This window comes from Neorhizobium sp. CSC1952 (genome assembly GCF_030378245.1).
GTDB lineage: Bacteria > Pseudomonadota > Alphaproteobacteria > Rhizobiales > Rhizobiaceae > Neorhizobium > Neorhizobium oryzae_A.
In genome coordinates this window covers 1277467-1330416 of sequence record NZ_CP128416.1, presented here as the reverse complement: position 1 = coordinate 1330416, position 52950 = coordinate 1277467, and the positions used below count along the sequence as shown (strand labels likewise).

The window sequence follows — 52950 nt, the reverse complement described above, 5'->3', positions numbered from 1 at the left end:
GAAGCTCTGCTCGGGAGAGCATGTCGGCGCGCTCGCCATGTCGGAACCGGGCGCGGGGTCCGACGTGGTCTCGATGAAGCTCCGGGCCGAAAGACGCGGCGACCGCTACGTGCTGAACGGCAGCAAGATGTGGATCACCAACGGTCCGGATGCGGACGTGCTGGTGGTCTATGCCAAGACCGATCCGGCCGCCGGCCCGAGGGGCATCACGGTCTTCCTCATCGAAAAAGGGTTCAAGGGCTTCTCGACCGCCCAGAAGCTCGACAAGCTCGGCATGCGCGGCTCCAACACCTGCGAACTGGTCTTCCGGGATTGCGAAGTGCCGGCCGAAAACGTCATGGGCACCGAAGGCGGCGGCGTGCGCGTGCTGATGTCGGGGCTCGACTACGAACGGGTCGTGCTCTCGGCGATCGGCATCGGCATCATGCATGCCTGCCTCGACGTGGTCATGCCCTACGTTCACGAGCGAAAGCAGTTCGGCCAGCCGATCGGCGAGTTCCAGCTCATCCAGGCGAAGGTCGCCGACATGTACACGGCGATGAATTCCGCCCGCGCCTATGTCTATGCGGTGGCTTCCGCCTGCGACCGCGGTGAGGTGACGCGGCAGGACGCCGCCGCCTGCTGCCTCTATGCCTCCGAGCAGGCGACCCAGCAGGCGCTGCAGGCGATCCAAATCCTCGGCGGCAACGGCTATATCAACGACAATCCGACGGGCCGGCTGCTGCGCGATGCCAAGCTGATGGAGATCGGTGCCGGCACGTCGGAGATCCGCCGCATGCTGATCGGCCGCGAACTCTTCCGGGAAACCGCCTGATGGCCGTTCTCCGCTCGCAGATCAATCTGAGGAGTGAGGAGGCCGAAGCCAATCGCGCGGCCATGCAGGCGAAGCTTGCCGAGGTGGAGGCCGCAGTGGCGCTCTCCGAAGCCGGTGGCGGGGAGGAGGCGAGGGCGCGGCATGTGAAGCGCGGCAAGCTTCTGCCGCGCGAGCGCATCGCCCGGCTTCTGGATCACGGCTCGCCTTTCCTCGAAGTGGGAGCCACCGCCGCGCACGGGCTTTACGGCGGCGCGAGCCCGTCCGCGGGCATCGTCACGGGCATTGGCCGCATCGAGGGCCGCGAGGTGATGATCGTCGCCAACGACGCCACCGTGAAGGGCGGCACCTATTACCCGATGACGGTGAAGAAGCATCTGCGCGCCCAGGAGATCGCCGAGGAGAACCGGCTGCCCTGCGTCTATCTGGTCGATTCCGGCGGCGCGAACCTGCCGAACCAGGACGAGGTCTTTCCGGATCGCGATCACTTCGGACGCATCTTCTACAATCAGGCGCGGATGTCGGCCAGGGGCATCGCCCAGATCGCGGCCGTCATGGGCTCCTGCACCGCCGGCGGCGCCTATGTGCCGGCCATGTCGGACGAGGCGATCATCGTGAAGGATCAGGGCACGATCTTCCTCGCCGGCCCGCCGCTCGTGAAGGCCGCGACGGGCGAGGAGGTGAGCGCCGAGGATCTGGGAGGCGGCGATGTCCACACGAGGCTTTCCGGCGTTGCCGATCACCTCGCCCGCGACGATGCGCATGCGCTGGCCCTGGTCCGCCGCGCGGTTGCCGGGCTCAACACGCGCAAGCCGGAAACGGTCGTGCTGGAAAAGCCGGAAGACCCGCTCTACGATCCGGAAGAGATCGCCGCGATCGTCCCCGCGTCGTTGTCGACGCCCTACGACATCCGCGAGGTGATCGCCCGCGTGGTCGACGGCTCGCGTTTCGACGAGTTCAAGGCGCGTTTCGGCACGACGCTCGTCTGCGGTTTCGCGCATGTCTTCGGCATTCCCGTCGGCATCGTCGCCAATAACGGCGTGCTGTTTTCCGAAAGCGCGCAGAAGGGCGCGCATTTCATCGAGCTCTGCTCGCAACGAAAAATCCCGCTGGTTTTCCTGCAGAACATCACCGGTTTCATGGTCGGCCGGCGTTACGAGGCGGAAGGCATCGCCAAGCACGGGGCCAAGCTGGTGACGGCGGTCGCCACGACCTCCGTGCCCAAGGTGACGATCCTCGTCGGCGGCTCCTTCGGCGCCGGCAATTACGGCATGGCGGGCCGGGCCTATTCGCCGCGTTTCCTCTGGACCTGGCCGAACAGCCGCATTTCGGTGATGGGCGGCCCGCAGGCAGCCGGCGTGCTGGCGACGGTGCGGCGCGAGGCGGTCGAGCGCGGCGGCAAGACGTGGAGCGCTGCGGAGGAGGCGGCCTTCAAGCAGCCGGTGCTCGACCGGTTCGAGGAGCAGAGCCATCCGCTTTACGCTTCCGCGCGGCTCTGGGACGACGGCATCATCCACCCGGCAAAGACGCGCCAGGTTCTGGGCTTGAGCCTTTCCGCCGCACTCAATGCGCCGATCGAGGAAACGCGCTTCGGCGTGTTCCGGATGTGAGGGAGCATGACGAGCACCTCTGAAGACCCCCTCTGGCCTGCCGGCCATCTCCCCCACAAGGGAGGAGAAGACTCGCGGCACCGTCCCGGCAACCGTCGGCGACGAACGTGGCAGGTTAAGCCCCTCCCCCCTGTGGGGAGGGGTTGGGGAGGGGACTTTCAGTTCACATGTGCAGGGATCGCCCCATGCTGAAAAAGGTCCTCATCGCCAATCGCGGCGAGATCGCCTGCCGCATCATCCGCACCTGTCATCGGCTGGGCGTCGCGACGGTCGCCGTCCATTCCGATGCCGACCGTGATGCGCTGCATGTCTCGCTTGCCGGCGAGGCGGTGCATATCGGCCCGTCGCCGGCGGCCGAAAGCTATCTGCGCGGCGATGCCGTCATCGATGCGGCGCTGAGAACCGGCGCCGATGCCGTCCATCCCGGCTACGGCTTTCTCTCGGAAAACCCGGATTTCGCCGAAGCGGTCGCGGCCGCCGGCCTCCGCTTCATCGGGCCGCCGCCTGCCGCCATCCGCGCCATGGGCTTGAAGGACGCCGCCAAGGCGCTGATGGAAAAGGCCGGCGTGCCGGTCGTGCCCGGCTATCACGGGGCCGAACAGGATCCGGATTTCCTGCTGGCCGAAGCCGCCCGCATCGGCTTTCCGGTTCTCGTCAAGGCACGCGCCGGCGGCGGCGGCAAGGGCATGCGGCGGGTGGAGAACGCAAACGGCTTCAAGGAGGCGCTGGCCTCCGCCCAACGCGAGGCGCAAGCCGCCTTCGGCGACGCCGCCTGCCTGATCGAGAAGTACATCGCCCATCCGCGACATATCGAAATCCAGGTGTTTGGCGACGACCACGGCAATGTCGTGCATCTCTTCGAGCGCGACTGCTCCCTCCAGCGCCGCCACCAGAAGGTCGTCGAGGAGGCTCCCGCCCCCGGCATGCCGGAGGAGATGCGCCGCGCCATGGGCGAGGCGGCGGTGAAGGCCGCCGAGGCGATCGGTTATTCCGGCGCCGGAACGATCGAGTTCATCGCCGATGCCTCCGAAGGGCTGACGCCGGACCGCTTCTGGTTCATGGAAATGAACACGCGCCTGCAGGTCGAGCACCCGGTGACGGAAGCGATCACCGGCGTCGATCTGGTGGAATGGCAGCTGCGGGTGGCGTCCGGCGAGCCGCTGCCGAAGCGGCAGGAGGAGCTCTCGATCGACGGCTGGGCCTTCGAGGCGCGGCTCTATGCCGAGGATGCCGAGCGCGGTTTCCTGCCCGCCACCGGCACGCTCACGCATCTCGATCTGCCCGAGACGTCGGCCCGCGTCGATAGCGGCGTTCGGAGCGGCGACCGTATCTCGCCCTTCTACGATCCGATGCTCGCCAAGATCGTCACGCACGGCCCTGATCGCGCGGCCGCCTTGTCCCGTCTCTCCGAAGCGCTGGCCGAGGTCCGCGCGACCGGCGTCGCGACCAATGCGACATTCCTTCGCCGGCTAACGGGCCAGTCCGATTTTGTCGAAGGCAGGCCGGATACGGGGCTGATCGATCGCCATCTTGCCGAGCTGACGATGGTGCATGCGGCTCCTTCCGAGATTGCCGCCCTGGCCGCTCTCCTCCTTTCCGGCGCTTTGGAGCCGCAGGCGGCGAACGATCCCTGGGCAAGCTTGTCCGGCTTCCGATTGTGGTCGGAAGCCTCCGATTTCGTCGATCTGGAGCATCGCGGGCAGCATCTGCCGGTTTCGTTCACCGCAAGGGGCGGGGGCGTCTATCGGGCAGAACTCGGCGACAAAAGCCTCGAGTTTCGCCTGTCCCGCTCCGGCGATGCCTATCTGTTGGAGGCCGACGGCCGCCGGCACAGGGCCTACGCGGTCCGTGGCGAGCGGGACGTGACGATCTTCCGCGAGGGCGAAAGCTGGCATTTCGGCGTCTTCGACCCTCTTGCCGGCGACGAGGAGGCGGCAGGCGGCGGCGACCGGCTCGTCGCACCCATGCCGGGCCTCGTGAAACTGCTGCGCGCCGCACCGGGCGCCGCCGTGGCGAAGGGCGAGATGCTGGCGGTGATGGAGGCGATGAAAATGGAGCTGACGCTTTCCGCCCCGCGTGACGGCAAGATCGCCGATGTGCTCGTCGCGGAGGGCGAGCAGGTGCTGGAAGGCGCGGTGCTTCTGCTGTTGGAACCGCTCCCGGAGGCGGAACATGGCTGAATTCGTCCGCAGCCCGGGAGGAGCGCGCCGATGAGCGGCTACACGATGCTGACGCTGGAGACGGATGCCCGGGGTGTCGCAAGGCTGGCGCTCGACCGGCCGGAAAAGCACAATGCCATGAATGCCGGGATGATCGGCGAACTGGCGGATGCGGCGGCGAAGCTCGCAGCGGACGAGGCGGTGCGGGTCGTGGTGCTTGCCGCTTCCGGCCCGGCCTTCTGCGCCGGGGCCGATCTTTCCTGGATGCGGGATCAGGCGGGCAAGGACCGGCAGGGCAAGATCGAGGGCGCGACGGAGCTGGCAATGATGCTGAAGGCGCTGGACGGCCTGCCGAAGCCGCTGATCGGCCGGGTTCAGGGCAATGCCTTCGGCGGCGGCATCGGCCTCATGGCGGTCTGCGATATCGTCGTTGCGGCGGAGAAAGCGGAGTTCGCGCTCACCGAAACGCGGCTCGGGCTCATTCCGGCGACGATCGGCCCCTATGTCGTCCGCCGCATCGGCGAGGGGCATGCCCGCCGGCTCTTCCTCAATGCCCGCCGCTTCGATGCGGCGGCGGCCAGCAGGATCGGCCTCGTCTCCGTGGTCCGCCCGGCCGGTGAACTCGATGCGGCCGTGGAGGAGGAGGTTTCGGCCTTCCTCGATTGCGCGCCCGGCGCCGTGGCCGGCGCCAAGAGCCTGGTGCAGGACCTTGCCCGCGGGACGGCCGGGGATCCGATCGCCCATAGCATCGGCCTGCTCGCCGACCGGTGGGAAAGCGCCGAAGGCCGCGCCGGCATCGAGGCCTTCCTGAGCCGCCGGCCGATGCCCTGGGCGCCGAAGTGAGCTGTCGTCGTCGCGCGATTCCATTGAACGGTACCCTCCCTTGCCCTCGGTCTGCGTTTCATCCATCGGTGCCGGTGGATGCCTGCCACCACACCCCCCTCTGCCCTGCCGGGCATCTCCCCCACAAGGGGGGAGATCGGATGGGGGCGCCGGCTTCCCTAAACGACAAGCGCCGCTATTCGGCATACCGCATATGAGGAACCGAGCAGGTTCGGCTTGCGCCTTCTTCTCCCCAGCAGGGAGAAGTGCCGAGCAAAGCGAGGCGATGAGGGGGTGCACACGCGGCAGGCGCGGCACCGGATGGTGGCTTCGCCCCCCTCATCCGCCCTGCCGGGCACCTTCTCCCCGCTGGGGAGAAGGGAGGGAGCCCTGCCGGCCCTCGAAGAGGAGATGGCGGGCGGGACAGGGGAGGGCGGGCGCGGCGGCGCATGCGGTGCCGCCGGTCCGGAATTTGCTAAAACAGCCTTGCAAGAGGCAACTTTAGGTGTCCACTATGGTTACAATGGCCAGTGCCATGATGGCCACAGGCAGCAGGTGACAGGGTGAGCCGGTACAAGATGATGGTCGTAGGTGACAAGGATTTGCTCCCGCCCGGCACCCGCCACGCCTGGCAGCACGCGGGTGTCGAGCTTGCGGGGCCAATGCCGCCTGCCGATTTCGACATCCGTCTTCTCAGCGGGATGCACGGCGTCCTGATCGACGCCGCCTGTGATGCGCAGTTCATGTTCGACGCTTCGGAAATGCTGGAGGCCGCTTCCATTCCCTTCTTGTTCGTCGTCCCCGAGCAGCAGATCGTGGCGCGGCGGAATCCGCATGTGCTCGGCACCCGGATGGAAGACATCCAGGCGATCGTCCAGGAACTGCTGCGGCAATACGGCAGCGGCGTCAGGCATTAGGAGCGGCCGGGCCTTCCATTCGACCGCAGGTCGGCGGCGAATATGTCGTGCATCGACCTGAACAGGCAAAGCCTGACGGCGTCTTCTCCTGCGGCCACGGGAAGCTCGCGCTTCGCTCTCGCGATCGTCTTTCTGGCAAGGGCGGCCGCCTCTTTCTCGGATGAGAAAAAGCGACGAGCCATGCGGTGGACATCCGGGCCGAGTGCTTCGATCCGGGGATCGATATCTCCATGCCTGTTTCGGCTCGGCGGATTGGCGGTGACGCTCATCGGAAGCTCCATCCTACCAACCGACAATGTCACAGTCCGTTACATCGTTCCGGTACGCTGGCGTACGAACACCCCGTCTGGTCCCCCGCCCCGCTGGGACATGACCAAAAGCCCCTCTTCTGTACGGTACCGTACAATCATTGCTATTTGCGATGAGGGGAATATGCTCTCTGCGTCTCATGCAGATTGACCCGGGCGCGAAGGGCCGAAGCACCATGTGCTCCGCCCGAACCAGGAGGGAAGCACGTATGACCGCCCCTCCGCAATCTTCGATGCAGAACAAGCTTTTGGCGCTGCTTCCGGCAACGGATTACGGCCAGATCGCGCCCGATCTCGACCTCATTCCCCTGCCGAAGGGAACGCTGCTCGGCCGGGCAGGCAAACCGATCAAATACGCGTATTTTCTAGCGTCCGGACTTGGCTCCATCGTGGTGACCACACCCGAGGGCCACAGCGCGGAGGCCGGGATATTCGGATTCGACGGCTATGTGCCGACTTCCGTCGTGACGGGACTGGAGGTCAGTATCCATGACGTCGGAATGCAGCTCGACGGCGAAGGCTACCGGATAAGCTACGATGCCTTCCGGGGCTGGATGGACAGCAACAGAAGTTTTTCCAAGGTGATGATCCGCGCTGCCGAAGCCTTTGCGGTGCAACTGGCCTTCACGGCGCTCTCCAATGCCGTTCACGATGTCAACGAACGCCTTGCCCGCTGGCTGCTGATGTGTCACGACCGGGTCTCGGGCAATGAAATCGCTCTGACCCACGATTTCATTTCATTGATGCTGGCGGTCCGGCGGCCAAGCGTCACGACGTCCCTGCACGTGCTCGAAGGCAACGGCTTCATCCGTTCCGAAAGAGGAAGCATCATGATCCGGAACCGTCCGGCCCTTGAGGAGTTTGCACGAGATGCCTACGGAAGACCGGAAGAGGAATACCGGCGTCTCATGAAGGATCTTTTCTAGGGCGCTATTCTATTCTTCGAAATGGAGTGTCACGCACAGACAGGAGGACAGGCGGAGTTCGAAGATGACACGGTACTTCTTCCAGATCCGCCGTGGTGGCGTAACCATCACCGACGAAGAAGGCGACGAGTTCGACAGCATTGACGAAGCCCACGCCAATGCCATCGGAGCCGTGCGGGAATTGTTGGCGGCACGCATCAAGAACGGCGCGATGATCCTGGACGAACATATGGAAATACGCGACGAAACCGGCGCGCTCGTTATCGCCGTTTCATTCCATGACGTCATCAAAAGGCATCTCGGGCGCTGAGACGGGCCAGAATTCGCCGATGAGACGCCGGTATTCCTCTTCCGGCTCTCCGTAGGCATGGCCCGCGAATTCCTGCATTCCTTTTCGGTCCCGGATGGTGATGCGGCCGCGCTCCGCCCGGATGAGCTTCTTTCCTTCCAGGACATGCAAGGCGGTGGTGACGCTGGGCCGCCGGACCCCGAGCATCAGCGAAATGAAGTCGTGGGTAAGATTGATCTCGTCGCCATCGACGCGGTCGTGGCCCATCAGCAGCCAGCGCGCCAGGCGTTCGTCCACCTGATAGGCGATGTTGCAGAGGGCGGTATAGGAAATCTGCGAGGAAAAGGCCTGGATGAACCTGGCGAGCAGATTGGCGAAAACCGGGTTCTGCGCCAGCGTTTCCGCAACCTTCCCGATCGGCATCCGGTAGCCGTTTCCCGCAACCTGCATCAGCACCTCGTGGATGCTGATCGTTCCTCCGACGCCCGCCGGAGTCGGCGAAAACCCTTCGCGGCCGAACATGCCGGCTTCGGCCTGCTGACCATCCGCAGAAACGGTCACCACCGATCCGATGCCGCTCTCCAGGAAATAGACATAGTCGATCGGCCTGCCCGCTTCGACGATGACGAAGCCTCGGGCAAGATCGACCGGCTCCAATACGTTTCTCACGCTGCGGAACTCGTTTTCGGGCAGCAGGGCCAGAAGCCGATTCCGGATTTCGTTCTGTTCTGCGACGGACATGGTTCTCGCTGACGTGGGCGAAAGTGCCAGAACTTCCGGCCGCCATGCCCCTGAATTCCAAGCGGGCGGTTGCCGATTCTATAGCATCCTGTGGTTCGGGGTGATTTTGGGTACGCTGGCAGACGCTGGGCCCGCTGTCCCTCCGAAAGGATTAGTCTGCAGGCTCTTCAATTCGGAGGGGCAGGGAATGGAAACTTCAAGAGACCAGACGGTCCTGGTTCTGGAAGACGAGGCGCTGATTGCCATCTATCTCGAAGAGCTGCTCGCCCAGGCCGGTTTCGACAGTATCAGCACCTATTCGTCCTGTGTCGCCGCAACCGAATGGCTTCAGCAGCACACGCCGGAGCTTGCCGTCATGGAGACCCGGCTGAGGGACGGCGCCTGCGATGAGATTGCCGCCATCCTTGCCAAACGCGGCGTGCCCTACATCGTGCATTCGGTGGAGAGGGATATCGGCGGGCGCCATCCGCAGATGGACAGCAAGTGCAAGTGGGTCGACAAGCCCTGCAACCCGGACGAATTCATCCGGGCGGTGAAGGAATGCGTGCCCGATCACGGGCGGCATATGCTCTGATCGGCTGCGTTTGGGGGCGAAAGCGGAAGACGGCGGCAAGCTGCCGTCCGCGTCTCACTCGTCGTTCATCTTGAGCGCCGCGATGAACGCTTCCTGCGGGATCTCGACCTTGCCGAACTGCCGCATGCGCTTCTTGCCTTCCTTCTGCTTTTCCAGGAGCTTGCGCTTGCGGGTGGCGTCGCCGCCGTAGCATTTCGCGGTCACGTCCTTGCGCAGCGCCCGGACCGTCTCGCGGGCGATCACCTTGCCGCCGATCGCCGCCTGGATCGGGATCTGGAACATGTGCGGCGGGATGAGCTCCTTCAGCTTCTCCACCATGCCGCGGCCGCGCCGGTCGGCCGCGGAGCGGTGGACGAGCATGGAGAGCGCATCGACCGGATCGCCGTTGACGAGGATCGACATCTTCACGAGGTCGCCCGGCCGGTAGTCCATGATGTTGTAGTCGAAGGAGGCATAGCCCTTCGAGATCGATTTCAGCCGGTCGTAGAAGTCGAAGACCACTTCGTTGAGCGGCAGCTCGTAGGTGATCATCGCGCGGCTGCCCACATAGGTGAGCTCGGTCTGGATGCCGCGCCGGTCCTGGCAGAGCTTCAGGATGCCGCCGAGATATTCATCCGGCGTCATGATCGTCGCCTTGATCCACGGCTCGCGGATCTCGTCGATCTTGACGACGTCGGGCATGTCGGTCGGGTTGTGCAGTTCCATCTCGGTGCCGTCCGTCAGCGTCATCTGGTAGACGACGGAGGGTGCGGTGGCGACGAGATCAAGGTTGAACTCGCGCTCCAGGCGCTCCTGGATGATTTCGAGATGCAGCAGGCCGAGGAAGCCGCAGCGGAAGCCGAAGCCGAGGGCGGCGGAACTCTCCATCTCGAAGGAGAAGGAGGCGTCGTTGAGGCGGAGCTTGCCCATCGCGGCGCGCAGGTCCTCGAAATCGGCGGCGTCGACCGGGAAGAGGCCGCAGAAGACCACCGGCTGGGCCGGCTTGAAACCCGGCAGGGCCTGGGCGGTCGGACGCTTGTCGTCGGTGATCGTGTCGCCGACGCGAGTATCGGCGACTTCCTTGATCGAGGCGGTGATGAAGCCGATCTCGCCAGGGCCGAGACTGTCGACATTGACCATTTTCGGGGTCAGCACGCCGACGCGCTCGACCGAGTATTTGGCGCCGGTGCCCATCATGCGGATCTGCTGGCCCTTGGCGATGACGCCGTCGATGACGCGCACCAGGACCATGACGCCGAGATAGGTGTCGTACCAGCTGTCGACCAGCAGCGCCTTGAGGGGCGCGGTCTCGCCGCCGGGGCTCTTCGGCGGCGGCAGCTTGTGGACGATCGCTTCCAGCACGTCCGGGATGCCGAGGCCGGTCTTGGCCGAGATCAGCACCGCGTCGGAGGCGTCGATGCCGATCACTTCCTCGATCTGTTCCTTGATGCGGTCGGGTTCTGCGGCCGGCAGGTCGATCTTGTTGAGGACGGTGACGAGCTCGTGGTTGTTGTCGATCGCCTGGTAGACGTTGGCGAGCGTCTGGGCTTCCACGCCCTGGGAAGCATCGACGACGAGGAGCGAGCCCTCGCAGGCCGAGAGCGAGCGCGAGACCTCGTAGGCGAAGTCCACGTGGCCGGGCGTGTCGATGAGGTTCAGGATATAGGTCTCGCCGTTCTGCGCCTTGTAGTGAAGGCGCACCGTCTGGGCCTTGATGGTGATGCCGCGCTCGCGCTCGATATCCATCGAATCCAGCACCTGTTCCGACATCTCGCGCTCGGCGAGGCCCCCGGTCGACTGGATCAGCCGGTCGGCCAGCGTCGACTTGCCGTGGTCGATATGCGCCACGATCGAGAAGTTGCGGATGTGGTCGAGGGGCGTGCGGGCGGAATTGGTGCTCATGGCTCGCGCATATAGCAGCGCGAATCCCTGCCGCAAAGCGGAAAGATAACCTTTCATTGAGGATAAGGCCCGGTTCTGCGGGCTATTTGGGCTTGCCGGTCTCCGGATCGGTGAGCACCGACGCGTTCGGAACCTGGGCGCTGCGGATGCCGAAATTCTCCCGCGCGTCGGCCGGCACGGCCTGGCGCTCCTTGAGCCGCCAGAGGACATAGGTCCCGTAGGCGATCGCGACCAGGATCACCGCATGGATGAAGGTGTGCTGGCCGAAGATGGGGGTGAGAAGAGTGACGCCGAGCGGCACGACGGTGGCGGCCGCCGACCAGGCGACGAGCAGCGTCGAGGAGAGCGGCACGAAATCGCCCGGATCGGCGCGGTCGTTGGCATGCGCGTTGGCGACCGAATAGACCGTCTCCACCGCCCCGCCGAAGACGAGGAAGACGATCATCAGGATGACGATGGCCGAGAACGAGACGAAGAGGGCGGCGATCCCGGCCGCGACGATGAGGCCGCAGGTGACGACGAGCACGTAGCGCCGGTCGATCCGGTCGGAGAGCACGCCGAGCGGGTATTGCACGAAGAGCAGCCCGGTCTGCATGACGAACATCAGCAGCGCGATATCCGCCTGGGACACCTGGCTGGTGGCCGCATAGATCGGCGTGAAGCCCTGCACGACCATGGAAAGCCCGCCGGATGCCAAAACGCCGACGAGGCCCACCGGCGAGATGCGCCATGCCATCGGGATGTTGACGCTGACGCTGGCGGGCGGCGGCGGGTTCGGCAGGCGGGTGAGCCCGATCGGCAGGATCGCGAGCGCGGTGACGAGGATGACGGCGAGGGGCGCGAGATTGCCGTCGGTCGGGATGCGGCCGAAGATCCAGGCGCCGCAGCCGAGGCCGAGAACGTAGGCCATGTAGAAGAAGGACATGGCCCGGCCGCGCCATTGGTTGGAGGCGGCGTGGTTCAGCCAGCTCTGGGCGATGATGAAGTTGACGTTGGCGGCCGCGCCGTAGAGGCCGCGGGCGAAAATCCACACATAGGCGGGCAGGTCGGCGGCGATCAGCACGGCCGCGATGATCACCATCGCCATGGAGCAGGCGAAGAGCCGCGCATGGCCGACGCGGCGGATGAGCGGCCCGCCGACGACGCAGCCGACGAGACCGCCGAAGGCGACTGCGGTGACGGCCGCGCCCGCCGCCCACGGGGCCGCGGAATGGGTGAGCATGAAGGGCACATAGGCGAACATGATGCCGCTGCCGACCGCGGCGATCGTCATCGAGACGACGATGCTGGCGATCGAAAGGGGAGAAGCCGTCTCGAGCGTACGACCGTGCATTCGTCTCTCCGCAAACGGGCGGACGGCCGCTTCTGCGCCGTGTCCGACCCGACTGCAGCTTCATAGCCGACGGATGATGACGGGAGCTATCGCGGAAACGCCATCGGCTCACGAATTTCAAGCATTCCCTTATGATGGCGCTTGATTCCATCATAAGGGAATGTAATTCTCAAATCATGGAAACAACGGTTCACGACATAGACGCCGCCATCAGCGAGCGGCTGAAGAAGCTCCGGGCGAAGGCGGGTTTCACACTCGACGAGCTGTCGAGCCGGTCGGGCGTCAGCCGGGCGATGATCTCCCGCATCGAGCGGGGGGAGGCGAACCCGACGGCGGCGTTGCTGGCGAGGCTGTCGGAAGCGCTCGGCCTTTCGCTGTCGGCCTTCTTCGCCGACGAGGACAGGCAGGGCTCGCCGCTCAGCCGCCGGGCGGACCAGAAGCTATGGCGCGACCTGCATACGCGTTATCTGCGCCGCTCCGTCTCGCCGCCCGGCACGCCGAGCCGCGTCGACATCGTCGAGGTGGAGTTTCCGGCCGGCGCGCGCGTCAGTTTCCCGCCGCGCGAGGAGAGCCGGGTGATGACCCAGCATGTCTGGCTGTTCGACGGCGTGCTGGAGATGGTTTTCGAAGACGTCACCTACACGCTTCATCCTGGCGACTGCCTCTACATGGACCTCGGCGCCGCCTTCGATTTCCACAACCCGTCCGACAAGCCGGCCCGCTACGCGGTGATCCTCGACCGCGGCCGTTAATCCGAAAGAACCGAACATGACGACCATCCGCATCATAGACGCCGACGAAGCCCGCGCCGTCCTGCCCGATCTCTGCGAAATCCTCTCCGACTGCATCAACGGCGGCGCTTCGGTCGGCTTCATGCTGCCTTTCGGGCCGAAGGACGCGGAGGCCTACTGGCGGGAGATCGCCGCAGCCGTCGAGGCGGGTGGCATCATCCTCGCCGTAGCGGAAGTGGAAGGTCGGGTGGTCGGCACGGTGCAGGTGGGCCTGGCGTCGAAGCCGAACCAGCCGCATCGCGGCGACCTGATGAAGCTCCTCGTGCATCGCTCGGCCCGCGGCCTCGGCCTGTCGCGCAGGCTGATGGATGCGGTGGAAAGGGAGGCGGCCCGGCGCGGCCGCACGCTTCTGGTACTCGACACCGCGACCGGAAGCGATGCGGAGAAGATCTATCCCCGCTTCGGTTGGGAGCGCGTCGGCGTCATTCCCGACTACGCCATGTGGCCGGAAGGCGGCTTCTGCGGCACGACGCTGTTTTATAAGCGGGTCAGCGCAACGCGTAGATAAAATGCCTGCTGCGCGGTCGACCGGGCAGGTCAGATGAATGTCAGGTTTTCGATCCTGTAGATGAAAAGCGCCCAGAGCCAGCTGGGCGCTTTATCTGCGACTTCCGTAAATTTCTCCCAAAGCGGGTTGAAGGCGAGGAACGCCGCCAGTCCGACAGCCATCGTATGTGTGCAGCAGATCCGAAGGTTTTTCAGGCTGAAGAACTCGTAAAATCCTTCTTTGTCATATTCCGTGCCGGCTATCATATCCCAGAAGCCATAGTTGGCGCTCAGCATGTCGTTGATCATGTGCTCGCGGAAGAACCGCCCGCTGCCGGAAACGAAGAGATCGGGTATGAAATTGAAAGACGATCGAAATATATGGACTGCAACGCCAAGCAGCGTGAGCGTCGAGATCGCTGCAAAAACATGCCAGACAATCATGGCGTACCGGAAGGTGGGAAATGGTTGCCTTAAGGTTGCGCTGTGAATCCTTAAAAAGTCATGAAGACACGACGCGGCACTGACAATGTGTCGCGTCGATCAGGTTGATGCTCCGAGCTCGGCGGGCTCTACCGCCAGGCATGCTCGATGGGCTCTCGACCGGTCATGATATCCCGCTAATAGGACTGAAGAACTCCCGCTGGAGGGTTTCGAGTGGGAGGCCAAGATTGCGTACCCCGCTTTTTGGGCGGGCTGCGAGCCCTCGGCTCAGCGCTTTTCCGTCAGGAAATAGAGGAGGGCGATGACGGGAAGGGCGAGGCCGATCGAGGAGGCGAGAAGCCAGCCGCCCTCGGCGAACGCCCAGGCGCCGACGGCGGAGCCGATCGCGCCGCCGCAGAAGAAGGTCGCCATGAAGAGGCCGTTCAGACGGCTGCGCAGCTCGGCGCCGAGGCCGTAGATCGCCCGCTGGCCGATGACGAGCGTCATGGTCACGCCGAAATCGAGCAGGATGGCGGCAAGCGTCAGCAGCGTCAGCGCGACGACGGAGCCTTCCGGGGCGATATGGGTGATCAGGAAGGCTATCGCGACCGCGGCGATCCCGAAGACCGTGGCGGGTCTGCCGAGATCCCGGTCGGCCAGGCGCCCGGCGATCGGCGAAGCGATGGCGCCCGCGACGCCCGCAAGCGCGAAGAGGGCGATGCCGGCCTGGGTGAGCTGGAAGGCGGGGCCGGCCAGCACCAGCGGCGTCACCGTCCAGAATAGGCTGAAGGCGGCGAACTGGCAGGCCTGGTAGAAGGCGCGGCGGCGCAGCACCGGCTGGGTGGCGTAAAGGGTGCCCATCGAAGACAGCAGGGAGAAATAGGAGAGCCTGGTCTGCGGCACCCGCTTCGGCAGGCGGGCGGCAAGCACGAAGCCGAGCACGACCATGACGGCGGCCGACAGGAAGAAGACGAGGTGCCAGGAGGAGAAGCGGGCGATGAAGCTCGCAACCGGCCGTGCCATCATGATGCCGACCATCAGCCCGCTCATGACATTGCCGACCACCCGGCCGCGCATGGCGTCCGGCGCAAGGCTCGCGGCGAAGGGCACGATCATCTGCACGGCGGTGGAGCCGAGGCCGATCGCCAGCGATGCGGCGAGGAAGGGCACGGAGGCGGTCGAAAGCCCGGCGGCGACGAGCGCCAGCGTCACGGCGCCGATCATGGTGAGGATCAGCCGGCGGTTTTCGAGAAGGTCGCCGAGCGGTACGATCAGGAGCAGGCCGAGGCCGTAGCCGATCTGCGTCAGCGTCACGATGAGGCCGGTCGCATGCGCCGGGAGACCGATCGAGGCGGCGATCGGACCAGCGAGCGGCTGGGCGTAATAAAGGTTCGCGGCGACGAGACCGCAGGCCGCGGCCATGACGAAGGTCATGCCGGCGGACATTGCCGAAGGTGCCGCCGGCGCGGCCAGTGTTGCAGTATTGCTTGTCATGAAAGGCTCCGGGGAGGAGGAGGTTGAGGGAGGAACGAATAATTCAGTCGAGAAGTTTCATGGCGGTATCCACCACGGAGAGGGCCCGGTCGCGGTCGGGACCCGTCTTGCCGAGGACGCGAAGGCCCTGGGTGACCGAGAGCAGGAGGCGTGCGGTCGTGGCGGGATCGACCGTCTGCGGGATCGACCCGTCCGCCTGTCCTTCGCGGATCAGGCTGTCGAGCAGGGTTTCGGTGCGTGCCATCGAGCGGTTGACGCGCTCGGCCGCTTCGGCATCGTAGACGCCGAGCTCGATCGCCGTGCCGACCACCAGGCAGCCGCGCCGGCCGTGTTCGCCATGCGAGGCTTCGGCATAGAAACGCAGCATGCGGAAAACCTTGTCGCGGCCGTTTCCGCCCGCCGCAAGCTCTTCTTCCAGAAGCGCGTTGCGGACCTGCTTGTATCGGTCGAAGGCGGCGAGGAAGATCGCCTTCTTGTCCTTGAAGGCTTTGTAGAGGCTGCCGGCGGCAAGCCCCATCGCGTCCTTCAGCTCCGAGATCGACGCGGCATGATAGCCGCGCTCGGAAAAGACGACGATCGCCTTGTCGAGCGCTTCCTCGATCTCGAATTCGCGCGGACGTCCCGGCGGACGTGCGGCCAGGCCGGATGTGGCGTTGATGTTCATGGCAGACGGCTTAATTTGGAAACGATCGTTCCCAAATATGGGTACGATCGCGTTTCGTCAAGCACCCCGATCGGCTTTTTATGGCGTCTCGCCAGTGAGTCTGACTGCTTACAAAGGGATATTCCGTGCGGAACACTCGGCCGTCCCGCTGGTTACACTCCTGTCACCAACCGAAAGCTGGAGGCAGACATGAGCAAAAGTGACGTTCAACAGGCCGTGAAACGCGCCGAGCGGCAGGTGGAGAACACCAGCGCCGGCGGGCATCTCGGCGGAACCTATTATGGCCAGAACCCCGACGGCAAGACCGCTTCGACGAACAACAATGTCGGCAAGGCCCGCCCGAACACCGGCAGCACCTGACGTCACGACCCGACGAGATTTCCGAAGAGCCCCGCCGCGCGCGGGGCTTTTTTGTCGTATCTTCCCTGGAATCCGGTTGCGGAAAAAAATCGGTCGGGCCTGTCGGGAGAGGGATGGGCCGCACGTCCTTGGGTTCGGGATGGCGCCGCGAAGGCTGTGCATCCGATTTTCCGAACCTATGGCAAATGGGGAGTAGACATGAGTACCAATTATCGCTGGGTGATCGTTTTCGCGGGCGCTCTGATGGGCTGCGTCGCGGTCGGCACGATGTTTTCGCTCGCCATCTTTCTGGAGCCGATCGCCACGGATACTGGCTGGTCGCATGCGGGCATTTCGAGCGCGATGACGCTGAACTTCATCGTCATGGGCCTCGGCGGCTTTCTCTGGGGCGCGGCGAGCGACCGTTACGGCGCCCGTATCGTCGTGCTGATCGGCGCGGTTCTGCTGGGGCTCGCGCTGGTGCTGGCAAGCCGGGTGGAGAGCCTGTTCCTTTTCCAGCTCGTTTACGGCTGCCTCGTGGGCCTCTCCGCGAGCGCCTTCTTCGCGCCGATGATCGCCGTCACCATGGGCTGGTTCGACGAGCACCGCAGCCTTGCGGTGTCGCTGGTTTCCGCCGGCATGGGCATGGCGCCGATGACCATCTCGCCTTTCGCGCGCTGGCTGATCTCCGCCTATGACGACTGGCGCATGGCCATGTTGCTGATCGGCATCGGGGCCTGGATATTGCTCCTGCCGACCGCCTTCCTCGTGCGCAGCCCGCCGGTTGCGGCAGCCGCCGGTCCGGCATCCGCACCGCAGGCCGGGGGCGCCGGCATGCCGCTGTCGAAAGTGTTCCGCTCGCCGCAGTTTCTGGTGCTCGGCTTCACCTTCTTCGCCTGCTGCGCGGCCCATTCCGGCCCGATCTTCCACATGGTGAGCTACGCCATGTTCTGCGGCATCGCGCCGATGGCGGCGGTCACCATCTACAGCGTCGAAGGGGCGGCCGGCCTCGGCGGGCGCATTCTCTACGGCGTGCTTGCGGACAAATTCGGCGTCAAGCCGGTGCTGGTCGCGGGGTTGCTGATCCAGGCGGCCGTCATCTCGGCCTATACGCTCGCAAGCGACCTGACGCAGTTCTATACGCTGGCGATCATCTTCGGCGGCACCTATGGCGGTGTCATGCCGCTCTATGCGGTGCTGGCGGGCGAATATTTCTCGCCGAAAATCCTCGGCACGGTCCTCGGCGCGGCGACCATGCTGTCGAGCATCGGCATGGCCTTCGGGCCGCTCGCCGGCGGCTGGGCCTTCGACCAGTTCAACAATTACAACTGGCTGTTCATCGGCTCGGCGCTCGTGGGGCTCGGCGCGGTGCTGATCGCGCTCGCCTTTCCGCCGCTGCCGCGCCGCGAGCAGCTTCAGGCTGCGTGATGCGAAACGAAAGCCCGGAGGGTGTCTCCGGGCTTTCCGATTGCAGGAGTATCAGAGCGTCCCGGCGCGCTGCTGCGTCATCATGAAGGTGTCGTAGCTGTATTCGGCGATCTGCGCCCAGAGATAGGCGTCCTTCTTGAAGGCCTGCTGATGGTCGTAGATCTTCTTGAAGGCGGGGCTTTTCGCCGAGAGCTCCGCATAGGTTTCCATCGCCGCCTTGAAGCAGACCTCCATGATCTCGCGGCTGAAAGCCTTCAGCACCGCGCCTTCGCCGACGAGCTGCTTGAGCGCGGTGGCGTTGTGGGCGTCGTAATTGGCGAGCATGCTCATGTTCGCCGCGGCGCAGGCATCCGCCAGTATCTGCTGGTAGCTCTTCGGCAGGGCGTTGAACTTTTCTAGGTTGAAGAAGGCGTGCATGGCCGGGCCGCCCTCCCACCATGCGGGATAGTAGTAATACTTGGCGACCTTCACGAAGCCGAGCTTCTGGTCGTCATAGGGGCCGACGAACTCGGTGGCGTCGATCGTGCCCTTTTCGAGCGCGGCATAGACGTCGCCGCCGGCGATCTGCTGGGGCGTGATGCCGACCTTCTGCATGACCTGGCCGGCGAGGCCGGCAATGCGCATCTTCAGACCCTTCAGGTCGTCGATCGTGTTGATCTCCTTGCGGAACCAGCCGCCCATCTGGGTGCCGCTGTTGCCGGCCGGCAGCGCATAGAGGCCGCGCGGCGCAAGGAATTCGTTGATCAGGTCATTGCCGCCGTTGAGGAACCAGGCATTGGTCATGCGGGCGTTCAGGCCGAAGGGAATGGCGGTGCCGAGCGCGAAGGCCGGATCCTGGCCGATATAGTAGTAGGAACAGGTATGGGCCATCTCGACGGTGCCGTTGGCGACCGCATCGGCCGCCTGCAGCGGCGGCACGATCTCGCCGGCGCCGAAGGTCTGGATGGTGAACCTGCCGTCGGTAGCCGTCTTCACGGCGTCGGCGATCTGGTTGGCCGCATCGAAGATGATGTTGAGGCTCTTCGGGAAGGAGGAGGTGAGCCGCCAGTTGATCCTCGGGCTTTCCTGGGCGACGGCCGGGGCTGCCAGGGGGGCGGCAAGCGCGGTCGCGGCGGCGGCGCCCATGCCGGCGGTGGCGGCCTGCCTGAAGAAACGTCTGCGGTTCATGGAATTCCTCCTCTTCGATCCGGGAATGCGTCGATATCGCTCTTAGAGCGTTTCCTTGTTAGATTGAAGCATTCTGTTGGCTCAAACGGAGTCGGATGGTCGACCGGCTGGCGCAGGTCGTAGCCCAGCCCTACGGCCGAGCCAGCCGGTCGATCAGGCGGCCCGTTTCAGCCAACCCGCAGGGCCGGGCATCTTTCCGCCGGGATCAAAGGCGATCGGCTCGGACGTACCAAGGGTATGCCCTTCGCCAATCGCCTTTGCTCCAACGAAAACCTGCTCCGGCAGAATGCTTCAATCTAACAAGGAAACGCTCTAGCCCTCGTTTTGAAAACGGCAAGCGAAATCCGGAGGAATCGTGCTGCAAATGCAGCCGGGACGCCGCCGAGCGTCGAAGAATAAAGAAAAAGCCCGGAGGAGCGCTCCGGGCTTTGCTGTTTTTTCAATGATCGCCGCTTCAATGATTGGAGGACGCCTTGCGCCTCTTTGGCGCGGGATCGGGCGAAGCCTCGGCCGCTTCCCGTTCGAGGCGAAGCAGTCGCAGCCGCTCGGTCTTCTTTTCCCGCATGGAAGCCTCCGCGGCAATGATCGACCTTGCCGTGTGATCGGTGGCGGCCGCCTTGTCGCGGGCGGAAAGCTTGGCGGGATTGAAGAATTCTTCCTTGGTAGCGGTCATGATCTTCTCCTTCCTGGTGTACGTCCGGTCAGTGAACCGGTGTCAGCGCGTACGGGCGGCCTTTTTGGGGGCCGGCAGCAGGCCTTCGCGCTGCGCCTTCTTGCGTGCGAGCTTGCGGTAACGGCGCACGGCTTCCGCCTTCTCGCGAACGCGCTTCTCGGAGGGCTTTTCGTATGCGCTGCGCGCCTTCATTTCGCGGAAGACGCCTTCGCGCTGCATCTTTTTCTTCAGCACCCGAAGGGCCTGCTCGACATTGTTGTCTCTGACAAGAACCTGCAAACTATATCCTTTCCATTGCGGGCAACCCCGCGTTTCGTCAAAAAATGAACTACTTGGCGACGCGGATGCTCGCCGGCTTCAGCCAGGGCTCGCCCGCGGCCGTGGAGGACGTCTCCTCCTTGCCGGCGGATGCCGTCGCCAGAGCATCGATGTCGCTTGCGACGATCCGCCGCTCGAAATTTTCGTTGCCGAAGCGGACCCGATACTGCTGTTCGCCGCTGTCGGCGGCGGGAAGAAGGCCGACGATCCGGCATGTCCGGTCGCCGGTGGCCTTGCGCATCAAGCTCGCTTTGAGAACGATGACATCGTCGAGGGCAAAAACGTTTGGACCCATCGTTTTCTCCTTGAACCCGGTGGGGGCCGGGAAAACAAAAAGGCCGGGCGTTACCCCGACCTCTTCCCGTCATTCAAGCGCCCGCTGCCAGTACATCCGTGGTCAGCGGGGCGAATGACATCCTTAAACAGCCCGGAGATTGTCCGCCGAGTTCTTGCCCGACTTGCGGTCGCGAACGATCTCGTAGGAGATCTTCTGACCTTCCGCCAGGGAGGACAGGCCGGCGCGTTCGACAGCCGAGACGTGGACGAAAACGTCCGTCGCGCCGTCGTCGGGCTGAATGAAGCCAAATCCCTTGGTGCTGTTGAACCACTTTACGGTGCCAGTATTCATAACGATTTCCTTTCAATCGCTAGAGTTATCGGACAGTATTTCGTCCGCTTTGATCGATATTTGAGAGGAAATCTGACTGAGCAAGAAGCTCGTAGACAAAGGTCGCAAGCAATTTTCGATGACCTCAATATAGGCCTTATCGCCGGATAATCAATGTCTTGGCCGCAATTAAATTATTCCGGGCTGCGCCAAGGCCCGGGAATTTCTGACCAACAGCATGATTTTAAATCGCAATATGGCGGGGAATTTTGTCCCGCCCGCGCGAGCGGCGCCTGCGGCGGCACGAACAGAAACGCCCCTCCCGTTTCGGAAGGGGCGCATGAGATGAGAACAGGCGTTCGCCTCGTCAGAGGGTGCCCTTGCGCTGCTGCACCATCATGAACGTGTCGTAGCTGTATTCGGCGATCTGGTTCCACAGATAGCCGTCCTTCTTGAATGCCTGCTGGCTGTCGTAGATCTTCTTGAAGGCCGCGTTCTTGCCGGTGATCTCGGCATAGACCTCCTGGGCCGCCTTGTAGCTCGCCTCGAGGATTTCCTGGCTGAACGGCTTCAGGATCGCGCCTTCGGAAACGAGCTGCTTCAACGCCGTGGCGTTGTGCGCGTCGTAGCGGGCGAGCATGTTGGCATTGGCGTTGGCGCAGGCGTCTTTCAGCATGCGCTGATAGGTCTTCGGCAGCGCATTGAACTTCTCCAGGTTGAAGAAGGCATGCACGACCGGACCGCCTTCCCACCATGCGGGATAGTAGTAGTACTTGGCGACCTTCACGAAACCGAGCTTCTGGTCGTCATAGGGGCCGACGAACTCGGTGGCGTCGATCGTGCCCTTTTCGAGCGCGGCATAGACGTCGCCGCCGGCGATCTGCTGGGGCGTGACGCCGAGCTTCTGCATGACCTGGCCGGCAAGGCCGGCAATGCGCATCTTGAGCCCGTTGAGATCGCCGACCGTGTTGATTTCCTTGCGATACCAGCCGCCCATCTGGGCGCCGGTATTGCCGGCCGGCAGCGCGTAGATGTTGTAGCCGGCGAGGAATTCGTTGATCAGCTCGTTGCCGCCGCCGACCGAAAGCCATGAATTGGTCTGGCGCGCATTGAGGCCGAACGGCACCGCCGTGCCGAGCGCGAAAGTCGGGTCCTTGCCGATATAGTAATAGCAGCAGGTATGCGCCATTTCGACGGTGCCGTTGGCAACGGCGTCGGCAGCCTGCAGGCCCGGCACGACTTCGCCGGCGGCGAAGGTGTGGATGGTGAAGTTGCCGTCGGAAGCTTCCTTCACGCTGTCTGCGATGTCGGTGGCAGCGGACCAGAGGATATCGGTATTCTTGGTGAAGGAGGACGTCATCCTCCAGGTGATCTTTGGGTTTTCCTGGGCAATGGCCGGGGCGGCCAGGGGAGCCGTAAGCGCGGTCGCGGCAGCGGCGCCCACGCCGGCGGTCGCGGCCTGGCGGAAGAATTGTCTGCGATCCATGGGATTAATGCCTTCTTGACTTTGGGAGATGCCCGGATTTTCGCCCGCGCGGCGGCTGTTAATCATTTCGTTTCGGCAGCGGCAAGCAAAAAATCCAAAGATTGCGCTGCAGTGCAGCAATCGTTTTCGAAAATTGCTTTGTCCGTGCCGCCGTTCATCCGGCCGCGAACGGCAGCGGAAATCCCTTGAAGTTTCCGTCCGAGGGATTAGTTTAGAATTATTCTAAGATCGAGGTTTCCATGCTCGCCCGCCTTTTCTCCAGCTACAAGCGTCCGTTCTCTTCCCTCGACGAAAGGGAGATCCTGGCTCTCGCCATCGCCTCCGAAGAAGAGGATGCACGCATCTATCTCGGTTACGCGGACAGTCTGAGGGACCGGTATCCGGCCTCCGCCAAGGTGTTCGAGGATATGGCGGAGGTCGAGCAGACCCATAAGAACGTGCTGATCGAGACGTTCCGTTCCCGTTTCGGCGAGCGCATCCCGCTGATCCGGCGCGAACATGTGCGCGGCTTCTACGAACGCAGACCGGACTGGCTCATCCGCAACCTGCCGCTCGAAAAGGTGCGCGAACAGGCCGAAGCGATGGAGGAGCAGGCCTTCCGGTTCTATACCGAGGCGGCCAAGCGGATCTCGGATGCCTCGACGCGGCAGCTGCTGGGGGACCTGGCGATCGCCGAACAGGGGCATGAGGACATCGCCCGCATGCTGACCGACAAGCATGTGCCGGAAGACGTGAAGACGGAGGAGAACGAGACCGCGCGCCGGCAGTTCATCCTCACCTATGTGCAGCCGGGCCTTGCCGGGCTGATGGACGGGTCGGTTTCGACGCTGGCGCCGATCTTCGCCGCGGCCTTCGCCACGGGCGACACCTGGTCGACCTTCCTGATCGGCCTGTCGGCCTCCGTTGGCGCCGGCATTTCCATGGGCTTCACGGAAGCCGCCCACGACGACGGCAAGATTTCCGGCCGCGGCTCGCCGGTCAAGCGCGGTCTCGCCTCCGGCATCATGACGGCGATCGGCGGGCTCGGCCATGCGCTGCCCTATCTCATCCCGCATTTCTGGACCGCGACGATCGTAGCGGCGGTCGTCGTCTTTTTCGAACTCTGGGCGATCGCCTTCATCCAGAACCGCTACATGGAGACGCCCTTCCTGCGCGCCGTCTTCCAGGTGGTTTTCGGCGGCTCGCTGGTGCTCGCCGCAGGCATCCTGATCGGGAATGGGTGAGCAGCGACGGCGTAGCCGGCAAAACGCTCCAGTGGAGCGTTTTGAGCTGCGAACGCCCTGAGCCCAAAGCGAAGGGCCGGGCGCCGGTTCGGCAGATGCACCCCCGGGGCGTAGCCGGCAAAACGCTCCAGTGGAGCGTTTTGAGCTGCGAACGCCTGAGCTCAAAGCGAAGGGCCGGGCGCCGCTTCGGCAGATGCGTCCCCCGTGTTTCTCCCACAGCATAAAACCGCCCGCAATCCTTTGGATCGCAGGCGGTTTTATGCTGTGGGAGATCGGTTTAGCGCAACGCGCCGACCAGCAGATCGCGGCCGTTTTCGATCGTCACCCAGCGCCCCGTGTTGAAGGAAGCCTGGCGCTTGAGGAAGGTATAGGGCGTCTGATACCAGGGCTTCACCTCGTTATCGAGGTTGTCCAGGATGAAGTCGCCGTCGGCGGTGCGCAGCGTCAGGACGGCGTGACCTTCCCCGTCCGGCTTGCGCACGACGGTCATCAGCAGGTCCGACAATGCGAAGCCGCGGGCCGCCAGTTCCTTGCGCTTCTGAAGCGCATAGTCTTCGCAATCGGCGAATTTCGTGGGATAGGCCCAGACTTCTTCGCGGCCGTAGATTTCCCGGTCCGTCTTGGCGATATAGCGGGCGTTGACCGAGGCATTGATCCGGCGGACGGTCGCCATGCCGGAGGCGCTCACCTTCGGTGGCGGAGCCGAGCGGCTCTTGATGGAGCATTCCGCGCGGTACTTCTGACAGAATTCGTAATGGCCGATTGGCTGGGAAGTCACTGCGCCTGTGACCATGGAACCCACAGGTCTCGGAGCCGGCACTGCTGCGCTCACTGGTACAAGTATGCTAACTAGGATCACGGCAAGCCGTGCCTGCAAGGCTCTCATCATGGACCCGTCCCTTTAAATCCTAACGAAAAGTTAAGATTGGACGGGCACGAGAGTCAATCGTGAAGATTCGTTAATATCCGCGGCGTCGCAATATGGTTAAGACTGCAACATTTTTATCTCAGCGCGAAATTTAATCATGCATTTATTGAGGCAGAGACCGCAGCCTTCAGTTTCTCGATGTCCTGAGGCCGGGAAAGCCGGTGATCGCCGTCGCGGATCAGCGTCAGCACGACGTCGTCGGCCGGCAGGAATTCGACGAGCTTCAGCGCATGGCTATAAGGCACGTCCGGATCCTTCATCCCCTGCAGGATATGGACGGGGCAGCCGGTTTCGATGATGCCGGTCATCACCCGGTTGCGGGCGCCGTCCTCCATCAGGTCGCGGGTATAGATATTGGGCTCGGGACTGTATTCGGAATGTTCCTCGAAATAGCCCTTCTCGGAAAGCGACTGCCGTTCGGCATCCGTCAGGTTCGGTTCGATGAGCTCCGCGGTGAAATCCGGCGCCGGGGCGACCAGCACGATGCCGTCGACGCCGGGCGCCTTTTTGCGCTTCCTCAGTTCCTGCACGAGGCGGAGCGCGATCCAGCCGCCCATGGAGGAGCCGACCAGGACGACCCGCTTCGGCTTGACGTCGTCGAGGACGGCGAGCGCCTCTTCGAGCCAGCGGGAGATCGTGCCGTCGCGGAAGAGGCCGCCGGACAGGCCGTGGCCGGAATAATCGAAGCGGATCGCGGCAAGCCCGAGCTCGTCCGCCAGCCTGTCCAGTTCGATGGCCTTGGTGCCGGACATGTCGGACCGGTAGCCGCCGAGCCAGACGAATGCGGGTCCGGGCTTCTTCTTCCGCGCCGCCCGGTGGATGATGGCGATCTCGCGGGCGGCGGTGCCTTCGCCCACGGTGATCCTCTTTTCGGTGATGCCGGCTGCGGCCTGTGTCATCCTAAATCCCTTGCGCTTTCCCGGCGCCTATAAAACAGATTCGCCATACGCGACAGCAGGTGATTTTTTCATGACAACGTGCTATTGACTTCGGCCAAGCGATCACGACATTGCCGTCGGCCGCAGGCCGGGCGAGCGAGAGTCGTCGCTTGCGTTCCGAAACAACAAGGAGAATACGACCATTCGCAGACCATTCAAAGCCGATGCCCCCGTCAAGGAGGGGCCGCGCTCCAACAGGGAAATTCGCATTCCCAAGGTCCAGCTTATCGATGCCGAAGGCCAGAATCTTGGCATAGTCCCGACCGATCAGGCCCTCAGGATGGCAGAGGAAGCTGGTCTCGACCTCGTCGAGATCTCGCCGAACTCCGAACCCCCGGTGTGCAAGATCCTCGATCTCGGCAAGCTGAAATATGCGAACCAGAAGAAGGCTGCCGAAGCCCGCAAGAAGCAGAAGATCGTCGAAGTCAAAGAAATCAAGATGCGTCCGAACATCGACACCCATGACTATGAGGTGAAGATGAAGGCGATCAACCGTTTCTTCGAAGAAGGCGACAAGGTGAAGGTGACGCTGAAGTTCCGCGGCCGCGAAATGGCCCACCAGGAGCTCGGCATGAAGCTTCTGCTTCAGGTGAAGGACGACACCCAGGAGATCGCCAAGGTCGAGGCGGAGCCGAAGCTCGAAGGCCGTCAGATGATGATGGTGCTGGCGCCGAAATAAGCGCCGCACCTTTCCGCCTCCAGGCGGTTTTGCCGGCGTTTCCGCCGGTTTTTGCCACGCTTTCTTTCCCATTGCGCTTTTTTCCGACTGCGGTTATAAGCGCGCGTCCGAACGGTCCGGCAGGGCATGCCGTGGCCGTTCTAAATGCTTGAGACTGGCTTCGTCTGCCGGTTTCGATACAAAAACGGAGTAGCAAAATGCCCAAGATGAAGACGAAGTCTGCTGCGAAGAAGCGGTTCAAGATCACCGCGAGCGGCAAGGTCAAGGCGCAGGCCGCCGGCAAGCGCCATGGCATGATCAAGCGGTCCAACAAGTTCATCCGCGACGCGCGCGGAACGATGGTGCTTGCCGAACCCGATGGCAAGAAGATCATCAAGAGCTACCTGCCGAACGGTCTCTGAAGACTAGTCGCGCTATCGGATTATAAGGAGATCATGACATGGCACGCGTAAAACGGGGCGTCACTTCCCGCGCCAAGCACACCAAGACCCTCAAGGCAGCCAAGGGCTTCTACGGCCGCCGCAAGAACACCATCCGCGCCGCAAAGGCAGCCGTCGATCGTTCGCGCCAGATGGCGACGCGCGACCGCCGCGTGAAGAAGCGGAATTTCCGCGCTCTGTGGATCCAGCGCATCAACGCCGCTGTCCGCGAGTTCGGCCTGACCTACGGCCGTTTCATCGACGGTCTCAACAAGGCCGGCATCGAAGTGGACCGCAAGGTTCTCTCCGATATGGCGATCCACGAGCCGGCAGCCTTCGGCGCGCTGGTCGAGGCCTCCAAGAAGGCCCTCGAATACCTCAAGGAAGCCGGCACGGCCAACGAGTTTGAAAGCGCGGTTCGTTAACCAGCGCTTCCCAAGCTTAATTGCTTCACTGATTTTGGGAAACCCGCGCTGGTTTGGGCCGGCGCGGGTTTTTCATTTACTCGTCACGACGTCGAAATAAATCTCTCCGAACATCAACGGAAGAAACCATGTCCGATCTGGAAAACCTGAAAACTTCGCTTCTGGCGGAAATCGCCGGCACGCAGGACGAGGCGGCGATCGAGGCCGTGCGCGTGTCCGCGCTGGGCAAGAAGGGCTCCGTCTCCGAGCTCCTGAAAACGCTCGGCTCGATGTCGCCGGAGGAGCGCCAGAGCCGCGGTGCGGCGATCAACGCGTTGAAGAACGAGATCACCGACGCGATCGCCACCCGCAAGACGGTGCTGAAGGATGCGGCGATCGAGGCGCGGCTGAAGGCCGAGACGGTGGACATCTCGCTTCCCGTGCGCTCTTCGCCTGCCGAGCGCGGCCGCATCCATCCGATCAGCGAGATCGTCGACGAGATCACCGCGATCTTCGGCGACATGGGCTTCTCGATCGCCGAAGGGCCGGATATCGAGACGGACTATTACAATTTCACGGCGCTGAATTTCCCGGAAGGCCATCCGGCCCGCGAGATGCACGACACCTTCTTCTTCCAGCCGGACGAGAACGGTGAGCGCAAGGTGCTGCGCACCCATACGTCTCCGGTGCAGATTCGCACCATGGAGGCTGAGACGCCGCCGATCCGCATCATCATTCCGGGCAAGACCTATCGCCAGGACAGCGACGCGACGCATTCGCCGATGTTCCATCAGGTGGAAGGTCTCGTCGTGGACAGGAAGTCGCATGTCGGCCACATGCGCTGGATCCTGGAGGAGTTCTGCAAGGCCTTCTTCGAAGTGCCTTCGGTGACGATGCGCTTCCGTCCGTCCTTCTTCCCCTTCACCGAGCCGAGCTTCGAGGTGGACATCCAGTGCGACCGCTCCGGCCCGATCGTCAAGTTCGGCGAGGGCACCGACTGGATGGAGATTCTGGGCTGCGGCATGGTGCATCCGAACGTGCTGAAGGCCGGCGGGCTCGACCCGGACGAGTTCCAGGGTTTTGCCTGGGGCATGGGCCTCGACCGCATCGCCATGCTGAAATACGGCATGCCGGACCTGCGGGATTTCTTCAACGCCGATGTCCGCTGGATGAACCACTACGGTTTCCGCCCGCTCGACATGCCGACGCTGTTCGGCGGTTTGAGTGTTTGAGCCAGAGAACCTGACAATGCCGACCTTGCTGATCTGGCATGGATACAAGTTCAGGTTCTACGCTTTGGACGTGGGTGAACCGCCGCATGTCCATATCGTCAAGGATTCAAAATCCCTGAAGGTCTGGCTGAGGAGTTTGGAAGTCGCGCAGAATAAAGGGTATAGTGATCAGGAAATTGGAAGGCTGCTCAAAGTGGCCGCGGACCACCGTGATGAATGGGTAGGCGTTTGGCATGACTTCTTTGGTCTTTGAAACTGATGAGATGCGGCCTGTTCGGGCTTGGTGTGCCGACGGCGAGGTCCACGTGGCGCTCGCCGATGGTCGCGTTATTGCTACGCCTCTCTGGTGGTATCCGTTCCTGTCGGAGCTGAACGACAACCAACTGAACGACATCGAGTTGATGTACGAGGGAATCTGGTGGACCGCTGTCGATGAAGGCATTTCGGTGAAAAGCATGTTCCTGGGCGTAAAGGCCCCCGGCGCCAAGGCTCCGGGAAAGGCCGCCTGACCCGATTTCCCCGATGATTTTGAGACGAGACAAAGACAATGAAATTCACGCTTTCCTGGCTCAAGGATCATCTTGAGACCGACGCAACGCTCACCGAGATCTGCGAGCGCCTCACCTCGATCGGGCTCGAGGTCGAGGATGTCGACGACAAGGCCGCCTACAAGCCCTTCGTCATCGCCAAGGTTCTCTCGGCGGAAAAGCATCCGGAGGCCGACCGCCTGAAGGTGCTGATGGTCGATGCCGGTGACGGCAAGCCGGTGCAGATCGTCTGCGGCGCGCCGAATGCCCGCGCCGGTCTGGTGGGCGCGCTGGCCCGCCCCGGCACCTACGTTCCGGGCATCGACGTGACGCTCGCCGTCGGCAAGATCCGCGGCGTCGAGAGCCACGGCATGATGTGCTCCGAGAAGGAGCTCGACATGTCGGACAATCACGAAGGCATCATCGACCTTCCGGCCGATGCGCCGGTCGGCACCTCCTTCGCAGCCTATGCCGGTCTCGACGATCCGGTCATCGAGATCAACCTGACGCCGAACCGGCCGGACTGCACCTCGATCCACGGGATTGCCCGCGATCTGGCGGCCGCCGGCCTCGGGACGCTGAAACCGCAGGCCAGGCCCGATTTCAGGACCGAAGGCGAGACCTCGGTCGGCCTGAAGATCGTGCTCGACGACGAACGCCTCTGCCCCGGCTTCGCGCTCCGCCTCGTGCGCGGCGTCAAGAACGGCCCGAGCCCGGCCTGGATGCAGGCGCGGCTGAAGGCGATCGGTCTTCGTCCGATCAACGCGCTGGTCGACATCACCAACTACATGACCTTCGACCAGGGCCGGCCGATGCACGTCTTCGATGCCGCCAAGGTGAAGGGCGGCCTGACGGTCCGCCGCGCACTGGACGGCGAGACGGTGCTGGCGCTCGATACGCGTGAGTACAGGCTGACGCCCAACAACGTCGTCATCGCCGACGAAAACGGCGTGGAATCGATCGGCGGCATCATGGGCGGCGAGCATTCCGGCTGCGACGGGAACACGACCGACGTGCTGATCGAATCCGCCCTCTGGGACCCGATCAACATCGCCAAGTCCGGCCGTTCGCTCGGCATCATCACCGATGCGCGCTACCGTTTCGAGCGCGGCGTCGATCCCGAATACATGATCCCCGGCCTCGACCGCACCACCGAACTGGTGCTTCGGCTCTGCGGCGGCACGCCCGCCGAAGCGAAAGTCGTCGGTTACAAGGGACACCAGCCGAAGGTGATCGATTTCCCGTTCTCGGAAGTGAAGCGCCTGACCGGCCTCGAAGTCTCGACCGAGGAAAGCCGCCAGATCCTGACCCGTCTCGGCTTCACGGTGGAAGGTTCGGCTAACGCTTCCGGCGAGCGGGTCTCCGTGACGGTTCCCTCCTGGCGACCGGATGTGGACGGCAAGGCGGACCTCGTCGAAGAGATCATGCGCATCCACGGCGTCGACCAGATCAAGCCGGAGGCGATCGACAGGCTCTCCAGCGTCAACGGAAAGATCCTGACCACGCTGCAGGTGCGCACCCGCGCTGCCAAGCGGGCGCTCGCCGCGCGCGGCATGCTGGAAGCGGTCACCTGGTCCTTCATCTCCGAGGATCAGGCGAAGCTTTTCGGCGGCGGCAGTCAGGCGCTGAAGCTTGCCAACCCGATCGCGTCCGACATGTCGGACATGCGCCCCTCGCTTCTGCCCGGCCTGCTGACGGCAGCGCAGCGCAATGCCGACAAGGGTTTCGGCGACGTGGCGATCTTCGAAGTCTCGGGCACCTACGAGACCGACATGCCGGAAGGCCAGCGGCGCGTGGCCGGCGGCGTGCGCCGCGGCACCGCCTCGATCAATGGCGCGGGCCGCCTCTGGTCGAACAATGCCAAGGGCGGCGGCAAGCCCGTCGACGTCTTCGACGCCAAGGCCGATGCGCTGGCGGTCCTCGAAGCCTGCGGCCTGCCGATGGGCAATGTCCAGATCGAGAAGGGCGCCCCCGCCTGGTATCATCCGGGCCGCTCCGGCACGATCAAGATGGGTCCGAAAGTGGTGCTCGGCTATTTCGGCGAGTTCCATCCGAAGACGCTGGGCAGCCTCGACGTTTCCGGCGCGCTTTGCGGCTTCGAGGTCTTCCTCGATGCCATGCCGGAGCCGAAGAAGAAGGCGACGCGCACCAAGCCGCCGCTCGAACTCTCGCCGTTCCAGGCGGTGAAGCGCGACTTCGCCTTCGTGGTGGCGAGCGACGTGGAAGCCGGCGCGATCGTCAAGGCGGCGGTAAGCGCCGACCGCAAGCTGATCACCGGCGTCAATGTCTTCGACGTGTTCGAAGGCGCCTCGCTCGGCGAGGGCAGGAAGTCGGTGGCGATCGAGGTGCAGATCCAGCCGGTCGAGCGGACGCTGACCGACGAGGATTTCGAGGCGCTGACCGGCAAGATCGTCGCCAATGTCGAAAAGACGACGGGCGGTGTGCTGCGCGCTTAATTCGGGTGGCCTGAATCACCTCTCAAAGTTAGCCTGTCCCTCGAAAGGGGCAGGCTTTTTTGTGCCAGGCCGCCAATGGCCGTCATCCCCGGCCTTGTGCCGGGGATCCAAGCCGCTCGGCAATATCAACGTGGATAGATGCTCGGCACAAGGCCGGGCATGACGGCGGGAGGAGATGGAGAATGCGCGTACCGGGATCGATGAAGGGGCTGGAGGAGCTCGGCCGCGTGCGGCTGTCGAAGAATTTCTTCTTCCGCGATTTCCTGTTTTCCGAGATCGCCAATTTCTACGGCATTCCGAACATTCCCGAAGATCCGGACCTGGCGATCGAAGCCGGCCGCCATCTCTGCGAGGAACTGCTTGAGCCGCTTCACGCGACCTTCGGCCGGCTGCACCTGCGCTCCGGTTACCGCTCGCCGAAGGTCAACGAATTCGGCAACAAAAACAACCTCAACTGCTCTTCGAATGCCAACACCGCGGCCGACCATATCTGGGACCGGCGTGACGCGCAGGGCTTCATGGGCGCCACGGCATGCATCGTCGTGCCCTGGCTGATCGACAACTACGATAGGGAAGGTGACTGGCAGAAACTCGCCTGGTGGATTCACGACCATCTGCCCTACGCCTCAATCATGGTCTTCCCGAAACTCTGGGCGATGAACATCCAGTGGCACGAAAAGCCGGCTCGCCGCATCCGCAGTTTCGCAGAACCGCGCGGCGTGCTCACCAAGATCGGAATGCCCAACAACGAGGGCGATCATTCCGAGCACTACCTCGGATTTCCGGCGCCTGAACGGTAAGTGGTGGCGAACCGTTCAGGAATGCAGGTAATAGAGCTTGTTGACGATGAGCCAGCGCCCGTCGATCTTGAGCAGTGAGAGATAGTCGGAAAAACGCATGCCGGCGAACTCGTCGACGACCTTGACGGTGGCGGCATCGCCGGTCACGTCGAGCGTCTCGATCTGGATGAGCGGCTGCGTGCCGGCGGCCGCCGCGCCCTCCGAGGTCACCGCCGCGATGAAGTCGTCGAGCGAAAGCCATTCGACCGCACCCTGGTAGTTGCCGATGATGCAGGCCTTCGGATGGAAGGCCTTTCGAAGCGCGCCTTCATGCGCAAACGTCATGCCGTCCACATAGAGATGGACAACGGACTGGACTGCCTGCTCCTCCGACATCGCGATCCTCCCGGCTTTCGCTCCAAGGTAGCACGGGAATGGACGAAGCCAATGCCTTTCGGCGGCCCGTCATTCGGAACGCTTGCCGGAGCTTCAACTTACCGAACGGTCCAGGCGGCGGCCTGCTGCCCGTAGCGCGCACCGGAGAATTTCTCCGGCGCCAGCAGGTCGCCGAGCGTCTTCAATTCCTCGGCCGAAAGCGTGATCTCGGTCGCCGCGACGTTCTGCTCCAGATGCGGGATTTTCCGCGCGCCGGGGATCGGCACGATGAAATCGCCCTGGGCGAGCACCCAGGCAAGCGCAAGCTGGGCGGTGGTCACGCCCTTCTCGGTCGCCATGTCTTCGAGAAGCTTCACGAGCGAGGCATTGGCGGCCATATTCTCGGCGCTGAAGCGCGGCAATGAGCGGCGGAAGTCGTCGGTTCCGAAATCCTCCGGTTTCTGAATCTTGCCAGTGAGGAAACCGCGGCCGAGCGGGCTGAAAGGCACGAAGCCGATGCCGAGCTCGCGGCAGGTATCGAGGATTTCGCCTTCCGGATCGCGGGTCCAGAGCGAATATTCGCTCTGCAGCGCGGTAATCGGATGTACGGCATGGGCGCGGCGGATGATGGCGGCGCCGGCTTCCGACAAGCCCAGCGCCCGCACCTTGCCTTCCTTGACGAGCTCGGCCATGGCGCCGACCGTATCCTCGATCGGCACGCTCGGATCGACGCGGTGCTGATAGAAGAGGTCGATCACCTCGACGCCGAGCCGCTTCAGCGAGGCTTCCGCCACTTCGCGCACGTGTTCCGGGCGGCTGTCGAGGCCGACCATGGCACCGGTTTGCGACCTGCCGGTGTCGATCTTGAAACCGAATTTGGTGGCGATCACCACTTTGTCGCGATGAGGCTTGAGTGCCTTGCCGACCAATTCCTCGTTGACGAAAGGTCCGTAGACTTCCGCCGTATCGAAGAAATTGACTCCAATCTCGACAGCCCTGTGCAGGGTCTTGATTGACTCCTGCTCATCCTGACCGCCATACGCGTGGCTCATACCCATGCAGCCGAGACCGACGGCGGAAACGGTGAGTTCTTTTCCGAGTTTTCGCATCTTCATGGGGTGTCTCCTTATCACAACGTGAGAGAAGGGCGCCCAAGCGCCCATTCCGGAAAATCATGCCGATAAAATTCAGGCGCCGGCTTCGTTGAGCAGCCTCATCTGGCCGGGGGAAAGCGTGAGATTCCCGGCGGCGATGATGGCTTCGAGCTGGTCGACGCTGGTGGCGCTGGCGATCGGCGCGGTGACGCCGGGGCTCTGGATGAGCCAGGCGAGCGCGATCGAGGCGGGCTCTGCATCGGTCTCGACCGCGACCTCGTCGAGGGCGGCCAGAATGCGCAGGCCCTTGTCGTTGAGATAGTTGAGCGCCCGGGCGCCACGTGCCTTGCCCTCGGTATCCGCCTTGTCGCGGTACTTGCCGGTGAGGAAACCCGATGCGAGGCCGTAATAGTTGATGACGCCGATATCCTCCCTGATGCAGAGCTCGGCGAGCGGGCCTTCGAAACTATCGCGGTCGTAGAGATTGTATTGCGGCTGCAGTACGTCATAGCGCGGCAGGCCGGCCTTCTTCGCGGCGTCGAAGGAATCCTGCAGCATCGCCGCATCGAGGTTGGAGCAGCCGATCGCGCGGATCTTCCCGGCTTCCTTCAGCTTGGCGAAGGCGCCGAGCGTTTCTTCGTAGGATACCGTTTCGTCCGGCCAGTGGGCGAGATAGAGGTCGATGTAATCGGTCTGCAACCGGCGCAGCGAATGGTCGACCTCTTCGAGGATCCACTTGGCGGAAAGGTCCTTCTTGCCCTGGCCCATGTCCGAGCCGACCTTGGTGACGATGATCGCCTTGTCGCGCGAAACTCCGCCGCGCTTCAGCCATTTGCCGATGATCGTCTCGGATTCGCCGCCCACATGGCCCGGCACCCAGCGGTTATAGGAATCGGCGGTGTCGATCGTGTTGATGCCGGCGTCGAAGAAACTGTCGAGCACCTCGAAGGAGGTCTTCTCGTCGGCGGTCCAGCCGAAGACGTTGCCGCCGAGGACGACGGGCGAGATGGAAAGGCCGGTCCGGCCGAGTGCGCGCAGCTCCATGATATTCCTCCGGATTTTCAGATGAGCGGGCAGGCTTGGGAAAGGAGCCCGAGATTAACTCATGTTCCGCCGCCGACCAGTCCCTATTTTGCGCAGGCGTTCACTTTTTCAAGCAGGGCTTTGCGGCGCGCGTTGCACCCGCCGGAGCGGGCCAATAAGGTGCGAGGCCGCAATGGTTTTCGTGGAGGGTGTCATGCTGCGTTTCGGAATCCTGTCGACTGCAAAGATCGGTCGCGAACTGGTGGTGCCGGCCATCCAGGATGCGGAAAACTGCGTGGTGACGGCTTTTGCGAGCCGCGATCTCGCCAAGGCCCGGGCGCTTGCCGACCGCTTCGGCGCGCCGCATGCCTTCGGCTCCTATGAGGAGATGCTGGCATCCGATGTCGTCGACGCGGTCTATATCCCGCTGCCGACGAGCCAGCACGTGGAATGGTCCGTCAAGGCGGCCCAAGCCGGCAAGCATGTGCTGGCCGAAAAGCCGATCGCGCTGAAGGCCGGCGAGATCGAGACGCTGATCGCCGCCCGCGACAGGCACGGGGTGCTGATCTCCGAAGCCTTCATGGTGACCTATGCGCCGGTCTGGCTGAAGGTGCGGGAGCTCCTGAGGGAGAAGGCGATCGGCGAGCTGAAACACGTGCAGGGCGCCTTCAGCTATTTCAACCGGGATCCGTCCAACATGCGCAACATTCCCGAACTCGGCGGCGGCGCGCTGCCGGATATCGGGGTCTATCCGACCATCACGACACGTTTCGTGACCGGGAAGGAGCCGTTCCGGGTGCAGGCGAAAGTGGAGCGCGATGCGGATTTCGGCACCGACATCTATTCCAGCGTCAAGGCGGATTTCGGCGCGTTCGAGCTGACCTTCTATGTCGCGACCCAGATGGCCGCCCGCCAGATCATGGTTTTCCACGGCACGGAGGGCTATATCGAGGTGAAATCCCCCTTCAACGCCAACCGCTGGGGCGCCGAGGAGATCGAGGTCGCCAATCAGAATCATCAGGCCTCGCAAATATTCCGCTTCCCCGACAGCCGCCAGTACAAGCGGCAGGCGGAGGCTTTCGCGCGTGCCGCCGCAGGTGAGCAAGCCGAAGTAGTGACGCTCGAAAATTCGCTCCTGAACCAGAAGTTCATCGATGCCATCTACCGCGCGGGCGGCCACGACGGCTGGGAGACGGTCTGAGGAGGCTCAGCGCCTGAAGACGAAGCGCGAATAGCCGAAGAGGCTGTAGCCGATCGCCGCAAGCGAGGCGAAGACGACCGCGACGGCGGGCTGCAGGAAGGGCGCGCGGTACATGAGCGTCGCATAGATGGCGTAGTTGACCAGCGCCGCGGTGATGCCGACCGCCCAGTAGCGGAAGCCCCCGGCCGCAAGGGAGTGGCCGAAGGTCCGGCTGTGGCCGACGAACCAGGCGACGGCCATGGCGGTCGCGATCGCCGGGATGCGGGCGATGAACGGACCGAGCCCGGCATGCTCGATCAGAACATGCGTGAGCGCCGCATCGGCGAGCAATCCGATGACGCCTGCGGTCAGGAACCGGAAGAGTGGCTTCATGCCGCGCGAAGGCGGCGGGCGACCAGAAGGCCGACGAGGAAGTTGATCAGGCCGGCATTGTAGCCGAGGATGGCGATCAGCAGGTTGAGATAGGAAGCCGGACCGGACGACGTGACGGTCGCAAGCGCGAATGTCGCAACGATCAGGAACGCGATGAAGGCCACCGAAAAGGCAGACCGCATCATGCCGGCGCAAACGCCTATCGATGCAGCGGTCAAGAAAAGCACCTGGCGTCTCCTTTCTGCCCTGGGTGGGACGAAGATATCCGCCACCTGCTAATAAATGCTTTCGCGCATCGGTGCGAAGAGGTTCGGGTTGACGCAAAATCGGCCGGAAATGGGTCCATTTTGGGACGCTGCGCATCGTCAGTCGGCGATGTCCGCTTTCGGCGCGGATCCCGCCACGACATAAGGCGCCAGCGTGCACGGCAGGTCCCCGCACCAGAGGAGGCTGACATGATAGCCCGAGACGGGGCAGGTCAGCGCGATGACCTCGCCCTCGAATTCGGCCGTTTCGCCGGTCGGCTTCCGGATGATGCCGTCGCCGGAGACGGCATCGAATTCCACGCCGATCGCGCCGAGTACGGAGATCGCCTGCGGCCGGTCCTTGAAGCGAAGCAGCAACCGTTCAGGCATGAATCTCCGCCTTTCTCTTCAGACGAGCCCGGTAATCGCCGCCGCGGTCGTGCCGGTCGCGAAGACGCGGGTCACCCTGAGCGGCAGCAGGCTGCCGGAGGAAACGTTCGAAAGCGCCAGGGTTTCCCCCGAAAGCATCCGCACGGAGAGATTGCCGCCGGTTCCGACGTAAAGCGCCCGCGTCGTCTCCGGCAGATCGCTGCCGTCGCTGGGGGTGATGGCAAAACCGGACGAGGCCGGGCCGGAAAGGGAGGCCTGCATATGGGCGAAACGGTCGGGCATGGACGAGATCTCCTTGAATGTCGTTCGCCGTCATTGTCGCTCTCCTCGCGGGCCCCGGGGAAATGCAAGGCCGGAAAAACATCGGTGCCGGAGGTCCGTGAACCGGTCTATAGAAGGGAAATGTGGTCGCTGCGGAAAAAGAAAAGGTGCTGCTTCAAGTGGTTGGAGGTTGAAGGAGTTGGATGGCGCTGCGTGGGCGGCCCGGAATTTTTCCTTCCGGGACTGCTTTGGACGCGCCGGATCATCCCCGTCTCGCCTCCATTCCGGGTGATGAATTCGCCGGCCACATCCTTTAAAAGGAAAGGATGAACACACTGCTCGCCAACGATTCGCCCACGAACCTGACCGAGTTTTCGGTGTCGGAACTCTCCGGCTCGATCAAGCGCACGGTCGAAAACGCCTTCGACCACGTGCGGGTGAGGGGGGAAATCTCCGGTTATCGCGGCCAGCATTCCTCGGGACACGCCTATTTCTCGCTGAAGGACGACCGCGCCCGCATCGATGCGGTGATCTGGAAGGGCACTTTTCCGCGGATAAAATTCCGCCCGGAAGAGGGCATGGAGGTGATCGCCACCGGCAAGGTCACCACCTTCCCGGGCTCCTCGAAATACCAGATCGTCATCGAGAACCTGGAGCCGGCCGGCGCCGGCGCGCTGATGGCGCTCATCGAGGAACGGCGCCGCAAGCTTGCCGCCGAAGGCCTGTTCGACCAGGGCCGCAAGCAGCCTCTGCCCTTCCTGCCGCAGGTGATCGGCGTCGTGACCTCGCCGACCGGCGCGGTCATCCGCGATATCCTGCACCGCATCTCCGACCGGTTCCCGGTGCATGTCATCGTCTGGCCGGTGAAGGTGCAGGGGGAAGGTTCGGGCGACGAAGTGGCGGCGGCGATCCGCGGCTTCAACGGGATCGCGCCGGGCGGAGCGGTGAAACGGCCGGACGTGCTGATCGTCGCGCGCGGCGGCGGCAGCCTGGAAGACCTCTGGAGCTTCAACGACGAGGCGGTGGTGCGGGCCGCCGCCGAAAGCGAAATCCCGCTGATCTCCGCCGTCGGCCACGAAACCGACTGGACGCTGATCGACCATGCGGCGGACGTGCGCGCCCCGACGCCGACCGGGGCTGCGGAAATGGCCGTGCCGGTGAAGGCCGACCTCGATGCGCAGATCGCGAACCTGACGGCCCGGCTGCGCAACTGCACCAGCCGGCACATGGATCATCGCCGCCAGTCCGTTCGCGCACTCGTCCGCGCGCTACCGTCGCTCGATCAGCTGCTGGCCCTGCCGCGCCGCCGTTTCGACGAGGCGGCGGCCGGTCTCGGACGGGGGCTGGAGCGCACGACGGTGGTCAAGCGCCGCAGCTTCGAGCGAGCCTCTTCGGGCCTGCGGCTGGAACTGCTCACCAACCGGCTTGCCCAGCAGCGGCAATTGCTGGCCGACCGGATCATGCGCAGCGAGCGGTGTCTGGAACGGCAATTGCTGAGGGAGCACAACCGCGTCGCCAAGGCGGGCGCATCGCTTTCCGCCCTGCCGGCGCGGCTGATCGGCCAGTTGCAGCGCGAGCGCCAGCACCTCGCGTCGCTGTCCCGCCATGCGGATACGGCCGTCTCGCACGCGCTCGCCCGCAGCCGGGCGGCGATCGCGGCGCAGGATCGCGTGCTGCAGTCCTTGTCCTATACGAATGTCCTGAAACGCGGTTTTGCGGTTATCCGCGATGAAAATGACCGGCCGCTCACGCGTGCTGCGGATGTCGGCCTGGGCCGCGCCGTTTCCCTGCAGTTCGCAGATGGCCGCATCGCCGCCGTCACGGGCGAAAGCGGAGAAATCGCCGAGCGGCCGGCCGCTCCGCCCCAGCCGAAGAAGCGGCCGGCAAAGCCGGAGCCGGGAAGCGATCCGCCGAAGCAGGGCAGCCTCTTCTGATGCGGGTACTGCTGGTTCTCGCGCATCCCCTGCCGGAAAGCTATGCGGCCTCCGTGGCAAGGACCGTGCGGGAAACCCTGCAAGCGGGCGGCCACGCGGTCGACCTCCTCGACCTCTATGCCGAGGATTTCGATCCCCGGCTGACGGAAAAGGAACGGCGGGGTTATTTCGATAGTCCCTACGATACGTCGGAAGTCGCGGGCCTTGTGGAGCGGCTCAAGGCGGCAGACGCGCTGATGCTGGTCTTCCCGCAATGGTGGTTCAATCTGCCGGCGGCGCTGAAAGGCTTCTTCGACAGGGTCTTTGCGCCGGGCGTGGCTTTCAGGCACGACAAGACCGGCGGCAGGATCGTTCCGCAGCTCACGAACATCCGCCATTTCTGGGTCTTCACGACGACCGGTTCGCCCTGGTGGGTCGTGAAGCTCTATATGGGCGATCCGGTGCGCCGGCAGATGAGGCGCGGCATCGCGATCTTCTGCAACAGAAAGGTCCGTTTCCGCATGCTGGCGCTCCACGACATGGACCGCGCCACCGACGACAAACGCAGGCGCCACCTGGAGCGCGTGCGGACCGCGCTCCAGACATTGCAATAGCCGCTCGGGCGCGATGCCGAAATCCAGGGCGCTCTAGCGTGTGCGCATGCCGGCCGTCTCGTCGAAATGCAGCGGCTTGTCGAATTTTGGGAGCGGCGCTTCCGGCACCGAGCCGATCGTCACGCCATATTGCCAGTCCGGCGGGCAGATCGCGATGTAGCGGGCATAGCCGCCGACCCCGCCGCCGAACTTCGGATAGCCGATTGCCACCAAGGCGCCGGTTTCGGGCACCTTGTCGAGGTTCGCCACGCCTTCGGCCTGGGCGAAGCCGTTATGCATCAGCCAGTATTCGCCTTCCAGATTGGGCGTCGTATCCGTGTCCAGCGGTTCGTGGCCGTGGAACAGGATCCTGCGTTCGAGATGCAGGAATTTCAGCGCGTCGAGCGAGACGCCGGGAAAGGGGCGGGTGGTGGAAAGCGACGGGTCCGGCCATTTCTTGTACCAGCCGGAGCGTACGAAGACGACCGAACCTTCCGGGATTCGCCCGTGCCCGGCTTCGAAATCGGTGATGTCTGAGACCTGCAGGTGATAGCCGGCATCGGCCTTCACCTTGTCTTCGATATTGATGACGACGAGCGGACGCACGGCATAGGTCGCGGGGATTTCGTCGATCGCCGCATATTCCGGCGCCCAATGGGCCGGCGGATCGAGCTGCGTGCCGAGCTGATCCGTGGCGAGATTGTAGGTGGAGGCGGCAAAGCCGTGCTTCTCGTAGGTGAAGGTCTCACCCTTCTTGGCATAGCCTTCGAGATCGACCCCGGCGGCGGCCTGCCCGAACGCCGATTTGCCGAAACCCGCCCAGACGGGAATGTTCGGCGTGATCGTGTGGGTGAGGTCGACATATTTGGCACCCTTCAGCGCCTCGTTATAGACTTTCCAGAGGCCCGGTTCCTGGGCCAGGGCGGTGGTGATCGGGACAAGGGCGAGAAGCGCTGCGCCGAGCGGCGCGGCCAAACGGATAAGCGGATGAGGCATTGCGGTTTCCCTCTCTGGCGTCTGTTTGATCATCGGCCGACACGCAAGCCGTGCCGCCGCGATCAGTTTCCCGCCGCAAAAGAGGGGAAGTCAACTCTATCGCGAGATCACGAGTGGACCTTGGCCGTGAGCCCGATGCCCAGCGACTTCATCACGGCGATCGTTGTTTTGAGTGTCGGATTGCCGGTTGCGCTGAAGGAACGGTAGAGCTGCTCGCGCGAAAGGCCGGTATCCTTGGCGATCTGGGTCATGCCTTTGGCGCGCGCGACGACGCCGAGCGCATGCGCGATATAGGCAGCGTCCTCCGTCTCGAAAGCTTCCGCCATGAAGGTGGCGATCGCTTCGTCCGAGCCAAGGTCTTCCGCGGGATCGTAGTTCGAAAGTTTCTCGGCCATCATTCACTCCATTCCTGCGAGAGCTTTTTCGCGAGCTTGATGTCCCTTGCCTGGCTGCTCTTGTCGCCTCCGCACAGAAGTACGATCAGGAGGTTGCCGCGTTGCTGGAAATAGATGCGGTAGCCAGGCCCGTAGTGAATACGCAGCTCGCTGACTCCATCACCGACCGGCGCCACATCGCCAGCATGCCCGAAGGCGAGGCGGTCGAGCCGGGAAGCAATCATCGCTCGGGCGCGGTCGTCTCTCAGACCCGTGCGCCACTTGCGGAAGGCTTCCGTTTGCTTGAGCTCGAACACGCACGGAATGTAGTTTTAAAACTACATTCCGTCAATGGGAGCGATCGGATCAGGCCCACTCGCCCCTGCGCATGACCGGCACGCGGGAGCCGTCGGCGCGGATGCCGTCGATATCGACCTTGTCGGAACCGATCATCCAGTCGATGTGGATGAGGCTCGAATTGCCGCCTTGCGCCTTGATCTCGTCCTGGCTGAGCATCGCGCCGTTCAGGAAGCATTTCGAGTAGCACTGGCCGAGCGCGATGTGGCAGGAGGCGTTTTCGTCGAACAGCGTGTTGTAGAACAGGATGCCGCTCCTGGAGATCGGCGAGGAATGCGGCACGAGCGCCACTTCGCCGAGCCGGCGGGCGCCTTCGTCGGTGTCCAGCACCTTGTTCAGGACTTCCTCGCCCCGAGACGCTTTTGCCTCGACGATGCGGCCGCCTTCGAACTTCACCCGGATGTCGTCGATCAGCGTTCCCTGATGCGACAGCGGCTTGGTGCTCGACACATGGCCTTCGACCTTCAGCGCATGCGGTGTGGTGAAGACTTCTTCGGTCGGAATGTTGGGGTTGCAGGTGATGCCGTTCTTGGCCGTCGAGGCGCCGCCATGCCATTCGTGGCCGTCGGCGAGCCCCACCGTCAGGTCCGTGCCGGGGCCGGTGAAATGAAGGGCCGAGAAACGCTCCTCGTTCAGCCAGCTCGAACGCTTCTTGAGATTGGCGTTGTGCTCCGCCCAGGCGGCGATGGGATCGGCGAGATCGACGCGCGATGCGGCGAAGATCGCCTCCGCCAGCTTGCCGACCGCGACATCCTCGGGAACATCCGGGAAGACCTGTTTCGCCCAGGAGGGGTTCGGGTAGGAGATGATGTTCCAGTTGATGTCGAAATTGGCGATCTTCTCCAGTGCCGGCTTGTAAGCCATGGAATTGGCCTTGTTGGCGCGGGCCACCTTGGCGGGATCCTGGCCGGAGAGCAGCATCGGGTTGTCGCCGGCGATCGCCAGCCGCGCCGCGCCGTTGCCATAGGCCCTGGCCATGCCCTCGTAGAGCCAGTCGGAGGCCCGGTCGAAGCTCGCATCGGGCGCGTATTCGTAACGCGAAAGCGTGGTCTCCTCGTCCGAATAGAAAGTCGTGACGATGCCGGCGCCGGCCTTGTAGGCATGCTTGGTGATGAGGCGCACGAGCGGCAGGGCGGCAAGCGGCGCCGTGATCACCAGATCCTGGCCCTGTTCGAGCCTCAGGCCTACTTTCACGGCCACTTCCGCAAGCTTTTCAAGCTTCTGGGGATCGACGACGGTTTGAAAATTCGGCACGATTGTCATGAGGGCCTCTGCTTTCTTCCTGTGCGATCCGCCAGACTTAAAGAGGTTTGGGGCAAAATTGAAGCTCGCCCGACGTGAAACTGCGATCCCGCCTCTGCCGGCTCACGCCACGAGCGGAGCGGCGACGGCCTTCAGCGCATCGCGCGCCGCCTTCGGATCGAGCCGCACCTGCAGCCCGCGCTGGCCGCCGTTGATATAGACATGCGGCTCGTCGAGCGCCGTCGCTTCGATCGCGGCCGGGACCTGCTTCTTCTGGCCGAAGGGGCTGATGCCGCCGACATGATAGCCGGTCGCGCGCTCCGCATCGGCGGGTTTCATCATGTTGGCCGATTTGCCGCCGAAGGCGGCGGCGAGCTTCTTCATGGAAACCTCCCGGTCCGAGGGAACGACGACGCAGACCGGCTTGCCGTCCACTTCCGCCATCAGGGTCTTCAGCACCCGGCGCGGCTCCTCGCCGATCGCCTCCGCCGCCTGCAGCCCGATCCGGTCGGCATTCGGATCGTAGTCGTAACTGACGGTGGTGAAAGCAACCCCGGCCTTTTCGAGCGCCTGCGTGGCGCGGGTGGTCTTGGACATGTCCCGTCAGCGGCTCGATTGAGAATGGGCACGGTCCAATTTGTCCAGGAGATCAAGGCCGCGTTTCTTGTTCCCCTTCGCCGCAAGCAGACGGAAGCGGGTTTCGATGTCGAATTCGGCGAGAGCTCTCGCAGAGAATTCCTCGAAAAGCTTGTTGATGCTCGTCCCGCGCGCCGCGGCGAGGGCCTTGAGGCGTTCGTGCTGATCCACAGGAAGCCGTATCGTCAGAGTGCTCATTTTGCGTTTCTCCAAGCCGGAAACTCACCGGCGGTGAAGATCTTCAAGTTCGGAAACGCGAGTTCCGCCTGAGCGAAATCGCGCTTATTTGCCGTTATAATTACGTCCGCTCCACCACCGATCGCCAATTCCACGATGTGGTTATCTGCTTCATCGCGAAGATTGGGCCGACAGAGAAAATATATCGGTATCCATTGGCAGCATGTGAAGAAAGCATGCAGCAATTCAGTTCTCTCCTCAACGGAAAGCAGCGCCCGGGCGAAGAGGTCATCTCTGCTGCAGACATCTTCATACTCCGAGAAAAGAGCGTTCGCCATCAAGGGTCTGATCTCGTCCCGTAAACACAGCCGGATAACGTGACGAGGCGCGCCGTCCGCATTCATCACAGCGGATACGAAGATATTCGTATCGATCACAACCTTCATGAAATGACAGCATATATGCTGTCACTTTGGCGTCAATGGTCAGCCGAACTCTGTCTCATAAATCTCAGGCTTGAAGCCGACGATCAGCTTGCCATCCGCCTCCAGCACCGGACGCTTGATCATCGAAGGCTGGGCGAGCATCAGCGCGATCGCCTTCTGCCGGTCGAGGTCCGCCTTGTCGGCATCGTCGAGTTTCTTGAACGTCGTGCCGGCGCGGTTGAGCACCGTTTCCCAGCCGGCGCGGTCGATCCACCGGTCGAGATGCGCGCGGTCGATGCCCTCGGCCTTGTAATCGTGAAAGGCATAGGTGACACCCTTCCGGTCGAGCAAGGCACGCGCCTTCTTCATCGTGTCGCAGTTCTTGATGCCGTAGATCGTGATCGCCATCGCACACCCCTTGTTCCGACGCGACCGATAACAAGAGCCCGGCTTGCCGCGCAAGCCCTGGAGCCATGGTTAATGATCGATATGTGACGGCTGCATGGCTCCCCTGCTTCGTTGTGCATTGCACAAAAATGGTTCGCCACCATATTTTAGCAGAATGAAAAAGGAGAGATGAACATGTCCGTTAAGAACAAGACCCGTGGCAGCGCCCTCGGCCGCGCCTTCGCCGTCATGAGCGCCGCCATTTCTGTTTCGGCCGCCGTTGAAAGCCACCGCCGCCCGAACAGCCGCGACCTCCACACCCTCGGCATCGACCCCAAGGCTTTCGATCGCCTCGGCTGATCCATTCTCTTCCGGCCTTCACGGCCGGGCGAGGCAGGGCTTCGGCAGCGGCCGCAGGGTCCGGCAATATAAGTGTGGCGACTGCCGGCTCGTCCGGCGGAAGAGCGGGAAAACAAGCCGTCGAGATCCAGGATCCATCGATGGCGAGACGCCCGGCCGTTTGTCACCCCCGATAGGCGGCCTCCAGCTTGGCGATGTCTATCCTTTTCATCTGGTACATCGCCTGCAGGACGCGATTGGCCCGGTCGGCATCGCCATCCGTCAGCATTTTCGGAAGCCTGGCGTAGTTGACCTGCCAGAACAGGCCGTAGCGGTCCGTCAGCCAGCCGCAGGGTTTTTCCTCCCCGCCTTCGACAAGCGCATCGTAATACCGGTCTATTTCTTCCTGCGTCTCGCAATGGATGAGGAAGGAAATGGCGCCGTTGAACTTCGCCCAGGGGCCGGCGTTGATCACGGTAAAGCTCTGGCCTTCGAGCTCGAAGCCCATGGCCATGACGGAGCCTTTGCGGCCGGGGCCTGCATCGCCATAATGCGTGACGTCGGTGATGCGGGAATCGTCGAAGACCGAAACGTAGAAATTGACCGCTTCCTCCGCATTGCCCTCGAACCAGAGATGCGGGACGATCTTGTGTTTCTGGATGGCCATGTGTCTCTCTCCTCTATTGGATGACGCCCTGAGGACGTTTGAACATTTGCCGATCCGACAGGTCCCTTGAGAAAATTCCAAGCTCAGATGGGAAAACGCAGTTGCTCCGGAGGAGAAAGGTAGGGCGGCGCCTCGGGATCGAAGCGCCACCGGCCGAATTCCTCGTGCCGGCTTTCCCCGAAATGGCTGTAGATGAGCTGGAATTCCTCGGCGACCCAGCCAAACGGCCTCTCGACGGGCAATGGATCGATCTTCCCGCAATCGTAGATGACGGTCACATGGGGCTCGAAGGACGCGAGCGGAAACCGGGGAAGGTTGTGCCGCGTCAGCGTGTTCCACAGCATCCGCACGAAGCTTCGCAGCTCCCGGTTGACGGCTGAGCTCGTCAGGACGAGATGCCTCTTTCCTCCGAACAGGTCGCTGCCATCGAGATCGATGCGGATCGGCCTTGCCCTGATCCTGCGTATCGCCGCGTCGATGGACGGAATGAGATGGCGCGGAGGTTCATCGAATTGCTCCATGCACAGCAGCGTCATGTGCAGGAGGTCGGCCGGATAGGCGGCCCGCCGCGTCCTGCTTCCGGCATGCCTGGCGGCATCGCGATTCATACGTCGAGCGGCGAAGGGTGTCGGTTTGAGACAGAAGAACAGCTTGCTCGGATGCCGCCGAGTTCCTCCCTGGAAAGGAGGCCAATCCTCCCCAAGGGGAAGCGAAGATTGGCCGTATGCGTATCGCAAGCTCATCCTGCCGCCATCCCGGTGACCCGGCCTCATGCCGTCGATCGAAGTCTAGCGGGACTCCTTCTACGTGTAAAGAACAAATAGTGAACATGCCGGATTGTGGCTAATCCGCCAGCCGTTCCGGCAGCGGTTTCAGCGGATAGGCGGCCCAGAAGAACGTGTCGGCGGCGGCCTGGTCGTAGGAGAAGTTGCGTGCCTCCTTGATCTTGCCGTTCTCAATGCGGAAGGCGAGCACCCAGATCGTGTCGACATTGGCGCCCTGCGGATTGCCGGATCGGTTCGACCAGCCGCGATGCATGTCGATGACCCAGTTCTCGTCGGCCGTCAGCGCGATGAGCTCTGCCCGGAATCCGGCCTTGCCGAGCTGCCGGAAGAAGGCTGCGACTTCCGCCTTGCCATGCTTGGTGCCGGCCAGCGGATGGTGGCCGGGAATGTGCCACTCGATATCCTCGGCGAAGAAATCGGCGACCTTGTTCATGTCGCCGGCCGCATAGGCGGCATAGTAATCGGCGATGACCTTGCGGTTTTCCTCCGGGCTTGCGGCCATGGCGGGCGTTCCTGAAAAGAGGGCGCCGGTGAGGAGCAAAGCTCGGGTGATGGTTCCGGACATGGTTTCCTCCCTGGTTCAGCGGGTCTGGCGGGCGCGTTCGGCCGCGCGGGCGACGAGGCCGCGGTCGCCGGTCTCGTGGGTATGGGTCATGGTGAGCGCGGAGACCTTCCAGGCGCCGTTCGTCTTGACGAGTTCGTACCGGTAGTGGCCCATCAGCACCCAGAGATCGCCTTCGATGCGGTGGGTGGCCTGGAAATCGGCCTCGGCAGTGGCGGTCGTGCCGCGCATGGCGGTGACTGTATGGTTGGTGACGAGATGCAGCGTCTCGTCGAAGCCGGGCAGGAAGCCCGACCATTGCCCAATCACGTCATCGGCCGGCTGAATGGCCGCTTCGCCGCCCCACAGGCTGGTATAATCGAGCTTCACCTCGTCGGCGAAGGCGCGGCGCACGCGATCCCATTGGTGCCGGTCGGCGCCCGCGGCGATATCGGTGATCGCGCCGATGATCGCCGCGCGATCCTCGAGGCTCACCGGCTGCGGCGCGCCGGTCCGGCTGAAATGTGCCGCGACGGCCTCAGCTGCGATCTTCACCGGCTCCGGCCGGTCGTAGAAATCGAACTGGCTGACGCCGTCGAGCCAGAGCTCGGACTTTTCGCCGGGAAGCAGGGCGTAGAAGGCATGTGCGCCCTGCGGCACGGCGGCCGCCTCCGAATGGACCATCAGCACCGGCTTGTCGAGCTTCGCTCCGAGCGAAACGGAATCGTAAGTGAGCCACGGTTCCCAGGAGGCGAGGTTGAAGCGGTTGTCGTATTGCGGAATGAGGCCTCGATCCGCCTCGGTATAATAGGGGATCCGGTACATGAGCGAGGTCTGGTCGGTCGTGCTGGCGGCGGTGATGATCTGCGGCCTGCCCTGGCGTTCGGCGTCTTCCGCCTCACGCGAGGTGGCGATCAGCCGGGCGACGCCGTCCGGGCCGCCATAGACCTGCTCGACGATTTGCCGGTTGTGCAGCCAGGGCGCGACCAGCGCGACCGAGGCGAAGTTCGCATTGCTCGTTGCGGCTGCGGCCATGTATCCGGCAGAGGCGCAGATGCCGAGGCCGTGCACCTGGGTGCCGTCCACTTCCGGCAGCGCCGTCATGAAGGCGGCGGCTGCGGCAATGTCGCCGGTTTTCGCCGCCGGGTCCTCCCTGAAACGGGGCTCGCCGCCGGATTTCCCCCAGCCGCGATAGTCGAAGGCGAGCGCCGCAAAGCCGCGTCCGGCCATTTCGCGGGCATAAAGACCGGACATCTGTTCCTTGATCGAGGTCCAGGCGCCGGCAACGACCACGCCGGGGCGTTTCTCGCCGGGCCGGTAGTCGGCGGGCAGATAGAGCGTGCCGGCCAGCGTCGCGCCTTCGTTCTCGACGGAGACCTTGCGCGTCTGAATGTCGGCGGCGAAGGCGGCGGAGGTCATCATCGCCGCGCAGAAAGTTGAAAGAGCCGTGGTCTTCATCATGCATCTCCTCTCCGTTCGGATGACGGGAGGATCGCTGCTTCGCAGGCATTGCGCAGGCGCGTTTGTTGCCGTTCGCTATGCGTTTATTGCTCTATCGGGCGCGGAAGGCGGCAGGCGTAACACCCGTGTGGCGGCGGAAATGCCGGCCGAAGCGGGAGACGTCCTCATAGCCGGTATCGGCCGCCACCGAGGCGACCGGAAGGCGCGTGGTTTTGAGCAGCAGCTTGGCAAGCTCCATGCGCTCGTGGATGACGTATTGCAGCGGCGACTTGCCGGTGGCCCTGGTGAAGGCGCGCACGAAATGAAAGCGGCTCATCGCCGCCTCGGAGGCCAGATCGTCGAGGGAAAGGTGGGAGGCAAGGTTGTCGTGGATATGGTCGAGCGCGCGGCGCAGCCGCCGGTCCCCTATGCCGGCAATCCCCGGTTTCGGCGGCGCCAGCATTTGCGCCAGATGCGCGGCGAGTGCAAGCTGCATGGTCTCCAGGTAGAGCGACGGCGTACTGTCGGCGGTCGCGACGGCCTGGTGGATGAGCTGCACGAGCAGCGGATCGAAAGCGCCCACGACCGGCGCGAAATCCGCATGACGTTCGAAGCCCACGTCGGAAAGCAGCCTTTCCGGTATTTCGAGCCTCAGGAAGGAAAGCGCCTCGTCATATTCGCAGATTCCCGCGGCGCCGGCGGGCAGGATCCAGCCCTCGCCGGCCTCGAGCGGGATATGGCGGCGTTTGTCTGAGCCGACCGCGATCCGGTGCCGGTCCTGGTCGACCAGGAAGAGCCCGAGCGAGAGGCGCGGCACGGCAAAACCGCCGCCGCCGGGAGGCGTCTCCAGCCTCTCCGCCTTCAGTCGCATCCGTGTCTGTGCCTGCGGTCCGGTCATGCCGGGAAGGGTAGCGGTTGTGAAGGGAAACTCAACGAAAAGTTCCGTGAGAACGGGTGAGGCGAGGCAAGAAACGGGTTGAATCCCGGGCCGGCAGGGACGATCTTGAGACCAAGTGAAATGCGGAGATTATCCCATGGCTGCGCATCAGTACCTTATCTTCGAAACGGCCGGCGGCTTCTGCGGCATCGCCTGGAACAATGTCGGCATCACCCGCTTCCAGCTCCCGACGAAAAGCGCGGGCTCGACCGAGCGGCTGCTCCTGCGCCGCCTGGCGGAGGCCGAACGCGGCACGCCGCCGGCTGAAATTCGGGAGGCGGTCGAGGCCGTGAAGCGTTATTTCGCCGGCGAAGCGGTCGATTTCTCATGGCTCAGGCTCGACCTCGAAGGCCAGGACGATTTCTTCAGGCAAATCTATGCCGCGGCCCGACGCATCGGCTGGGGGCATACGACCACCTACGGAGCGATCGCAAAAGAGCTCGGCGCCGGCCCGGAAGCTGCCCGGGACGTCGGCCAGGCGATGGCGAAGAACCCGGTGGCGCTGATCATTCCCTGCCATCGCGTGCTTGCGGCCGGCGGCAAGATCGGCGGCTTTTCGGCACCGGGCGGTTCGACCTCCAAGGCGCGCATGCTGGAACTGGAAGGCGTCCGCCTGGCGCCGCCGGAGCCGGCGCAGCAATCGCTGGGGTTCTGAGCCGGGGGGATATGCCGCGGCGAGTTTCGTTGCGCCAATCTGCCGGCCTTGGGAACATGTCCGATCTTTGTCGGTTCCACGTGTGATTCCTCGCAGGGGATGGTAGGCTGTCCCGTTGTCTGTGATTGGGCACGCCCGAGCTCAAACGTCCTGGCTCGGAGAAAGCGCGGTGCGAACCATGAGCAACCGTCTGACTGTCATCGGAGCGCCGACAAGCGCCGGGGCATATGCTCCCGGGCAGGAGAAGGCTCCCGAGACTTTTCGGCGCCATGGATTGATTCCCGCCTTGGAGCGGGCCGGATGGCGCGTTGGGGACATGGGCGACCTTGCCTGTTTCCGGTGGCGCCCGGACCCCGGCAATCGAAACGCCATGAACCTGGGGCCTGTGCGCGACGCGGCGATGGCGCTCTCCCGGCACGTCGGGCACGCCATGGCGGAGGGCGAGGCGGCGCTCGTCCTTGGCGGTGACTGCACCATCGAATTGGGTGTCGTCGCCGGCGCGCTGAGTGACGGCGCTTCGGTCGGCTTGATCTACATCGATGGCGACGCCGATCTCAACGTGCCGGAAACCGCCGAAGGGGCCCTTGACTGGACTGGTATCGCCCACATGCTCGATCTACCCGGCGCGCTTCCTGATCTGAGTGGTCTCGCATCGAGACGACCGATGCTTCATCCCTCCGACGTGCTGCTGTTCGGTGCCCATGAGGTCACGGCGCCCGAGGCAAGGACGATCGCCGTCAACGACATTCGACACATCGTTCTGCCGGAGATCAAAGCGGACCCGGCGGCTGCGGCCGAAAAGGCAAAGACCTGGGGACTCCGCTTCGACCGTCTGCTCGTTCACGTGGATATCGATGTGCTTGCGTTTACGTCGTTTCCGATCGCCGAGAACGTCCGCTACGGAGCGCGGGACACCGGCCTCGAGCTCGAGGAGCTCGGCAAGGTGCTGGATATCCTCCTGGCAGCGCCCAACTGGCGCGTCCTGACCCTGGCCGAGTTGAATCCGGATCACGCGCCTGACGAGATCGCCGCATTAGGCAGCCTCATCGCTATGCTGACGCACGCGCTCGCACCGATTGCGGCCGCCGATGCGTAGGAGCCGCGCGGTCGCATACGTCCTCGATGATGTAACAATCGGGCGCTAAACTAGCCGTCACCGAATTGGAGTCGATGCCCAGATCGGAGCCATCGCCGAGTAGCAGCGTCGGATCGAAGATCGCCTCCGGCTCTTCTTCCTATCCGGCGCCGGCACTGGCTGGCGGACGATGCCAGCGCAACGCCGGCCGCCTTCAAATCATTCCCACTCGATCGTGCCGGGCGGTTTGCTCGTCACGTCGTAGACGACGCGGTTGATGCCGCGCACCTCGTTGATGATGCGGGTCGCCGTGCGGCCGAGGAAGTTCATGTCGTAGGGATAGAAATCCGCCGTCATGCCGTCGACCGAGGTCACCGCGCGCAACGCGCAGACGAAGTCGTAGGTGCGGTAGTCGCCCATGACGCCGACCGTCTGCACCGGCAGCAGCACGGCGAATGCCTGCCAGATCGTGCCGTAGAGTCCGGCCTTGCGGATCTCGTCGAGATAGATGGCATCCGCCTTGCGCAGGATGTCGAGCTTTTCGCGCGTCACGCCGCCGGGGCAGCGGATGGCAAGGCCGGGACCCGGGAAGGGATGGCGGCCGATGAACTGGTCGGGAAGGCCGAGTTCGCGGCCGAGTGCACGCACTTCGTCCTTGAAGAGCTCGCGCAGCGGCTCCACGAGCTTCATGTTCATCCGCTCGGGCAGGCCGCCGACATTGTGGTGGCTCTTGATCGTCACCGAAGGTCCGCCGGAGAAGGAGACGCTTTCGATGACGTCCGGGTAGAGCGTGCCCTGGGCGAGGAAGGCGGGAGCCCCTTTGCCGTCCTCGGCGATCTTCTTCGCTTCCGCCTCGAAGACCTCGATGAACAGCCGGCCGATCGTCTTGCGCTTCACTTCCGGATCGGAAACGCCGGCAAGTTCGGTGAGGAACAGGTCGGAAGCATCCACATGGACGAGCGGGATGTTGTAGTTGTCGCGGAACATCTTCACGACTTCTTCCGCCTCGTTCATCCGCATCAGGCCGTGATCGACGAAGATGCAGGTGAGCTGCTCGCCGATCGCCTCGTGAATGAGCACGGCCGCGACGGAAGAATCGACGCCGCCGGAAAGGCCGCAGATGACCCGTTCCTGGCCGACCTGTTCGCGGATCTTGCGGATCATCTCGGCGCGGTAGGCGGACATGGTCCAGTCGGACTTCAGCCCGGCGATCTTGTGCACGAAATTGGAGAGAAGCTTGGCGCCATCGGGCGTATGCACCACTTCCGGGTGGAACATGGTCGTGTAGTAGTGTCGGCTCTCATCCGCTGCGATCGCGAACGGCGCGTTCTCGGAGGTGGCGATGACCTCGAAACCTTCCGGCAGCTTGGTAACGCGGTCGCCATGGCTCATCCAGACGGGGTAGCGCTTGCCGGTCTCCCAGAAGCCGTCGAAGAGCGGGCTCTTCGCCTTGATCTCCACGTCGGCGCGGCCGAATTCCGCTGCGTGCCCGCCTTCCACCTCGCCGCCGAGCTGCAGGCAGAGCGTCTGCTGGCCGTAGCAGATGCCGAGGATCGGCACGCCCGAATCGAATACCGCCTGCGGTGCGCGGGGGCTGCCTTCGGTCGTCACCGAGGCCGGGCCGCCGGAGAAGATCACGCCCTTGGGCTGGAGTTTCTCGAAGGCGGCGGCCGCGTTCTGGAACGGGTGGATTTCGCAGTAGACGCCGGATTCGCGGATGCGACGCGCGATGAGCTGCGTCACCTGGCTGCCGAAATCGATGATGAGGATGCTGTCGGGATGAGCTGTCTGGGTCATGGCGAGCCTTTAAAGAAAAGTTGCATTTCTTGCAACTGCGTCAGAGCGCCAATTCGCCGCTTTTCAGGGCCTTCGTGAGGCTGTCGACCGCTGCCGCCAGCTTTTCGTCGATCACATGCAGGTATTCGGTCCAGTTGCCGACATGTTTCAGCTCTTCCTTGCCATCGGAAATGCCGCGCAGGCCGATCAGCGGAAGATCGAAGAGCTGGCAGCAGCGCATCACGGCGAAGGTCTCCATGTCGACCATGTCGGCTTCGATGCGATCGTAGGCCGGTCCGGAGACGATATTGCCGCCGGTGGAGAGCGAGGCTGCCGGAATGCCGGGAATGCGGTGCGCGAGCGGCATGATTGCGGGATGGTCGAGAAAGGGCGTCCGGCCCTTCTCGAACCCGAGCGGCGAAGCGTCCATGTCGCGATAGGCGACCGAGGAGACCTGGTAGATTTCCGTCTGTTCGAGGCTGCGGGACCCGGCCGACCCGAGCGAGACGACGAGGTCGGGCAGCCCGCCGGCCGCCTCCAGCTTCGTCAGCGCATGGGAAAGCACCACGGCCGCCTCGACCGGGCCGACGCCGGTCATCAGCGGCTTGATGCGGGATTTGAGTGCCGGGCCGTATTCGGCGTCCACCGCCATGACGAAGAGGACGGACTTGCCGCCGGCAAGGCTCGGCTCGCCCATCGGCAATCCGTGGGGAGATGGAGCGGTCATCCGGTCACGTCCTGCCTGCCGCGGATCACCATCATCGTGCCGGTCATGGAGGCGATGAGCTTGGCAGGCCCGTCGCCGATCGCATAGGCGCGGCCGTCTGCGACGATGATGGTGG

64 protein-coding genes (2 of these 64 cut by a window edge) are annotated in these 52950 nt (G+C 63.6%); 27 read left to right on the top strand and 37 right to left on the bottom strand.

Translation table 11 applies throughout. From position 1 onward, the window contains the following. The 7 genes from QTA58_RS06855 to QTA58_RS06825 all read left to right on the top strand — a co-directional run. Nucleotides 1–814: the 3' portion of an isovaleryl-CoA dehydrogenase gene (locus QTA58_RS06855; protein WP_289673044.1), read on the top strand. 335 nt of this gene lie to the left of the window's left edge; the window shows 814 of its 1149 coding nt (coding positions 336–1149); its start codon lies off the left edge, out of view; its stop codon occupies nt 812–814. Continuing rightward, a complete protein-coding gene (locus tag QTA58_RS06850) occupies nt 814–2421 on the top strand; it encodes a carboxyl transferase domain-containing protein (RefSeq protein ID WP_289672194.1) in 1608 nt (535 codons plus the stop codon). The genes QTA58_RS06855 and QTA58_RS06850 overlap by 1 nt, the downstream gene beginning before the upstream one ends. A gap of 185 nt (nt 2422–2606) precedes the next feature. Continuing rightward, nucleotides 2607–4601: an acetyl/propionyl/methylcrotonyl-CoA carboxylase subunit alpha gene (locus QTA58_RS06845; RefSeq protein WP_289672193.1), complete on the top strand. Its 1995-nt coding sequence runs from the start codon at nt 2607–2609 to the stop codon at nt 4599–4601. 30 nt (nt 4602–4631) lie between these two features. Further along, the gene (locus QTA58_RS06840; protein ID WP_289672192.1) at nt 4632–5423 is read left to right on the top strand and encodes a crotonase/enoyl-CoA hydratase family protein; all 792 of its coding nucleotides are present in this window, start codon (nt 4632–4634) and stop codon (nt 5421–5423) included. A gap of 557 nt (nt 5424–5980) precedes the next feature. Then, nucleotides 5981–6319, top strand: a complete 339-nt coding sequence (locus tag QTA58_RS06835) for a hypothetical protein (RefSeq protein WP_289672191.1) — start codon at nt 5981–5983, stop codon at nt 6317–6319. Nucleotides 6320–6836: 517 nt separating this feature from the next. Continuing rightward, nucleotides 6837–7553, top strand: coding sequence for a Crp/Fnr family transcriptional regulator (locus QTA58_RS06830; RefSeq protein WP_289672190.1), 717 nt, complete (start codon nt 6837–6839; stop codon nt 7551–7553). A gap of 64 nt (nt 7554–7617) precedes the next feature. Then, on the top strand, nt 7618–7863 hold the full coding sequence (locus QTA58_RS06825) for a hypothetical protein (RefSeq protein ID WP_289672189.1): 246 nt from the start codon (nt 7618–7620) through the stop codon (nt 7861–7863). On the opposite strand, the gene QTA58_RS06820 is transcribed toward QTA58_RS06825, so the two are convergent. Continuing rightward, the gene (locus QTA58_RS06820) at nt 7825–8583 is read right to left on the bottom strand and encodes a Crp/Fnr family transcriptional regulator (protein ID WP_289672188.1); all 759 of its coding nucleotides are present in this window, start codon (nt 8581–8583) and stop codon (nt 7825–7827) included. The two genes, QTA58_RS06825 and QTA58_RS06820, sit on opposite strands and share 39 nt — an antisense overlap. Before the next feature lie 187 nt (nt 8584–8770). Here QTA58_RS06820 and QTA58_RS06815 point away from each other — a divergent pair, with 187 nt between their 5' ends. After that, nucleotides 8771–9157: a response regulator gene (locus QTA58_RS06815; RefSeq protein ID WP_159457636.1), complete on the top strand. Its 387-nt coding sequence runs from the start codon at nt 8771–8773 to the stop codon at nt 9155–9157. A 54-nt stretch (nt 9158–9211) separates the two neighbouring features. Here QTA58_RS06815 and lepA read toward each other — a convergent pair whose 3' ends face one another. Together lepA and QTA58_RS06805 are read right to left on the bottom strand one after the other, a co-directional pair. Continuing rightward, complete coding sequence (lepA, locus tag QTA58_RS06810; protein ID WP_289672187.1) at nt 9212–11038, bottom strand: translation elongation factor 4; 1827 nt, start codon at nt 11036–11038, stop codon at nt 9212–9214. An 82-nt stretch (nt 11039–11120) separates the two neighbouring features. After that, on the bottom strand, nt 11121–12371 hold the full coding sequence (locus QTA58_RS06805; RefSeq protein ID WP_289672186.1) for an MFS transporter: 1251 nt from the start codon (nt 12369–12371) through the stop codon (nt 11121–11123). 176 nt (nt 12372–12547) lie between these two features. Between QTA58_RS06805 and QTA58_RS06800 the strand changes: the two genes are divergently transcribed. After that, nucleotides 12548–13123 carry an XRE family transcriptional regulator gene (locus QTA58_RS06800; protein ID WP_289672185.1) on the top strand — a complete coding sequence of 192 codons (576 nt, stop codon included), beginning with the start codon at nt 12548–12550 and terminating at the stop codon, nt 13121–13123. 16 nt (nt 13124–13139) lie between these two features. After that, nucleotides 13140–13670, top strand: coding sequence for a GNAT family N-acetyltransferase (locus QTA58_RS06795; RefSeq protein ID WP_289672184.1), 531 nt, complete (start codon nt 13140–13142; stop codon nt 13668–13670). A gap of 29 nt (nt 13671–13699) precedes the next feature. On the opposite strand, the gene QTA58_RS06790 is transcribed toward QTA58_RS06795, so the two are convergent. From QTA58_RS06790 to QTA58_RS06780, 3 genes are all read right to left on the bottom strand, one after another. Continuing rightward, nucleotides 13700–14092, bottom strand: a complete 393-nt coding sequence (locus QTA58_RS06790; RefSeq protein WP_289672183.1) for a hypothetical protein — start codon at nt 14090–14092, stop codon at nt 13700–13702. Nucleotides 14093–14359: 267 nt separating this feature from the next. After that, a complete protein-coding gene (locus QTA58_RS06785; RefSeq protein WP_289672182.1) occupies nt 14360–15565 on the bottom strand; it encodes an MFS transporter in 1206 nt (401 codons plus the stop codon). A gap of 43 nt (nt 15566–15608) precedes the next feature. Continuing rightward, nucleotides 15609–16229 (bottom strand): TetR/AcrR family transcriptional regulator, encoded by a 621-nt coding sequence (locus tag QTA58_RS06780; protein ID WP_289672181.1) that lies wholly within the window; start codon nt 16227–16229, stop codon nt 15609–15611. A gap of 189 nt (nt 16230–16418) precedes the next feature. Here QTA58_RS06780 and QTA58_RS06775 point away from each other — a divergent pair, with 189 nt between their 5' ends. Then, nucleotides 16419–16589 carry a hypothetical protein gene (locus QTA58_RS06775; RefSeq protein ID WP_200814074.1) on the top strand — a complete coding sequence of 57 codons (171 nt, stop codon included), beginning with the start codon at nt 16419–16421 and terminating at the stop codon, nt 16587–16589. 198 nt (nt 16590–16787) lie between these two features. Further along, nucleotides 16788–17996, top strand: coding sequence for an MFS transporter (locus tag QTA58_RS06770; protein ID WP_289672180.1), 1209 nt, complete (start codon nt 16788–16790; stop codon nt 17994–17996). A 51-nt stretch (nt 17997–18047) separates the two neighbouring features. On the opposite strand, the gene QTA58_RS06765 is transcribed toward QTA58_RS06770, so the two are convergent. The 6 genes from QTA58_RS06765 to QTA58_RS06740 form a co-directional block, all read right to left on the bottom strand. Continuing rightward, nucleotides 18048–19163 (bottom strand): TRAP transporter substrate-binding protein, encoded by a 1116-nt coding sequence (locus QTA58_RS06765; RefSeq protein ID WP_289672179.1) that lies wholly within the window; start codon nt 19161–19163, stop codon nt 18048–18050. A 454-nt stretch (nt 19164–19617) separates the two neighbouring features. Then, on the bottom strand, nt 19618–19836 hold the full coding sequence (locus QTA58_RS06760; RefSeq protein WP_289672178.1) for a hypothetical protein: 219 nt from the start codon (nt 19834–19836) through the stop codon (nt 19618–19620). 42 nt (nt 19837–19878) lie between these two features. Next, nucleotides 19879–20115, bottom strand: coding sequence for a 30S ribosomal protein S21 (rpsU, locus tag QTA58_RS06755; RefSeq protein ID WP_085422020.1), 237 nt, complete (start codon nt 20113–20115; stop codon nt 19879–19881). A gap of 49 nt (nt 20116–20164) precedes the next feature. After that, nucleotides 20165–20449 carry a cold-shock protein gene (locus QTA58_RS06750; protein ID WP_085422021.1) on the bottom strand — a complete coding sequence of 95 codons (285 nt, stop codon included), beginning with the start codon at nt 20447–20449 and terminating at the stop codon, nt 20165–20167. 123 nt (nt 20450–20572) lie between these two features. Then, on the bottom strand, nt 20573–20782 hold the full coding sequence (locus QTA58_RS06745; RefSeq protein WP_085422022.1) for a cold-shock protein: 210 nt from the start codon (nt 20780–20782) through the stop codon (nt 20573–20575). Between the two features lie 346 nt (nt 20783–21128). Beyond that, on the bottom strand, nt 21129–22247 hold the full coding sequence (locus QTA58_RS06740; protein WP_289672177.1) for a TRAP transporter substrate-binding protein: 1119 nt from the start codon (nt 22245–22247) through the stop codon (nt 21129–21131). A 239-nt stretch (nt 22248–22486) separates the two neighbouring features. Here QTA58_RS06740 and mbfA point away from each other — a divergent pair, with 239 nt between their 5' ends. Next, nucleotides 22487–23470: an iron exporter MbfA gene (gene mbfA / locus QTA58_RS06735; RefSeq protein WP_289672176.1), complete on the top strand. Its 984-nt coding sequence runs from the start codon at nt 22487–22489 to the stop codon at nt 23468–23470. Between the two features lie 277 nt (nt 23471–23747). On the opposite strand, the gene QTA58_RS06730 is transcribed toward mbfA, so the two are convergent. Continuing rightward, entirely contained in the window at nt 23748–24359 is a 612-nt protein-coding gene (locus QTA58_RS06730) for a transglutaminase-like cysteine peptidase (protein ID WP_085422025.1), read from the bottom strand. Between the two features lie 134 nt (nt 24360–24493). After that, on the bottom strand, nt 24494–25297 hold the full coding sequence (locus tag QTA58_RS06725) for an alpha/beta hydrolase (RefSeq protein ID WP_289672175.1): 804 nt from the start codon (nt 25295–25297) through the stop codon (nt 24494–24496). A 181-nt stretch (nt 25298–25478) separates the two neighbouring features. On the opposite strand from QTA58_RS06725, the gene infC reads away from it, so the two are divergent. The 8 genes from infC (at nt 25479) to QTA58_RS06685 (ending at nt 31853) form a co-directional block, all read left to right on the top strand. Continuing rightward, a complete protein-coding gene (infC, locus tag QTA58_RS06720; RefSeq protein ID WP_085422027.1) occupies nt 25479–26015 on the top strand; it encodes a translation initiation factor IF-3 in 537 nt (178 codons plus the stop codon). Nucleotides 26016–26212: 197 nt separating this feature from the next. Beyond that, nucleotides 26213–26416, top strand: coding sequence for a 50S ribosomal protein L35 (rpmI, locus tag QTA58_RS06715; protein ID WP_085422028.1), 204 nt, complete (start codon nt 26213–26215; stop codon nt 26414–26416). Nucleotides 26417–26454: 38 nt separating this feature from the next. After that, a complete protein-coding gene (gene rplT / locus QTA58_RS06710; protein WP_037159486.1) occupies nt 26455–26859 on the top strand; it encodes a 50S ribosomal protein L20 in 405 nt (134 codons plus the stop codon). 128 nt (nt 26860–26987) lie between these two features. Continuing rightward, nucleotides 26988–28070, top strand: coding sequence for a phenylalanine--tRNA ligase subunit alpha (gene pheS / locus QTA58_RS06705; protein ID WP_085422029.1), 1083 nt, complete (start codon nt 26988–26990; stop codon nt 28068–28070). A gap of 16 nt (nt 28071–28086) precedes the next feature. Next, nucleotides 28087–28323 (top strand): DUF4160 domain-containing protein, encoded by a 237-nt coding sequence (locus QTA58_RS06700; protein WP_289672174.1) that lies wholly within the window; start codon nt 28087–28089, stop codon nt 28321–28323. After that, nucleotides 28304–28579: a DUF2442 domain-containing protein gene (locus QTA58_RS06695; RefSeq protein WP_234811106.1), complete on the top strand. Its 276-nt coding sequence runs from the start codon at nt 28304–28306 to the stop codon at nt 28577–28579. Before QTA58_RS06700 ends, QTA58_RS06695 begins: the two co-directional genes overlap by 20 nt. Nucleotides 28580–28617: 38 nt before the next feature. Next, a complete protein-coding gene (pheT, locus tag QTA58_RS06690; protein WP_289672173.1) occupies nt 28618–31053 on the top strand; it encodes a phenylalanine--tRNA ligase subunit beta in 2436 nt (811 codons plus the stop codon). Nucleotides 31054–31235: 182 nt separating this feature from the next. Continuing rightward, nucleotides 31236–31853 (top strand): hypothetical protein, encoded by a 618-nt coding sequence (locus tag QTA58_RS06685; RefSeq protein ID WP_289672172.1) that lies wholly within the window; start codon nt 31236–31238, stop codon nt 31851–31853. Between the two features lie 15 nt (nt 31854–31868). Here QTA58_RS06685 and QTA58_RS06680 read toward each other — a convergent pair whose 3' ends face one another. The 3 genes from QTA58_RS06680 to QTA58_RS06670 form a co-directional block, all read right to left on the bottom strand. After that, nucleotides 31869–32228 carry a nuclear transport factor 2 family protein gene (locus QTA58_RS06680; protein WP_085422034.1) on the bottom strand — a complete coding sequence of 120 codons (360 nt, stop codon included), beginning with the start codon at nt 32226–32228 and terminating at the stop codon, nt 31869–31871. A 98-nt stretch (nt 32229–32326) separates the two neighbouring features. After that, entirely contained in the window at nt 32327–33322 is a 996-nt protein-coding gene (locus QTA58_RS06675) for an aldo/keto reductase (protein WP_289672171.1), read from the bottom strand. A gap of 72 nt (nt 33323–33394) precedes the next feature. Next, complete coding sequence (locus QTA58_RS06670; RefSeq protein WP_289672170.1) at nt 33395–34345, bottom strand: aldo/keto reductase; 951 nt, start codon at nt 34343–34345, stop codon at nt 33395–33397. Nucleotides 34346–34538: 193 nt separating this feature from the next. On the opposite strand from QTA58_RS06670, the gene QTA58_RS06665 reads away from it, so the two are divergent. Next, a complete protein-coding gene (locus QTA58_RS06665; RefSeq protein ID WP_289672169.1) occupies nt 34539–35525 on the top strand; it encodes a Gfo/Idh/MocA family oxidoreductase in 987 nt (328 codons plus the stop codon). A 6-nt stretch (nt 35526–35531) separates the two neighbouring features. Here the strand turns inward: QTA58_RS06665 and QTA58_RS06660 are convergent, their stop codons facing one another. The 4 genes from QTA58_RS06660 to QTA58_RS06645 all read right to left on the bottom strand — a co-directional run bounded on the left by QTA58_RS06660 (nt 35532) and on the right by QTA58_RS06645 (nt 36814). Continuing rightward, nucleotides 35532–35897 carry a GtrA family protein gene (locus QTA58_RS06660; RefSeq protein ID WP_289672168.1) on the bottom strand — a complete coding sequence of 122 codons (366 nt, stop codon included), beginning with the start codon at nt 35895–35897 and terminating at the stop codon, nt 35532–35534. Continuing rightward, a complete protein-coding gene (locus tag QTA58_RS06655) occupies nt 35894–36124 on the bottom strand; it encodes a hypothetical protein (protein WP_085422039.1) in 231 nt (76 codons plus the stop codon). The genes QTA58_RS06660 and QTA58_RS06655 overlap by 4 nt, the downstream gene beginning before the upstream one ends. Before the next feature lie 138 nt (nt 36125–36262). Then, complete coding sequence (locus QTA58_RS06650; RefSeq protein WP_289672167.1) at nt 36263–36532, bottom strand: hypothetical protein; 270 nt, start codon at nt 36530–36532, stop codon at nt 36263–36265. An 18-nt stretch (nt 36533–36550) separates the two neighbouring features. Next, complete coding sequence (locus QTA58_RS06645; RefSeq protein ID WP_085422041.1) at nt 36551–36814, bottom strand: hypothetical protein; 264 nt, start codon at nt 36812–36814, stop codon at nt 36551–36553. Nucleotides 36815–37119: 305 nt separating this feature from the next. Here QTA58_RS06645 and xseA point away from each other — a divergent pair, with 305 nt between their 5' ends. After that, complete coding sequence (xseA, locus tag QTA58_RS06640) at nt 37120–38727, top strand: exodeoxyribonuclease VII large subunit (RefSeq protein WP_289672166.1); 1608 nt, start codon at nt 37120–37122, stop codon at nt 38725–38727. Next, a complete protein-coding gene (locus QTA58_RS06635) occupies nt 38727–39320 on the top strand; it encodes an NAD(P)H-dependent oxidoreductase (protein ID WP_289672165.1) in 594 nt (197 codons plus the stop codon). Before xseA ends, QTA58_RS06635 begins: the two co-directional genes overlap by 1 nt. A gap of 33 nt (nt 39321–39353) precedes the next feature. On the opposite strand, the gene QTA58_RS06630 is transcribed toward QTA58_RS06635, so the two are convergent. From QTA58_RS06630 to QTA58_RS06595, 8 genes are all read right to left on the bottom strand, one after another. Then, nucleotides 39354–40295: a cyclase family protein gene (locus QTA58_RS06630; protein WP_289672164.1), complete on the bottom strand. Its 942-nt coding sequence runs from the start codon at nt 40293–40295 to the stop codon at nt 39354–39356. Between the two features lie 107 nt (nt 40296–40402). Further along, a complete protein-coding gene (locus QTA58_RS06625) occupies nt 40403–40690 on the bottom strand; it encodes an addiction module antidote protein (protein ID WP_289673043.1) in 288 nt (95 codons plus the stop codon). Beyond that, nucleotides 40690–40986, bottom strand: a complete 297-nt coding sequence (locus tag QTA58_RS06620) for a type II toxin-antitoxin system RelE/ParE family toxin (protein WP_289672163.1) — start codon at nt 40984–40986, stop codon at nt 40690–40692. The genes QTA58_RS06625 and QTA58_RS06620 overlap by 1 nt, the downstream gene beginning before the upstream one ends. A 49-nt stretch (nt 40987–41035) precedes the next feature. Next, nucleotides 41036–42289, bottom strand: a complete 1254-nt coding sequence (locus QTA58_RS06615) for an aminopeptidase (protein WP_289672162.1) — start codon at nt 42287–42289, stop codon at nt 41036–41038. Between the two features lie 102 nt (nt 42290–42391). Continuing rightward, nucleotides 42392–42865 (bottom strand): Cys-tRNA(Pro) deacylase, encoded by a 474-nt coding sequence (gene ybaK / locus QTA58_RS06610; RefSeq protein ID WP_289672161.1) that lies wholly within the window; start codon nt 42863–42865, stop codon nt 42392–42394. 6 nt (nt 42866–42871) lie between these two features. After that, on the bottom strand, nt 42872–43102 hold the full coding sequence (locus QTA58_RS06605; protein WP_085422048.1) for a ribbon-helix-helix protein, CopG family: 231 nt from the start codon (nt 43100–43102) through the stop codon (nt 42872–42874). Continuing rightward, on the bottom strand, nt 43099–43527 hold the full coding sequence (locus QTA58_RS06600) for a putative toxin-antitoxin system toxin component, PIN family (RefSeq protein WP_289672160.1): 429 nt from the start codon (nt 43525–43527) through the stop codon (nt 43099–43101). Before QTA58_RS06600 ends, QTA58_RS06605 begins: the two co-directional genes overlap by 4 nt. Before the next feature lie 39 nt (nt 43528–43566). Further along, nucleotides 43567–43914, bottom strand: coding sequence for an ArsC family reductase (locus QTA58_RS06595; protein ID WP_085422050.1), 348 nt, complete (start codon nt 43912–43914; stop codon nt 43567–43569). A gap of 174 nt (nt 43915–44088) precedes the next feature. Between QTA58_RS06595 and QTA58_RS06590 the strand changes: the two genes are divergently transcribed. Next, nucleotides 44089–44253: a hypothetical protein gene (locus QTA58_RS06590; RefSeq protein WP_200814075.1), complete on the top strand. Its 165-nt coding sequence runs from the start codon at nt 44089–44091 to the stop codon at nt 44251–44253. A 163-nt stretch (nt 44254–44416) separates the two neighbouring features. Here the strand turns inward: QTA58_RS06590 and QTA58_RS06585 are convergent, their stop codons facing one another. The 5 genes from QTA58_RS06585 to QTA58_RS06565 form a co-directional block, all read right to left on the bottom strand. Further along, nucleotides 44417–44899 carry a VOC family protein gene (locus QTA58_RS06585; protein WP_085422051.1) on the bottom strand — a complete coding sequence of 161 codons (483 nt, stop codon included), beginning with the start codon at nt 44897–44899 and terminating at the stop codon, nt 44417–44419. Between the two features lie 83 nt (nt 44900–44982). Further along, nucleotides 44983–45507 carry a 2'-5' RNA ligase family protein gene (locus tag QTA58_RS06580; protein WP_289672159.1) on the bottom strand — a complete coding sequence of 175 codons (525 nt, stop codon included), beginning with the start codon at nt 45505–45507 and terminating at the stop codon, nt 44983–44985. A 235-nt stretch (nt 45508–45742) separates the two neighbouring features. Beyond that, nucleotides 45743–46249, bottom strand: a complete 507-nt coding sequence (locus QTA58_RS06575; protein ID WP_289672158.1) for a nuclear transport factor 2 family protein — start codon at nt 46247–46249, stop codon at nt 45743–45745. 15 nt (nt 46250–46264) lie between these two features. Next, on the bottom strand, nt 46265–47683 hold the full coding sequence (locus tag QTA58_RS06570; RefSeq protein WP_289672157.1) for an alpha/beta fold hydrolase: 1419 nt from the start codon (nt 47681–47683) through the stop codon (nt 46265–46267). Nucleotides 47684–47777: 94 nt separating this feature from the next. Then, on the bottom strand, nt 47778–48536 hold the full coding sequence (locus QTA58_RS06565; protein WP_289672156.1) for an AraC family transcriptional regulator: 759 nt from the start codon (nt 48534–48536) through the stop codon (nt 47778–47780). A 163-nt stretch (nt 48537–48699) separates the two neighbouring features. Between QTA58_RS06565 and QTA58_RS06560 the strand changes: the two genes are divergently transcribed. Together QTA58_RS06560 and QTA58_RS06555 are read left to right on the top strand one after the other, a co-directional pair. Continuing rightward, nucleotides 48700–49257 carry a methylated-DNA--[protein]-cysteine S-methyltransferase gene (locus QTA58_RS06560; protein ID WP_289672155.1) on the top strand — a complete coding sequence of 186 codons (558 nt, stop codon included), beginning with the start codon at nt 48700–48702 and terminating at the stop codon, nt 49255–49257. Between the two features lie 178 nt (nt 49258–49435). After that, nucleotides 49436–50353: an arginase family protein gene (locus QTA58_RS06555; protein WP_289672154.1), complete on the top strand. Its 918-nt coding sequence runs from the start codon at nt 49436–49438 to the stop codon at nt 50351–50353. A 198-nt stretch (nt 50354–50551) separates the two neighbouring features. Here the strand turns inward: QTA58_RS06555 and guaA are convergent, their stop codons facing one another. The 3 genes in view from guaA to QTA58_RS06540 are tightly spaced (at most 40 nt apart) and all read right to left on the bottom strand, a layout consistent with a single transcriptional unit that may run on beyond the window. Then, nucleotides 50552–52129, bottom strand: a complete 1578-nt coding sequence (gene guaA, locus QTA58_RS06550; RefSeq protein WP_289672153.1) for a glutamine-hydrolyzing GMP synthase — start codon at nt 52127–52129, stop codon at nt 50552–50554. A gap of 40 nt (nt 52130–52169) precedes the next feature. After that, nucleotides 52170–52805 carry a 5'-methylthioadenosine/S-adenosylhomocysteine nucleosidase gene (locus QTA58_RS06545; RefSeq protein ID WP_289673042.1) on the bottom strand — a complete coding sequence of 212 codons (636 nt, stop codon included), beginning with the start codon at nt 52803–52805 and terminating at the stop codon, nt 52170–52172. A gap of 26 nt (nt 52806–52831) precedes the next feature. Next, nucleotides 52832–52950 carry the 3' portion of a PaaI family thioesterase gene (locus QTA58_RS06540; RefSeq protein WP_085422057.1) on the bottom strand. It continues 331 nt past the right edge of the window, so the window shows 119 of its 450 coding nt (coding positions 332–450); the start codon falls outside the window, past its right edge — the gene reads right to left on this strand; it ends in the stop codon at nt 52832–52834.

Excerpts from the sequence above, each read along its gene's own strand:
- QTA58_RS06850 (WP_289672194.1), top strand. The coding sequence starts at position 814 with ATGGCCGTTCTCCGCTCGCAGATCAATCTGAGGAGTGAGGAGGCCGAA.
- QTA58_RS06845 (WP_289672193.1), top strand. The coding sequence starts at position 2,607 with ATGCTGAAAAAGGTCCTCATCGCCAATCGCGGCGAGATCGCCTGCCGC.
- QTA58_RS06840 (WP_289672192.1), top strand. The coding sequence starts at position 4,632 with ATGAGCGGCTACACGATGCTGACGCTGGAGACGGATGCCCGGGGTGTC.
- QTA58_RS06835 (WP_289672191.1), top strand. The coding sequence starts at position 5,981 with ATGATGGTCGTAGGTGACAAGGATTTGCTCCCGCCCGGCACCCGCCAC.
- QTA58_RS06830 (WP_289672190.1), top strand. The coding sequence starts at position 6,837 with ATGACCGCCCCTCCGCAATCTTCGATGCAGAACAAGCTTTTGGCGCTG.
- QTA58_RS06825 (WP_289672189.1), top strand. The coding sequence starts at position 7,618 with ATGACACGGTACTTCTTCCAGATCCGCCGTGGTGGCGTAACCATCACC.
- QTA58_RS06820 (WP_289672188.1), bottom strand. The coding sequence starts at position 8,583 with ATGTCCGTCGCAGAACAGAACGAAATCCGGAATCGGCTTCTGGCCCTG.
- QTA58_RS06815 (WP_159457636.1), top strand. The coding sequence starts at position 8,771 with ATGGAAACTTCAAGAGACCAGACGGTCCTGGTTCTGGAAGACGAGGCG.
- lepA (WP_289672187.1), bottom strand. The coding sequence starts at position 11,038 with ATGAGCACCAATTCCGCCCGCACGCCCCTCGACCACATCCGCAACTTC.
- QTA58_RS06805 (WP_289672186.1), bottom strand. The coding sequence starts at position 12,371 with ATGCACGGTCGTACGCTCGAGACGGCTTCTCCCCTTTCGATCGCCAGC.
- QTA58_RS06800 (WP_289672185.1), top strand. The coding sequence starts at position 12,548 with ATGGAAACAACGGTTCACGACATAGACGCCGCCATCAGCGAGCGGCTG.
- QTA58_RS06795 (WP_289672184.1), top strand. The coding sequence starts at position 13,140 with ATGACGACCATCCGCATCATAGACGCCGACGAAGCCCGCGCCGTCCTG.
- QTA58_RS06790 (WP_289672183.1), bottom strand. The coding sequence starts at position 14,092 with ATGATTGTCTGGCATGTTTTTGCAGCGATCTCGACGCTCACGCTGCTT.
- QTA58_RS06785 (WP_289672182.1), bottom strand. The coding sequence starts at position 15,565 with ATGACAAGCAATACTGCAACACTGGCCGCGCCGGCGGCACCTTCGGCA.
- QTA58_RS06780 (WP_289672181.1), bottom strand. The coding sequence starts at position 16,229 with ATGAACATCAACGCCACATCCGGCCTGGCCGCACGTCCGCCGGGACGT.
- QTA58_RS06775 (WP_200814074.1), top strand. The coding sequence starts at position 16,419 with ATGAGCAAAAGTGACGTTCAACAGGCCGTGAAACGCGCCGAGCGGCAG.
- QTA58_RS06770 (WP_289672180.1), top strand. The coding sequence starts at position 16,788 with ATGAGTACCAATTATCGCTGGGTGATCGTTTTCGCGGGCGCTCTGATG.
- QTA58_RS06765 (WP_289672179.1), bottom strand. The coding sequence starts at position 19,163 with ATGAACCGCAGACGTTTCTTCAGGCAGGCCGCCACCGCCGGCATGGGC.
- QTA58_RS06760 (WP_289672178.1), bottom strand. The coding sequence starts at position 19,836 with ATGACCGCTACCAAGGAAGAATTCTTCAATCCCGCCAAGCTTTCCGCC.
- QTA58_RS06750 (WP_085422021.1), bottom strand. The coding sequence starts at position 20,449 with ATGGGTCCAAACGTTTTTGCCCTCGACGATGTCATCGTTCTCAAAGCG.
- QTA58_RS06745 (WP_085422022.1), bottom strand. The coding sequence starts at position 20,782 with ATGAATACTGGCACCGTAAAGTGGTTCAACAGCACCAAGGGATTTGGC.
- QTA58_RS06740 (WP_289672177.1), bottom strand. The coding sequence starts at position 22,247 with ATGGATCGCAGACAATTCTTCCGCCAGGCCGCGACCGCCGGCGTGGGC.
- mbfA (WP_289672176.1), top strand. The coding sequence starts at position 22,487 with ATGCTCGCCCGCCTTTTCTCCAGCTACAAGCGTCCGTTCTCTTCCCTC.
- QTA58_RS06730 (WP_085422025.1), bottom strand. The coding sequence starts at position 24,359 with ATGATGAGAGCCTTGCAGGCACGGCTTGCCGTGATCCTAGTTAGCATA.
- QTA58_RS06725 (WP_289672175.1), bottom strand. The coding sequence starts at position 25,297 with ATGACACAGGCCGCAGCCGGCATCACCGAAAAGAGGATCACCGTGGGC.
- rpmI (WP_085422028.1), top strand. The coding sequence starts at position 26,213 with ATGCCCAAGATGAAGACGAAGTCTGCTGCGAAGAAGCGGTTCAAGATC.
- rplT (WP_037159486.1), top strand. The coding sequence starts at position 26,455 with ATGGCACGCGTAAAACGGGGCGTCACTTCCCGCGCCAAGCACACCAAG.
- pheS (WP_085422029.1), top strand. The coding sequence starts at position 26,988 with ATGTCCGATCTGGAAAACCTGAAAACTTCGCTTCTGGCGGAAATCGCC.
- QTA58_RS06700 (WP_289672174.1), top strand. The coding sequence starts at position 28,087 with ATGCCGACCTTGCTGATCTGGCATGGATACAAGTTCAGGTTCTACGCT.
- QTA58_RS06695 (WP_234811106.1), top strand. The coding sequence starts at position 28,304 with ATGACTTCTTTGGTCTTTGAAACTGATGAGATGCGGCCTGTTCGGGCT.
- pheT (WP_289672173.1), top strand. The coding sequence starts at position 28,618 with ATGAAATTCACGCTTTCCTGGCTCAAGGATCATCTTGAGACCGACGCA.
- QTA58_RS06685 (WP_289672172.1), top strand. The coding sequence starts at position 31,236 with ATGCGCGTACCGGGATCGATGAAGGGGCTGGAGGAGCTCGGCCGCGTG.
- QTA58_RS06680 (WP_085422034.1), bottom strand. The coding sequence starts at position 32,228 with ATGTCGGAGGAGCAGGCAGTCCAGTCCGTTGTCCATCTCTATGTGGAC.
- QTA58_RS06675 (WP_289672171.1), bottom strand. The coding sequence starts at position 33,322 with ATGAAGATGCGAAAACTCGGAAAAGAACTCACCGTTTCCGCCGTCGGT.
- QTA58_RS06670 (WP_289672170.1), bottom strand. The coding sequence starts at position 34,345 with ATGGAGCTGCGCGCACTCGGCCGGACCGGCCTTTCCATCTCGCCCGTC.
- QTA58_RS06665 (WP_289672169.1), top strand. The coding sequence starts at position 34,539 with ATGCTGCGTTTCGGAATCCTGTCGACTGCAAAGATCGGTCGCGAACTG.
- QTA58_RS06660 (WP_289672168.1), bottom strand. The coding sequence starts at position 35,897 with ATGAAGCCACTCTTCCGGTTCCTGACCGCAGGCGTCATCGGATTGCTC.
- QTA58_RS06650 (WP_289672167.1), bottom strand. The coding sequence starts at position 36,532 with ATGCCTGAACGGTTGCTGCTTCGCTTCAAGGACCGGCCGCAGGCGATC.
- QTA58_RS06645 (WP_085422041.1), bottom strand. The coding sequence starts at position 36,814 with ATGCCCGACCGTTTCGCCCATATGCAGGCCTCCCTTTCCGGCCCGGCC.
- xseA (WP_289672166.1), top strand. The coding sequence starts at position 37,120 with ATGAACACACTGCTCGCCAACGATTCGCCCACGAACCTGACCGAGTTT.
- QTA58_RS06635 (WP_289672165.1), top strand. The coding sequence starts at position 38,727 with ATGCGGGTACTGCTGGTTCTCGCGCATCCCCTGCCGGAAAGCTATGCG.
- QTA58_RS06630 (WP_289672164.1), bottom strand. The coding sequence starts at position 40,295 with ATGCCTCATCCGCTTATCCGTTTGGCCGCGCCGCTCGGCGCAGCGCTT.
- QTA58_RS06625 (WP_289673043.1), bottom strand. The coding sequence starts at position 40,690 with ATGGCCGAGAAACTTTCGAACTACGATCCCGCGGAAGACCTTGGCTCG.
- QTA58_RS06615 (WP_289672162.1), bottom strand. The coding sequence starts at position 42,289 with ATGACAATCGTGCCGAATTTTCAAACCGTCGTCGATCCCCAGAAGCTT.
- ybaK (WP_289672161.1), bottom strand. The coding sequence starts at position 42,865 with ATGTCCAAGACCACCCGCGCCACGCAGGCGCTCGAAAAGGCCGGGGTT.
- QTA58_RS06605 (WP_085422048.1), bottom strand. The coding sequence starts at position 43,102 with ATGAGCACTCTGACGATACGGCTTCCTGTGGATCAGCACGAACGCCTC.
- QTA58_RS06600 (WP_289672160.1), bottom strand. The coding sequence starts at position 43,527 with ATGAAGGTTGTGATCGATACGAATATCTTCGTATCCGCTGTGATGAAT.
- QTA58_RS06595 (WP_085422050.1), bottom strand. The coding sequence starts at position 43,914 with ATGGCGATCACGATCTACGGCATCAAGAACTGCGACACGATGAAGAAG.
- QTA58_RS06590 (WP_200814075.1), top strand. The coding sequence starts at position 44,089 with ATGTCCGTTAAGAACAAGACCCGTGGCAGCGCCCTCGGCCGCGCCTTC.
- QTA58_RS06585 (WP_085422051.1), bottom strand. The coding sequence starts at position 44,899 with ATGGCCATCCAGAAACACAAGATCGTCCCGCATCTCTGGTTCGAGGGC.
- QTA58_RS06580 (WP_289672159.1), bottom strand. The coding sequence starts at position 45,507 with ATGAATCGCGATGCCGCCAGGCATGCCGGAAGCAGGACGCGGCGGGCC.
- QTA58_RS06575 (WP_289672158.1), bottom strand. The coding sequence starts at position 46,249 with ATGTCCGGAACCATCACCCGAGCTTTGCTCCTCACCGGCGCCCTCTTT.
- QTA58_RS06570 (WP_289672157.1), bottom strand. The coding sequence starts at position 47,683 with ATGAAGACCACGGCTCTTTCAACTTTCTGCGCGGCGATGATGACCTCC.
- QTA58_RS06565 (WP_289672156.1), bottom strand. The coding sequence starts at position 48,536 with ATGCGACTGAAGGCGGAGAGGCTGGAGACGCCTCCCGGCGGCGGCGGT.
- QTA58_RS06560 (WP_289672155.1), top strand. The coding sequence starts at position 48,700 with ATGGCTGCGCATCAGTACCTTATCTTCGAAACGGCCGGCGGCTTCTGC.
- QTA58_RS06555 (WP_289672154.1), top strand. The coding sequence starts at position 49,436 with ATGAGCAACCGTCTGACTGTCATCGGAGCGCCGACAAGCGCCGGGGCA.
- guaA (WP_289672153.1), bottom strand. The coding sequence starts at position 52,129 with ATGACCCAGACAGCTCATCCCGACAGCATCCTCATCATCGATTTCGGC.
- QTA58_RS06545 (WP_289673042.1), bottom strand. The coding sequence starts at position 52,805 with ATGGGCGAGCCGAGCCTTGCCGGCGGCAAGTCCGTCCTCTTCGTCATG.